Here is a 55902-nt window from a genome sequence, read left to right as displayed (position 1 = left end):
GTAATGGCCCAGGCAAGTTCCACTCCGCCCACTACCAGCGGGTCCTTCACGCCGGCGGCCGGTGGCAGCGCCATGAAGTGAATGTCGGGATTGGCCTGCATGTCGCCCAGGCGCCAGGTGCCAGTGACCTGGAAGGCACCCTGCCCGCCCACGAAGAGCTGCACGGCATCGTCATCGGCAATGCCCTGATAGCCATCGTTGAAGGCACCGCCATTGGCCCAATCCTGGATCTGCTTGGCGGCGGTAATATAGCTGGGCGTATTCCAGCTGCCGCCCCGGCCATAGACGAGATCGTCGAGCCCCTTGCGATCGGCGGCACCGATCATGGCCTGCGACAAGGCGGCATACATATGGAGTGCCATGTGCCCCTTGGTCAGGCCCATGGTGAAGGGCACTGCACCCTTGGCCTTCAGTGTCTCGACGTCCTTGGCCAGTTCATCAAGGGTTGCCGGCGGCTTGTCGATGCCGGCTTCCTTCAGCACCTTGGCGTTGTAGTAAAGGCCGACCAGTTCGCCGAGGGCGGAGATGCCGTAGGTCGGCCCGGTGCCGAACTCACCCTTGTCGGACCAGCGATCGCGCGCGAGTACGCCATCGGACTGCTTCTTGTCCCAGCCATATTTGGCGATATAGGCGTCGACAGGCAGCAGGAGCTTCTGCTTCACCATCGCTCCCATTTCCTGGGCGCCCTGATTGGCCTTGGTCACCGCAGGCCCCTCGCCCGTGGAAAGCGTCAGCTTCAGGGTCATGGCGAGATCATCGAAGGTTCGGGCCGTGCGCGCGATTTTCACGCCCGGATGCGCCGCCTCGAACTTGGCGTTGATGTCAGTGATGACCTTGGCCTGCGAAGGCAGCGCATTGTCGTCCCAGACGGTCAGCGTCTGTGCTCCCGCGCCATGGAGGGTACTTCCCCACCACAGGGTGGCGACTGCCAGGCAAGGCAAAAGCCGACGCAATAGAGTATCGGTTCTCAAAGAAGACGTCCCAGTCCGTAACATCGGTGGTCCCTCTCTGCGTTGCGCTATATTGGGCTCTGGTCACCGGTCCGACTTGGATGTGCGAACGGCCGCGCCCTTTCTTCGTTGGCGCTACCATCACGGGGAAGCAGGCGGTTGGCAAGTTGCAATTGTTCATTGGTAAGACGATAGTGCTGAAATGGCTGGTGTTTCAGCATCGGCCAGGTTTCGGGGAGACGACGTACAGGCGGGCTCCGCTTGAAACGGCAGTCCCCCATGATCGGCAGGGCTGGTGAGGGTTTCCTCCCGGCTCTTCCTTCCTCGCGTTCTGCACGGAGCCCCTTCTTGGCCGACACTGCCGTCATCCGTCCCGCCACCGAGGCCGACCGCCCTGCCCTCTACGAGATCTGCCTGCGGACGGCCGACAATGGTTCGGACGCCAGCCATCTCTATTCCGAGCCGCGCCTGCCCGGCTTCATCTGGGCCGTGCCCTACCAGGTCCTGGCACCCGACTTCGCCTTTGTGCTCGATGCAGGGAGCGGAGCCGTGGGCTATGTCGTGGCCGCGCCCGATACCGATGCCTTCGCCGGCCGGCTGGATAGCGAGTGGTGGCCGCGGGTGCGCCCGCAGGTCGCCGGCATCACGCCCAGCAAGGCCAGTGACGAACGGGTGCTGTCGCTGATCCGCCGCCCAGAGCGCAAGGATCCAGCCATGCTCGCCGACTATCCGGCCCATCTCCATATCAATCTGCTGCCGCCGTTCCAAAGCAGCGGCTGGGGCCGCCGCCTGGTCGAGACCGAACTCGCGGCTCTCAGGGCCAAGGGCGTGCCGGGCCTGCATCTGGGCGTCAGCGCCGGCAACGCCAAGGTGCTCGGCTTCTACGAGAAGCTGGGCTTTCGGGAAATCGCGCGGCCGGCAAGCATCTATATGGGCATGAAACTGTAGGAACGCTTCGAGCCGCCTCTCGAGTCACTTAGCGGAAAATCCCTGCAAGACCTTACGATTGCGTCCTTTTTTGCACTCGCGAGATCAGGTACCGCCCATGCGTGTTGCGTCGGGCTGCGGCAAGCTTATTCTTCGATCGACCAATCCATTTATCTTTGAGCGGACAGGCGATGCGCAAGGTCGATCCGAAGAAATACGAGGCCAAGCGCCGCCAGATCCTCGATGCGGCGATCGCCTGCTTTTCCCGCAAGGGCTTCCACCAGACCTCGACGGCCGAGATCTGCGCCGAGGCCGGCATGAGTCCGGGCAACCTCTTCCACTATTTCGCGAACAAGAAGGCCATCATCGCCGCCATCGTCGAGGAGGAGGGACGGCAGACCAAGGTTCATTTCGATCGGATTCAGCGGGCGCAGGACCTGTTCGCGGAACTGCTTGAATTCATGGGCCTGATTCTCGAACTCGGCAGCAACAAGACCTATCTCAGGCTGCAGCTCGAAATCGCTGCCGAAGCCCTGCGCGATGCCGAGATCGGCGCCCTGGTCGCCGCCAATGACCAGGCGTTGCAGGATTCGCTCAGGATGCTCCTGCGCAATGCGGCGGTCCGCGGACAGGTCGATCCAACCCTGGCGCCGGCCGATGGCGCCCGCTGGATCGCCGCCCTGATCGACGGCATCTTCAATCGCTTCGCGGTGGATCCGGGCTTCGAGCTTCACCGCCAGCGGGACGTGCTGCAACTGCTGCTCACGCGCTTCCTGCGCCCGGGCGTCGTGACCTGACGATATCGGTCTGAGCAGCCACCTTGAAAAATCCGCAATTGGCGCCAATTATTAGATCGACTAGTCTATTAATTAATATGTACCATTGGTCAGCCAGCCATGAGCCGCTCCACCACCCCCGCCCGTCTCGCCAATGTCGACGCCCTGCGCGGCTTCGCCCTCTTCGGCATCCTCGTCGTCAACATCACCGCCTTCGCCTCGGTCTATTACGGGCGCGGCATCACCGATCCAGCCTTCACCAGCCTGACCGGACGCCTGGTGGAAGGCCTGGTCTCCTTCGTCTTCGAGACCAAGTTCTACCTGCTGTTCTCCTTCCTGTTCGGCTACAGCTTCACGCTGCAGATGCGCTCGGCCGAGCGCGCCGGGGAACCGCTGGTGCCGCGAATGCTGCGCCGCCAGATCGGCCTGTGGCTGATCGGCCTCACCCATGCCGTGTTGCTGTTCCATGGCGACATCCTCACCACCTATGCCGTGCTCGGCGTCATCCTGCTGATGCTGCGGCGTAGCAGCGATCGGGGTGCCCTGCGCCTCGCTGCCTGGCTGATTGCGGCGACCGGCCTGGTCTGGGCGGCGCTCGGCGGGCTGCAACTGCTGGCGGGCGAGGCCGTCGATCCCCTTGCCGTTCATGCCGAGGCGGCAGCGGCCCTCGCCGCCTATGCCGGCACGCCCGGCACCGTGATCGGCGCCCATCTGCAGGAACTCAGCGGAATCTGGGTCCTGCTGGGCCTGATCCAGGCGCCCTCGGCCCTCGCCATGTTCCTGTGCGGCCTCGTCGCCGGCCGGCGGCGGCTGTTCGAGCAGGACGAGGAGGCCCGTCCCCTGCTCCGCCGGCTGCTGCGCCATGCGTTGCTGATCGGCCTGCCGGGCAGCGCCTTCTACACCTGCACCTCGATGGCCCTGCCCGGCACCGGCTGGGAAGTTCTGGGCCTGGCGGCCGGCATCCTGACCGGCCCCTTTCTCGCCGGCGGCTATATCGCGGCAGCCATGCTGCTGTTCCGCACCACGGTCGGCATGCGCCTCGCGGCCGTCCTCGCGCCTGCCGGACGGATGGCCCTGTCGAACTATCTCGGCCAGTCGCTCGCCTGCTCGCTGATCTTCACCGCCTATGGCCTCGGCCTGGTCGGCCAGCTACCGGCCCTGGGCGTGCTGGCGATCGCCGCCGTGCTCTATCTCTTCCAGCTTGCCTTCAGCGCCTGGTGGCTGCGCCACCACGCCTATGGCCCGCTGGAATGGCTGCTGAGGGCGCTCACCATCGCCGCGCTGCCGAACTGGCGGGCCGTGCCGGCGAGAAGCGCATAGCTGACGTAGCGTCTTTCCGGCTTCCCATCAGGCCTCTTCCGTTTTACCAACGTGAGGGCTGCGCTGGGTGGCAGTTCAATTCGGGAAGACATCATGCCGGCACCGCATTCCGACGCTCTCGTTCTCTTCGGCGCCACGGGCGATCTTGCCTATAAGCAGATCTTCCCCGCCCTCTATGCCATGGTCCGGCGCGGCGCTCTCAATGTGCCGGTGATCGGGGTCGCCTTCGATCCGTGGGACGTGGAGAAGCTGCGCGCTCGGGCCCGCGAGAGCTCGGTGAAGGCCTATGGCGATGCCTTCGACGAAAGCGTGTTCGCCAGGTTCTCCAAGCTCCTCGGCTATGTCAGCGGCGATTATCGCAGTCCCGAGACCTTCGCCAAGTTGAAGGCGGCCCTGGGCCAGGCGACCCGCCCCCTGCATTATCTGGCGATCCCGCCGAGCCTGTTCGAAACGGTGGCGCAGGGCCTGCAGGAATCGGGCTGCGCCGCCAATGCCAGGCTGATGGTGGAAAAGCCCTTCGGGCATGACGAGGCCTCCGCCAAGGAGCTCAACGCCGTCTTGCATCGCTTCTTCGACGAGAGCGCGATCTTCCGCATCGACCACTATGTCGGCAAGGAAGCCATCCAGAACCTGCTCTATTTCCGCTTCGCCAATGCCTTCCTCGAACCGGTCTGGAACCGCAATTTCGTCGAGAGCATCCAGATCACCATGGCCGAGAATTTCGGCGTGCAGGGCCGCGGCAAGTTCTACGACGAGGTCGGCACGATCAGGGACGTGATCCAGAACCATCTCGTCAACGTGCTGATCCTGCTCGCCATGGAGCCGCCGGCCGGCCGGCTCGAGGACGATCTGATCGAGGAGAAGGTCAAGATCTTCAAGGCGATCCGCACGCTGACGCCGCAGGACGTGGTGCGCGGCCAGTTCGTCGGCTATCACGACGAGCCCGGCGTAGCGCCTGCTTCCACCGTCGAGACTTTCGCGGCGGTGAGGATGTTTGTCGACAGCTGGCGCTGGGCCGACGTACCCTTCTATATCCGTGCCGGCAAGAACCTACCGGTGCGCTGCACCGAGGTGGTGGTCAGGTTCAGGAAGCCGCCGCACGACGTGTTCGCCGAACGGCTGCAGGGGCCTTCCAACGAGCTCCGGTTCCGCATCAATCCGCAGATCACCATCGGGCTCGGCTCGCGCATCAAGGCGCCCGGCGAGAACCTGGTGGGCGAGCCGGTCGAACTCGTGGCCGTCGATGACGGCACCGGCGACCTCGCGCCCTATGAGCGGCTGATCGGCGATGCCATGGAAGGCGACAACGCCCTGTTCACCCGGCAGGATGCCGCCGAAATCGCCTGGCGCATCTTCGACCCCGTCATCGGCAACGTCGTGCCCGTGACCCCCTACCAGCCCGGCAGCTGGGGACCCGCGACCATGGCCGGCTTCGAGCCACCCTTCGGCTGGGTCGACCCGGCGGTGTGAGGGCAGGCATTTTCTGGAATCGCAGGGATGCCTGCGATCCCAGAAAGCCTCAATTGCACTTCACGTCATAGTCCGACACCGAGGGGTAGTCGTTGTCGCCGGCCGTGGTGACCGACAGGGTACCCGCCGCGCCGCGATAATTGTAGCTGCAATAGCCAAGGCCGGTGCCCGAGCAGCTCTCCGCCTCTACCACGCCGAGCTTGACGAGATCGGCGACGCGGCTGTCCGTACGATCCTGCTCGCTCGAAGGCACGGGTTCCCAGCCATTCGCCTTCAGCGCGGCACGCGCCTTGTCGATCGGCATGTTGTTGATGTTAGGCACCTTGGCGCGGCCGTTGCAGACGCCGTCACTGGCCGCCACGGGATTGAACTCGAACTTGTAGTCGTCGATCGAGCGGATGTCGCCGAGCGGCGTGGCGAGAAAATCGCCGTCGAGGACCCGGACACTGCCCCCTTCTAGGGCCTGGATGCTGCCCAGCGTCTCCTTGGTCCCCTTTTCGGCATAGAGCAGGGCAACCAGTTTGCTGCCGTCGAAAACGCCGACATTGCCGTCGTTGGTAAGACAGGTGCCGCTGGTTCCAGGCTCGAAGCCGCCGACGAAGCTGACGGCGCGCAGGGACGTCCCCAGCTTGGCCTCACCCGTCACCGCCCAGCCACGCTCGGCCACGAGGCGGCCGGCCTCGGAGGTCGGCTTGACGGTCAGATGTTCGCATTGGCCCAGCCCTTCGACGGGCCCCGGCGCGCGCGGCAGGGTGGTCAGGAGACGGAACGCCACGCCCTTGACCTCGCTGCTGGTGGAAGGCGGCTCGTCCCCCATGCCCATCGCAGCGGCCAAGGCCGGAGCCGCCGAAGCACCCAGCATCAACGCGCCTGCCAAAGATGCAGCAAGGAAAGTCCGGCCTCTCCCGGTGTTCGCTACAGCCCGCCGTCCATCCGTCATTGTCGTCTCCACTACCGCCGATTCATGAGATCAGCGCAGGCGCCAAGATATCGGCACGCAGCGACAAGACAATCACCATGGTGCGAAGTTTCAAGCTCGGCTGGGGATAGGGGTTTCGCCGGGAACAGGACTGCATCGCGACCCTGCCGAGGAAGGCAGGCGTTTCCTCCCCCAGCTTCGTCTAGGGCATAGACATATCTCGCGGTTTCAGAACAGGGCGCGAGAATCCTCCCCCGACTTCGGGGAAGGTGCCGGTGCGCAGCACCGGCGGATGGGGGAGCGTGGCACCACGGAGCCGAAAAAGGCGGGATCGCGCACTCTACCCCACCCGACCCGGCTTCGCCGGCCCACCCTCCCCGAAGTCGGGGAGGGATATTTGAGTCTTACTCGTCTCGGTAGAGAAGTTTGGATGCCCTAGATGAAGCTGGGGGAAGCAAAACGGGCCTCTTTCTGCTGCGCCCTACCCGATCGTCATCAGGCTGGCATTACCACCCGCGGCCGTAGTGTTGATGGAGGTGGAAACCTCTTCCAGCAGCCAGTTGAGGCAATAGGCGTCCGCCTTTGCCGCCAGTTCCTGCGAGGTGGCCGCCTGCACCAGGACGAGCGGGCCCGGCAGACCGGCAATGGCCTTGCTCGCCTCCTGGATCTCCCCCGCGTTTCCCTCGACCAGGGCGCCGGAAAACGGGCCTGATTTCTTCCAGTCCTTGCTCCAGCTCACCCGCGCCGCCACGCTGGCCGGCAGGGTCTTGAGCACGGACTGCAGGCCGGAGGTCGTGTCGACGACCACGCTGTTGCCGGTGGCGAGCGCCGCCGTGAGCTGCCGGTGCAGGCCGATCTCGGTCTGCGGTACCAGTAGGATCTGGCCGCGCGGATGCAGGGCATAGAGATTGCGCTCGCCGACGGGGCCGGTGAGCTCGATCTCCAGGCCGAGGGCGGAGTCGCCGCCGATTTCGCGCGCGTCCTGGGCCAGATTGTTCATGCCGCGCTGTCCCAGCCATTTGGCGAAGTCGGTCAGCACCGGATCGGTATGAACGGAGCTATGCCGCGGGGGGATCGGCGGGGTGTCGACCAGGCGCCCGAGATAGAGCGGACCGCCCGCTTTGGGGCCGGTGCCCGACAGGCCGCGCCCGCCGAAGGGCTGCACCCCGACGACCGCGCCGATGGTGTTGCGGTTGATATAGACATTGCCGACCTTCACCAGGCTGGTGACATGGGCGATGGTCTCGTCGAGGCGGGTGTGCAGGCCGAAGGTCAGGCCATAGCCGGTTGCATTGATCGCATCGATCAGGCGTTCCAGGTCGTCGCGCTTGTAGCGCACCACATGCAGTACCGGCCCGAAGACCTCGCGCTGCAGATCGGCCAGCTCGTTGATCTCGATGATCGTCGGCGCCACGAAGGTGCCGCCCTGCGTCTGCTCGCCGAGTTCCACCTGCTCGACCTTGCGGCCGCGGCCGCGCATGGCCTCGACATGCCCCTCGATGGTGGCCTTGGCTTCGGCTGATATCACCGGGCCGATATCGACCTTCAGGCTGTCGGTCGAACCGATACGCAGCTCCTTCAACGCGCCCTTGAGCATGGCGAGGGTGCGGTCGGCGACATCCTCCTGCAGGCAGAGCACGCGCAGGGCCGAGCAGCGCTGTCCCGCGCTGTCAAAGGCGGAGGCGATCACGTCTGCGACCACCTGTTCGGCCAAGGCCGAGGAATCGACGATCATGGCGTTCTGGCCACCGGTTTCGGCGATCAGCGGGATCGGCTTGCCATTGGATCCAAGGCGCGTAGCGAGCTGGGCCTGGATCAGGCGTGCCACCTCGGTCGAACCGGTAAACATCACGCCCGCGGTCTGTGGCGCGGCCACCAGCCCGGCGCCGACGCGGCCATCTCCCGGCAAAAGTTGCAGGGCGTCGGCCGGGACACCGGCCTCGTGCAGGATGCGCACGGCCTGGGCCGCGATCAGCGGCGTTTCCTCCGCCGGCTTGGCGAGCACGGCATTACCCGCCACCAAAGCCGCGGCGACCTGGCCGGAGAAGATCGCCAGTGGGAAGTTCCACGGACTGATGCAGACGACCGGACCGAGCGCCTTATGGGCGACGCCAAGCGTAAGGCGGGCCTGGTCGGCGTAATAGCGCAGGAAGTCGATGGCCTCGCGCACCTCGGCGATGGCGTTCGGCATGGACTTGCCCGCCTCGCGCATGATCAGGCCAAGCAGCACCGGCATCTCGCTCTGCATGATGTCGGCGGCGCGCGCCAGGCAGGTTGCGCGCTCGCTCGGCGTCCAGCGGGACCAGCCCTGCATCGCCTTTTGCGCGTTCGCCATCGCCGTCGCGACATCGGCCTCGGTGGCCTCCGTCACCTGGCCGACGACATCGTTGTGGTCGCCGGGATTGAGCACGGGCCGGCTCTCTCCAGCACTGGCGGCACCGGCGAGCTGCGGCACGGACGTCCAGGCCCGGCCGGCGCTTTCCTTGAGGATAGCGCTGATCTGGGCGAGCGTCGTCTCGTTGGAAAGGTCGAGCCCGGCGGAATTGGCGCGCTCGTCATAGAGTTCGGAGGGCAGGGAAATCTGGTCGTGGCGCGCGCCCACTACCGCCATCGACCTGATCACCTCGGCCGGATCGGCGATCAGTTCATCGACCGAAACATTGCTATCGCCGATGCGGTTGACAAAGGAGGAATTCGCGCCGTTCTCGAGCAGGCGGCGCACGAGATAGGCGAGCAGCGTCTCATGCGTGCCGACGGGCGCATAGATACGGGCCGGCCGGCGCAGCTTGTGTGCCCCGACCACCTCGTCATAGAGCGGCTCGCCCATGCCGTGCAGGCATTGGAACTCATACTGGCCAGTTTTGAAGTCGGCACCGGCGAGATTGTAGATGGTGGCGAGCGACTGGGCGTTGTGCGTGGCAAATTGCGGGAAGACGGCGTCGGTGGCTTCGAGCAGCTTGCGCGCGCAGGCGATGTAGGAAACGTCGGTGTGCACCTTGCGGGTGAAGACCGGGAAGTCGGAGAGGCCGTCGACCTGCGCCCGCTTGATCTCGGCATCCCAATAGGCGCCCTTGACCAGGCGCACCATGATTCGGTGCCCGGTGCGGCGCGCCAGATCGATGATGAAATCGAGCACGAAGGGGCAACGCTTGCCATAGGCCTGCACCACGAAGCCGATGCCGTCCCAGCCCTTGAGATCGGGGTCCTCGCACAGGCTCTCGAGCAGATCGAGCGAGAGTTCCAGCCTGTCGGCCTCCTCGGCGTCGATGTTGAGGCCGATGTCATACTGCTTGGCGATCGCCGCCAGCGCCTTCACCTTGGGCAGCAATTCCGCCATCACCCGTTCGGCCTGGGCGCGCACATAGCGCGGATGCAGCGCCGAAAGCTTGATGGAAATGCCTGGCCCCTCATAGATGCCGCGGCCGGCCGAGGCGCGGCCGATGGCATGGATGGCGGTCTCGTAGTCCTTGTAATAGCGTGTCGCGTCCGCGGCGGTGGTCGCCGCCTCGCCCAGCATGTCGTAGGAATAGCGAAAGCCCCTCTCCTCCAGCGGCCGGGCGCGCTTGAGGGCTTCCTCGATGGTCTCGCCGGTGACGAACTGCTCGCCCATCATGCGCATAGCCATGTCGACGCCGCGACGGATCACCGGCTCGCCGCAACGGGCGATCAGCCGGGTCAGTGCGGCCGAAAGACCACGGTCGTTGACCGTATTCGACAATTTGCCCGTGACGACCAGGCCCCAGGTCGCGGCATTGACGAAAAGCGAGCGCCCGCCGCCGATATGGGAGCGCCAGTCGCCATCAGAGATCTTGTCGCGGATCAGGGCATCTCGCGTAGCCATGTCGGGGATGCGCAGCAGGGCCTCGGCAAGGCACATCAGCGCGACGCCTTCCTGGCTGGAGAGCGAATATTCATGCACCAGCGCCTCGACGCCGCCGCCCCGGCGCTTGGAACGCAACGCCTCGATCAGCTTGCGGCCCGTGGCGCTGATCGCCTCCCGGGTTCCGACGGGCAGGCTGGCCTGTTCCAGCAGCGCCGCCACGCATTCCTCCTCGGAGCGGCGATAAGCCGCCGTGATGGCCTGGCGCAGCGGCGTCTGCGGCCGGATCGGCGGCGCAAAATCGGCGAAGGGCATGGCGGCTGACTGAGGATTTTGGCTGAGTGCGGCAGATGTCGTCATGGCGGTCTCGCTCTTGAAAACGTCAGGTGCCATTGGCCCGGATCGGCGATGATACCTCAAGCAAAACGCTTTGGCGTTTCGACGATCAGATAGCACAGCCCGATGTTGCTTTTTCACCAACGATATGTGCATCCATAGGCATTAAATCTTTTGTTCTCGAATTATGCAGGATTTTTGAATGTCAAAATCGACAGAAACAGGAAATCTGGATAGTTACGACCGCAAGATCATCGATGCGCTGGTCGAGAACGGCCGCATCTCCATTACCGAACTGTCTGAAAAGATTGGGCTTTCCAAGACGCCGTGCCATCAGCGCCTGAAGCGGTTGATCGACGAGGGTTATATCCGCGGCTTCCGCGCCATCCTCGACTCCGGCAAGATGGGCCTGGACCATATCGCCTACACCGAGGTGAAGCTTTCGGACACGCGCGAGGCCGCGCTGAAGGCCTTCAACGCGGCGGTGTTCAAGATCCCGGAAGTCGAGGAATGCCACATGATCGCAAGTTCCTACGACTATCTCCTCAAAGTGCGCACTGCCAATATCCGCCGCTACCGCCAAGTGCTGGGCGAGCGCATATCGAGCCTGCCCCATGTCGCCAACACCTCGACCTTCGTGGTGATGGAATCGGTCAAGGACACCGATCTGATACCGTGAGGAAGCCGTTGGCATGCACCGTTTCAGGCTCCCCTACGTCACCCAGGGCTTCCACAATCTGCCCATCACGCACCCGCACCTGATCCGCGCCACCACGACCAGCCTGGAGCGGCCTTTGGCTCAGTCAGACGCATCGTCCGGACTCTCCAGGGCCATCGCCGTGCGCTTGACAGTGGCGGCTATCCGTTCCGACAGGTCGGGATCGGATACGGCGCGCGCCAGCGTAACGCCACCACTGAGCATGGCTAGCAGCAGGATCGCCCGATCCTCCGCGGATCCCGGGAAATCAGCGCGTGGCACTCTCCCGGACAAGCCGCCGGCAACCTCCTCGATCAGCCGGCGCAGCTCGGCCGTATAGACGCGGCGCGTTTCGTCATCCGCGCGCATGACATCGGGCGACAGGCTCGGCAATGCACAGCTCTCGCCCAGGCCGCAGGTGCGTTTGTAGCCGAGATAATAGCCGATGAAGCTCTTCAGCCACCCGCGTGGCTGCTCCGCTCTCAAGGCTGCAATCCCCTGCCGCAGCTCTTCCAGCCCTGTCAGCACGGCCGTGCGAAAGGCTTCGCTCTTGGATTTGAAATGTCCGTAGAAGGCGCCGTTGGTCACGCCGGCCGCCTTGGTCAGCGCATCGATGCCGGCGCCGCCATACCCTTCCTTCCGAAAGATCTGTCCTGCCGCCGCGATCACCCGCTCGCGGGTTTCCCGTTTATGCTCGGCATTATAGCGCATGATATCACCCATTGAGAGCGAACACTCTTTATTGCTTGCAAAGAGAGTGTTCGGTCTATAACCATAGAGAGCAATCGATATATATGATGTCAGCCATTGCTCGAACAAGGAGCTTTCGATGCCGATCACGCTCACCCTGCCAGACGGCCTGCTGTCCCCGCAGGCGCAGGCCGAAGCCTTTGCCGCCTTGACGAACGCGCTTCTCGAAGTCTCCGGCCTCACCGGCAACAGCTTCATGACGGCCAATATCGTCGGCACGATCAACGTGCTTGCGCGGGACCACGTGTTCGCCGCGGGAAAACCGGCACCCGCCGCCTTCATCGAACTCAAGCTGCCGGAGATCGCCCTGGCTTCACCCGAGGCGAAAACAGCCTTCATCGAAAAAGCGACGGATATCCTGGAACATGCAGCCGAAGGCTGGCTGAAACGCGAGCACATCTGGATCAACATCGTCTACGCGCCCGAATGGGCGTGGGGCATCGCCGGCCGCGGTCTCGGCAACAACGACCTCGTCGATGCCATTCAGGCTGCTTCACCAAGCCATTGATTTCGAAGGTCCGGCACCTCGGTGGGGATGAACCATGCAGCTTGCCAATTACCTGTTCTTCACCCGGCATTGCGAGGAAGCGCTCGCCTTCTACGCCCAATGCGGATTGGGGCGGGCCTCGATCCTGCTGCGTCATGGCGACCTCGGCATCCCTCTTGCCGACGAGGCAATGCGGGGAAAAGTGATGCATGCCCGTTTCGAGGGCCCGGGCCTCCTGTTCTTTGCCTCGGACAATCAGGACGCGGAGCCGATGCGCGGCTCCGCCCACATGCTGATCATGCGTGACCGCGGCACGACCGCCAGGATCTTCGCCAGCCTAGCCGATGGCGGCACGGTCACGACGCCGCTCGCGGTACAGCCCTGGGGAAGCTTTTTTGGCAAGCTGACCGATCGCTTCGGCGTGCAGTGGATGCTCGATTGTGCGGACGGTGGGCATGACAGTCCTGCAACCGGACGCGCGATCGACGGCTGATCATCGCCGACCGGGAGCCTCGGCCAAAGGCTTCACGCAACATCCTGCCGCTCCTTGCGAAATTCGCTCGGCGTCGTCGTGAAGCGCTGGCGGAAGCGCCGGCTGAAATGGGCCGAATCCGAGAAGCCGCACTCGATGGCGATCTTGGCGAAGGACTTGTTGGACGTCTCGACCATATGCCGGGCGAGCGACAGCCGCATCTCCATGAAGGCCGCACGCGGCGAGGTGGCGAGCGCGCTCTCGAAATGGCGTTCGAGGCGGCGCTTGGTAATTCCCAGATGCCGGGCGATCTGGCCGACGGAGAGCGGCGCATCCAGGGTTTGCTGCACCAGCAGCAGCGCCTTCCTGACGAAAGGGTCGGAGGTGTTGAAATCGAGCGTCGGGCTCGGCTGCGGTGCCTCGCCGACCTCCGCCCCGTTGATCATCATGATGTGCAGGCTCTTGGTCGCGGCGGCCTTGCCCAGATGCCGCTCGACCAGAAAGGCCGCCAGATGGGCCGCACTGGCACCGCCCGGACAGGTAAGTCGATCACGATCGACGATGAAGATCTGGTCGGACACCGGCTGAAGACCGTCGAACTGCTCCAGGAAATCGGTGTGGTGGAACCAGCTCACGCAGCAGCGATAGCCGTCCATCAGCCCGGCATGGTGCAAGATGAAGGCGCCCGTGCACACGCCGACGAGCGGCACCTTCGCCGCGGCGGCCCGCTGGAGATAGCGCGAATAAGCGGGGCTGAGTTTGGGGATCTCGTCGATCAACCCGCCCACCACCACGATATAGTCGAACTTGCCGGGTTCCCCGAGCCTCTCGGTGGGGGCAATCACCACGCCGCTGCTGGAGGCGATCGGGCTCATGGTGTCGGACAGCACGCTCCATTCGAAACGGATCGGCCGGCTGCGATCGCCTTCATCGGCCGCCAGCCGCAGCACGTCGACGAAATTGGCGAAGGCATTCAGGGTGAAGTGCCGCGCCAGGATGAAGCCGACGGACAGCCGCGGCGCCCGCTTCTCGGGCCTGACCGGCTTCCTTGTCCCCGCTTCGCTCACGCCTGGGCCCCCCATGTCGGGACGTCGCACATATAACATCCGATCGACGCACCCATTCTATTCGCGCCGACAAGGGCCGGCAAGATACCGGGATCGGGCTGCCTCCAGCCGATGTCGCAATTCTGGTGCGCCAGTCATACAAGTCATGGCGAGGAAAGCGTTCATGCTCTAAGAAGCGATCGGGGATATCCGATTGGGATGGAGGGGACAGTCCATCGACAGCAGGTATTTCCATGAATATGGTAGAAACATACCGACACTTCTTGCGCCGTAGACTGCGCCCCACGCGCCTTTCTTCGATTGTATTCCTTTGCCTGGCCGCCACGCCGGCCCTGGCACAGTATCAGCCTCGGGAAACCTTTGCCCCGCGTCCGATGACGCAGGCCGTCAACGCCTATCGCTCGGCCGATGGCCTGCCCGGTCCTCAATATTGGCAGAACAAGGCCGATTATCAGATTCATGCGACCCTTCAGCCCGACCAGCCGGCCGTCAGCGGTGATGAAGTCATCACCTATACCAACAACAGCCCCGACCGGCTGACCGAGCTCTGGCTGCAGCTCGACCAGAACATCTACAAGGCCGACAGCCGCAGCGGCTACGCCAACGGCAAGGCGCGCGACGGCACGACGGAGGGTTTCGTCCTCGACAGCGTCGCGATCGGCGGCGGCAAGGCAGCTCCGGTTCCCTATACCATCAGCGACACGCGCATGCGCATCGCCCTGCCGACGCCCCTGGCGCCCAAGGGTGGGCAGGTCAAGCTCCATATCCGCTATCACTTCACCATTCCCGGCGAGTGGGGCGGGCGCATGGGCTGGGGCAAGGCCAAGGCCGGGCCCGTCTACGAGATTGCCCAATGGTATCCGCGCATGGCCGTTTACGACGACATCCGCGGCTGGGATACGCTGCCCTATCTGGCCCAGGAGTTTTATCTCGACTATGGCAATTTCGACTATTGGGTGACGGCACCGAGCGCCATGCTGGTTGTGGGTTCCGGCGAATTGGCGAACCCGCAGGAGGTGCTGACCGCAGAGCAGCAAAGCAGGCTGCAAAAGGCCCGCGCCAGCGACAAGACCGTGACGATCCGTAGCGTCCAGGAGATCGATGATCCCAAGTCGCGCCCGAAGAAGGACGGCACGCTGACCTGGCACTATCGCATGAAGAACAGCCGCGACGTGGTTTTCGCAGCCTCGGCCGCCTTTGCCTGGGACGCCGCACGCATCAACCTGCCGTCCGGCAAATCGGCGCTCGCCATGTCCTTCTACCCGGCTGAAAGCCAGGGCAGCGAGCGCTGGGGCCGCTCGACCGAATATCTCAAGGATGCCGTCGAGCGCTTTTCGACCCGCTGGTATCCCTATCCCTGGCCGGTCGCGATCAATATCGCCGGCCCGGACGATCTTGCCGGCATGGAATATCCCGGCCTGCTCTTCGATGGCATCGGAGACAAGACCAAGGACCTGTTCTGGGTCACCGCCCATGAGATCGGCCACACCTGGTTTCCGATGGTCGTCGGCTTCGACGAGCGGCGCGATGCCTGGATGGACGAGGGCTTCAACACCTTCATCGACGTCTATGAATCGGACGACTTCAACCATGGCGAATATGCGCCCAAGCGCGACGTCGAATATGCGCCGGGCGGCGGCAATCCGGTCGACGAGATCATCCCGGTGCTGAAGGACCGCGCGGCACCGCCGATCCTCTCGCGCGCCGATACCGTGATCGAGAAATACCGCCATCCGGTGACCTATTTCAAATCGGCGCTCGGCCTCGTCCTGCTGCGCGAACAGATCCTGGGACCGGAGCGCTTCGACGCGGCCTTCCGCCAGTTCATCGCCGCCTGGGCCTTCAGGCATCCCAAGCCGGACGATTTCTTCCGGGCGATGGAAAGCAGCACCGGCGAGGACCTGTCCTGGTGGTGGCGCGGCTGGTACGACCACAATTGGACGCTGGACCTCGCCATCGACAAGATCGCGCCGGCGACCGACGACAAGGACAAGGACAACAAGGCCAAGGAGCCGAAGGGCACGGCCATCACCGTCAGCAGCCATGACAAGCTCGTCATGCCGGTGACCTTGCGGGTCGACTTCGCCGACGGCAGCCATCGCGACTATCGCCTGCCCGCCGAAAGCTGGATCAGGCAGGGCGCGACAACCATTGTCGTCGAGCCCGGCAAGAAGGTGGTGCAGGCGACCCTCGATCCCGACCACAAGCTCCCCGACCAGAACCGCGACAACGACAAGCTGAGTGCCGACGCAAAATAGCCTGCCCGGTTTGCCGTGCCGGTGAAACGGCACGGCAATGCCCGGAGCATTTCACTCTCAAATCGCGCCACCAATAAACGCAAGGAGCATTGGGCGACCGAGAATATGCTCACTCCTGTCGTTGAGGGGCTGCACCACGGCGAGCAATTGCGAATGACGGTACCGCCCGTTGATGCTCCGGCAGCTTCACCATTTGCAGTTCGTCGGCGCTGCCATCCCAGCATCACTCCGCCAGCTGGAAGGCCTCGAACCGCCCCAGCGCCTCTTCGATCGCCGGCTTGTGGGCTGCTGCATCACCCACCCAGTTCCATTGCTGGATCAGCACCTTGCCGGCGGCGCGGTCCGTCTTGAGATCGATGGCCGCCACCACCTCTTCGCCCACCAGCACCGGCAGGGCGAAATAGCCGAAAACGCGTTTCTCCTTCGGCACATAGGCCTCGAAACGGTGATCATAGTCGAAGAAGAGTTTCAGCCGCTTGCGCTGGATCACCAGGGGGTCGAAGGGCGAGAGGATATGCACGAGCTCGGCCGGTGGCGCCTCGGCAACGGCGTCGAGAGTCGCAGGGCTGGCCCAATGCTCGGTCTTGCCCGCCCCTTCGACCTCGACGGCGACGAGTTCCTTGCGCCGCACCCGGGTTTCGAGGCGCTCGCGCACCGCGCCCTTGCGGCCAGCATCGAGATGACAGATCGAATCGAGGCTGATCAGCCCCTGCGAACGCAATGCCCTGTCGATGATGTAGTCGAGCCGCTGGCGCTCGGTGGCGGGCTTGGGCCTGAGGCCCTGCTGCTCGGCCCAGCCGAAATGGCGCTCCATCAGTTCATAGGTCTTCACCATGCCGATGCGGGCGCTGATGGTCAGCACGCCGGTATAGAAGGCCAGCTGCAGCGCTTTCTTGGAGGGCTTGCGGCTCGCCCAGGGATGGGTCTTCTCCACCAGCACGTCGTCGTCGATGTCACGGATGGTGAGCGGCCCATTCTTGCGGATCAGGGTCAGGACCTTGCGCAGATCTGATTTCGCCACGTTCTCGAACCAGCCATTGGGCTTGTCGAGATAGGCTTTCATGGCAGGCAGGAAATAGCGCAGGTCCGCCGTGGGAATATAGGAAAGCGCATGCGTCCAATATTCGAACACGGATTTGTCGGCGCTCTGTGCCTGGATGAGATGGTCGCGGCGATAGTCGGGAATGCGCGTCCACAAGATGTGATGGTGACTGCGCTCGATCACGTTGATGGTGTCGATCTGCACATAGCCCAGATGCGCGGTCGCCGCAGGGGTCGCCTGGGGGCCGTCGCCGAAGGGGGAGAGGCTGTCGAGGCGCTGAGCCCGGAGCCAGATGCGCCGAGCCTGCGTCTTGTCGAGGGAAGGCGGTTTACGGGGCATGCAATCTCGCCAGGATACGGGGCGGCTGGGAGCACGCTCTCAGCCCTCATGCCCTGCAAGATAGGTCTTCCCAGCCGAGTCGCCAGCCCCGCGCCACCATTTTGTTCACGGAATGTTTACGGTCCAGCGGGTTGTCAGGGCACGTAGAGAATCTTGACCTCGCCCGGTCCGGCCGGCCTGGCGATGATGGCCGGCACCTCCTCCAGCCTGACCTCGCGCGAGATCAGCTCGTCGAGATTGAGCGCCCCGGCAGCCACCAGTTCGGCCGCGCGCCGATGCGTGAAGGGGTTGATGAAGGAGCCGAACACCTTCAGCTCGCGGAACAGGATGTCGAAGGGCTCGACCGCCACCTTCTCGCCCTGTGCCATCACGCCGAGGATCACCACGGTGCCGCCGGGGCGGGCGAGCTGGAAGGACTGCTCAACCGTCTCGGCCACGCCGGCGCACTCGATCACCATGTCGGCACCGCCGGGCAGCAGGCCGTCGGGACCGGTGACGTTGGCGATGAAATCGCCCTGCGTGGGATCGATGCTGGCGGTGGCGCCCACGCGCTCGGCCAGCTCGCGCTTGGCGGCCTGGCGGGTGGAGAGCACCACGCGTGACGCGCCGGCGAGCCTGGCCAGTTGCACCGTGATCAGCCCGATCACGCCGCCGCCGAGCACGATCACCGAAGAGCCGGCCTGGATGTCGGCAATGTCGATGCCGTGCAGGCAGCAGGCGATCGGCTCGCAGAAGGCGCCATGGCTGGCCTTCAGGGACAATGGCAGTTCATGGGCCTGCTGCTGCGGCACGATCACATATTCGGCCAGGCCGCCGTCGCGGTGAATGCCGATGGCGGTGAGATTGCGACACAGATTGATCCGCCCGTTCTGGCAGTGCACGCAGCGCCCGCACACGATGTTGGGATCACCCGTCACCCGCATGCCGGGGCGAAAGCCCTGCACGCCCGGGCCGACCTCCTCGACGATGCCGCAGAATTCGTGGCCCAGCGTCACTGGCGGCTTGGAGGGAAATTCGCCCTTGAGGAGATGGCGGTCCGTGCCGCAAATGCCGGAGGCCTCGACCCGCACCAGGAGATCCCCAGGCCCCGGCTTGGGCCTTTCCATATCCTTCAGAAAAAGCTCTCCCACTGCGTCGAGCCGCACCGCCTTCATCGTTGCCTCCACCTGCTGTCTTGATTGTTCATACAATTCTAGGCCGGATTCGTGTCTGCGGGATAGTGCCGGCGCATGTCATTTCCTTGGAGCGCGGACATCACGGCGACATGCTTGCATGTCGCGACATTTCTTAATGTCGCTGAGATGTCCGCGCTCCGTATAAGATGGCCGCCATGCCCGACACACCTCCTGATTCTCAGCCCTCCAACGCCCCCGAATGGTCCGTCTCCGAACTCTCCGGCGCTCTTAAGCGCACGGTGGAAGATGCCTTTGGCTATGTGCGCGTGCGCGGCGAGATCTCGGGCTATCGCGGCCCGGTCGCTTCGGGCCATGCCTATTTCGCCCTCAAGGACGAAGGCGCCAAGATCGATGCGGTGATCTGGAAGGGCAATCTCGCCCGTCTGCGCCAGCGTCCCGAGGAAGGCATGGAGGTGATCGCCCACGGAAGGCTGACCACCTTCCCAGGCAAGTCCTCCTACCAGATCATCATCGACCGGCTCGAACCAGCAGGCCTCGGCGCGCTCATGGCGCTTCTGGAGGAGCGCCGCCGGAAGCTTGCCGCCGAAGGCCTGTTCGACGAGGGGCGCAAGCGGGCTTTGCCCTTCCTGCCACGCGTGATCGGCGTGGTCACCTCGCCGACCGGCGCCGTGATCCGCGACATCCTGCATCGCATCACCGATCGTTTTCCGCGCCGGGTCATCGTCTGGCCAGTGCGGGTGCAGGGCGAGACATCCGCCGCCGAGATCGCCAATGCCATCGCCGGCTTCGATGCCCTGCCCGCCGGCGGCCCCATCCCGCGCCCGGACGTGCTGATCGTCGCGCGCGGCGGCGGCAGCCTTGAGGATCTGTGGTCGTTCAACGAGGAAATCGTGGTGCGTGCCGCCGCGGCGTGTTCGATCCCGTTGATCTCGGCGGTCGGCCACGAGACCGACTGGACGCTGATCGACCATGTCGCCGACCGGCGCGCGCCGACGCCGACCGGTGCCGCCGAAATGGCCGTCCCGGTCAGGGCCGACCTCTTCGCCAATCTGCACGATCTCGGTGCCCGGCTCACCGGCCATGCCCTGCGCATGATCGAGCGCCGGCGCCAGGATCTGCGCAATCTCGGCAGGGCCCTGCCCAGTGGCGAGGCGCTGCTGGCGACGCCGCGCCAGAAACTCGACCTTGCCGCCGGCCGCCTGGTGCACGCACTCACGCTCAACACCCGCCGTCACCACCAGCGCTACGACGCCCTGACCCGCCGGCTGCTGACACAGAGCCCGGCCAACCGGCTCGACCGCAGCCGCGATCGCTTTCATGCCGTCGCCGAACGCCTGGAGGCTTCGGCGCGCATCGCTCTCTCCCGCAAGCGCGAGACCTTTACCGGCCGTGCGGCACAGCTCACGCCACTGCTGCTGTCCCGCCGCAGCGAAGCCGGGCGCGAGCGCCTGCAGACCCTCGCCGGCCGCCTGCTGCAGGCCGCAGCCGCGCGCACATCGGCCCAGCGCGAAAGGCTCGGCCGCTTCGCCGTGCTGCTGGAGGCCTATTCCTACCAGGGCGTACTGCAGCGCGGTTTTGCGCTGGTACGCGACGAGGAAGGCCGACCCATACGCAATGTTGCCTCCGCGCAAGCTGCCTCGAGCCTTGACCTGCAATTTGCCGACGGCCATGTCATCGTGAGCAACGGTGCGACATCGCCAACCTCAAATCCGGCGAAAGCCAAGGCAAAGGGCGGAGCGGCCCGCACGCAACCGAGCCTGTTCGACGATTAGAATTGGCTCTGTTATAGTTTCGAGAAATTCTGCAAACGCATAGGCCAGCGCCTCCATGAACCGTCACGAAAGCCGCATGACTCTGCCCGGCGAAGCACAGGTCCAGTACCTCGATTCCGATTTCCGCATCCTCAAGCCGGGTAATTACGTGCGTTGCGCCGTTACCGGCACCCACATCCCGATCGACGAATTGCGCTATTGGAACGTCGACCGCCAGGAAGCCTATGCCAGCCGCGAGGCCGTGCTGGAGCGGCTGAAGAGCCTCGGCGAGATCTGAGAATCCGGGTGCGCGGACAACAGCCACATTGAACCTCGTTCAATGTGGCGGCGACGTCCGCTCTTCCTCATTTGCAGACGCTCCGCTTCCAAGAGCGGACAGGATGTCCGCGCTCCGAGCGCCCTCACCCCGCCAGGCGGAAGCGCTTCACCAGGAAATCGTGCATCGCTTCCTCGTCGTCGAAGCAAAGCCGGATCGGCACGATCTCGCTGATCGAGGCCAGGCCAGTGCGCGCCGGGCCTCCGGCCAGGCGGGTCATGTCCTTGCTCGTCGTCACCGGAACGAGCTTTGCGGCCTGGGCCCGCGCCGCGATCCTGGCCGCCTCCTCCTCGCTGAAGGCATGATGATCGGCGAAGACTTCGGTCGCGGCGATGATCGCCCCCATATCCGCCAGGGTCTTGAAGAACTTCTCGGGACGGCCGATGCCGGCAAAGGCGAGCACCCGCTTGCCGCGCAGAGACGGGGCTTGTGGATCGAGGCCGATGCGGGCCCGGAAGACGGCGACGCTCGAGCCGCGGGCGAAATCATAGACGGCCGTTCCGGCATCGCCTGGCCCGATCACCACCACCGCCGAAGCGAAGCCGATCTGGTCATGGATATCGGCCCGCAGCGGCCCGGCAGGAAAGGAAAGCCCGTTGCCGATGCCCGTCTCGCCATCGACGGCGATGATCGAGCAATCCTTGTCGAGGGACGGATTCTGGAAGCCGTCATCCATGATGATGATGCTGGCGCCCTGCTCTATGGCGAGCGCCGCCCCGGCCGGCCGGTCGACGGACTTCACCGTCAGGGCCTTGCGGGCCAGCAGCAGGGCCTCGTCGCCCACCTTGTCGGCGGCATCATCAGGCCTCACCACCAGCGGCCCCTTCTCACTGCCGCCATAGCCGCGGGTCAGGAAGGCTGGGCGCTGGCCGGCCTCGATCAGGATATCGGCGACCGCCAGCGCCAGCGGAGTCTTGCCCGCCCCACCAAGCGTGAAATTGCCGATGCAGACGACAGGGACGCCCACTCGGCTGCCTGGCTGGCGCATGCGCGCGATGACCTTGCCACCATAGAAACGAGCCAGCGGCGTGAGCAGGCCGGCCAGCCAGCCGCGCGGCCGGTACCAGAAGGCTGGCGCCTTCAAGCTGAAGAGCCGCCGCAGGCTCATGTTCGCCTCGCTCCGAGCGGCAGCAGGGCGGCAAGCGTACGATCCAGCGCTCCGGTCAGCGCTGCGATCGCCCTGGCGCCACCGGCGGCGAGTTGTTCGACCTCTGCCGGTTCGGCCAGCAGCCTTGCAACGGCGTCGGACATTTCAGCCGCGCTGTGCACGACCACGGCACCGCCCATGCCGTCGAGCGCGCCATAGGCTTCGACGAAGTTCTGGATATGGGGTCCGTGCAGCACGGCCGCGCCAAGCTTGACCGGCTCGATGGGGTTCTGCCCGCCCTTGCCGAGCAGCGACTTGCCCATGAAGACGATGCGGGCAAGGCGATAGAACACGCCCATTTCGCCGACCGTGTCGGCAACATAAACATCATGCTGTGGTTCGAGAGCGCCCCCCCGCGAGCGCAGGGCGACAGTCAGGCCCTTTTCCCGCAATGCGGCAGCGATCGCCTCTCCGCGCTCGGGATGGCGCGGCACGATCAGTGTCAGCAGGCCCGCAAAACGATCCCTCCAGGTCGCATGCACCTCGCCGGCCAGTGCCTCCTCACCCTCATGCGTCACTGCTGCGAGCCAGAGCGGGCGGCTGTTGACGGCCCGTCGCAGCCCCTCCAGCACGCCCGGATCAGCGGGCGGGAGCGGAGCATCGAATTTCAGATTGCCGGTGACGACGACGCGCGGCGCCCCGAGCGAGGCAAAGCGCCGGCCGTCATCCTCGCTCTGGGCGGCGATGAGGTCGAAACTCCCCAGCAGGGCGGCACTGGTACGCGGCACGCGGCACCAGCGCGCGAAGGAGCGCGGCGACATCCGCCCATTGACCAGCGCCAGGGGAATGCCCGCCGCCTTGATTTCGACGATCATCCCCGGCCAGAGTTCCGATTCCAGGAAACAGACGATATCAGGCCGCCAATGATCGAGGAAACGGCTGACATAGGCAGGGATATCGAGAGGCACGAACTGATGAATCGCACCGGCCGGCAGCCGTTCGGCCATCAGGGCTGCCGAGGTGACGGTGCCGGTCGTCATCAGGATGCGATAGCCCTCCGCCGCCAGGCGCGCAGCCAGGGGCAACAGGGTTATGGCTTCACCGACACTGGCGCCATGCAGCCAGGCAAGGCGCCCCTCGGGGCGGGGCCGGCCGGCAATACCGAGGCGTTCGGACCGGCGCGAAGCGTCCTCCTTGCCGCGGCGCTGACGCTTGTCCAGCAGCAGGCCGGCGAACGGGCGAAAGCAACTGGTCGCCAGCCGGTAGGCCTTGAGGCTGAGGGGAAGTACCGCGCTCACGTGCCCGCCTTCACGAATTTTCGGCCAACCATGGCATAGGCGGTGCGATGCGCCGCATCGAGGGCGTGCTCCACCTCCAGGCGCTTCGCCTCCATCAGCGCCTTGTCGGCGTCCTCGGGCACATGCACGAGATCGCCGACCACGAAGGCGCCCCGCGAAAATGGCATGTTGATCACGGCCTTGTCCCAGGTGGAGAGCTGGATCATGTTCGAGGTCGCCACGGCAACCGGCACGATCGGCCGTCCCGACAGCCGCGCGAGCGTGACGATACCGAGCCCGGCTATGCCGCCGGTGCGCGGCACGTCCGCCGTCACCCCCACCGACTGGCCGTCCTTCAGGGTGGCCACCAGTTCGCGCAGGGCCGCTGGGCCGCCCTTGTGGTGCTGGCGCTGAGGCCTGCCGCCCGAGCCGCGTACCAGGCCGAGGCCGAGACGCGTCACTGCGACAGCATTGATCTCGCCGTCGCCATGGCGCGAGATCAGGATGCGGAACTCATGTCCCTCGCGGCGCATGAAGGGCACCAGGAAATGCTGCCCGTGCCACATCGCCACGATATAGGGATATTGATCGCGAATGGGCCCGTAGAGATCGGCCGGACTGTCGGCAAAGCGGCTGGTGCCGTGCACGAGCTTCAGCCACGCGGCGAGACCTTCGCCGATGGCCTTCTGGACGAAGCGGGATCGGCCGATATCCTTGATCATGCAGGATTATCAGCGTTTCGTCGTGTCGGTGGCGGGATCGAGCAGGCGATGCAGATGCACGATGAAATAGCGCATCTGGGCATTGTCGACGCTCGCCTGGGCCTTGGCCTTCCACGCCGCCTGGGCACTGGCGTAATTGGGGTAGATGCCGACGATGTCGAGGCCCTGAAGGTCCTTGAACTCAACGCCCTCGATCGAGCTCAGCTCGCCGCCGAAAACCAGATGCAGCAATTGTTTCTGAGGTTCGCTCATCCCATACTCCTATAGCGTTTTCCAAAAAAAGTTGACAGACTTTTCGATCAAGAAAACGCGCTAAAACAAAGAGTTAGAGAAAAATGACGATTCGAAGAGAAGTCATTTTGCTCTAAAATTCAATTCATGCCCTCGAACAGGGCAACCAAAGCGCCCTGGCGCTCGCGCCCGGCCATGACGAGCGGCCGGTGCACGGGGTCGGGGCGGTTATAGACGATGTCCCTGCCAGCCACGGTGGTAAGAAGCCCGCCGGCTTCGCTGAGAATGATGTCGGCAGCCGCGATATCCCAATCATGGGAGGAGCCCGACGCGAAAGCGCCATCGACGCTTCCCTCCGCCACCATGGCGATGCGCAGGGCCAGCGAGGACATCGACGAGGCCCGCTCGACCCGCGGCAGGGCACGCTGCGCCAGATCGAACATCGGCTTGGGTCCGGCCAGCGTGCGGATTGCAGCAAGGGCACCCTGGCTGGCCTTCAGGGCGACGCCGTTCTTGAAGGCGCCCAGACCGCGCCCGCCTGTATAGAGATCGCCATTGCTCGGGCGATAGAGCACGCCCGCCAGCGGATGCCCGTCCTCGACCAGCGCGGCCGAGATCACCCATTCGCCATTGCCGGCGATGAAGCCACGCGTGCCGTCGATGGGATCGATCACCCAGACCTGTCGCTTGTCCAGGCGTTCGGCCGTGTCGACAGCCTCTTCGGAGAGCCAGCCGATCGCGCTGGAAACATCGCGCAAGCGCTTGGCCAGATGCGCATCGATGGCAAGGTCCGCCTCGGTGACGGGCGACTTGTCGGCCTTGTCGAAGATGCGGGCGCCGTCGCGCGCAAAGCCGAGCCCGATGTCTCCTGCTTCCCTGACAGCCTCGATCAGCAGAGGCAACGCCTCGCCCGCACCCAACGCCCGGGCCATACGCCCTGCCCCATCCTTCTCGATCATGGCTCGGATTTAGGCGAGCAGACCGGCGCGTGCAAGCAAGAACCATGGGTTCGAAGCGGTTGGCAGGGCAAGGCGCTTACTGGCTTCGCCGCGGAACGTGATAAATCACGGCCTTGTATTTCCTGTCGCGCCGCTCCGCCGCCGGGATTCCGCCCAGGCCCTCGGCAATGCGCCGGCTCGCCAGATTGGCCTCTGCGACGGGATATTGGAAATATTGTATGGCCGGATCCCTGGACGCCCAGGCGGCAACTGCAGCGACGGCCTCGCGGCCATAGCCGCGTCCATGTTCGTCTTCCCGGATCCAGATGCCGAGTTCGGGCGTCTTGCTTCCGGCCCGATGCAGCCCTGCCAGACCGAGAAACAATCCGTCCCGCCGCCGGACGACGAAAATATAATCGCTGCCGACCTCGGCCAAGGTTCCCCAGTTGCGCCAGATCGAGGCAAAGGCCTCGCGTGACGGTGAAGGCTCCCATGCCATGAAGCGCGTCAGGCTCGGCGTGATGCAGGCAAAGATCTCGTCTGCGTCATCAGGCTCGAAGGACCTGAGCAGAAGGCGCTCGCCGAACAGGGCGATGGGCGGTGGATCAAGCGACACATTGTTCTCCGCTCACGCAATTGCAGCCTGCCGACCGGGGCATCCCCGCCAACTGGGGCGGGAATCATGCCATCGCCGTGCGGCCCCAAATTTGAGACCGCCCGGCGATGCGGGCAATCGAGAACGGCGATAATGTGCCTGTGGCAGGATTCGTCAAAGAAGGCAGCCTTGATTACCTGACGCGTAATTGAGACGCCCCCTTCTCCCGGCCATGCTGAGCGGGCCTGAAGCAATCAGGCTTGCCAAAAGGAACACGTCGATGACCGATCCCGCCACCATCGCCCGCATCTATATCGCCACCTGGAACGAGACCGATCCCGCCCGCCGGCGTGCCTTGCTCGATGCTTCCTGGACGCAGGACGCCCTCTATGTCGACCCGCTGATGCGTGGCCAGGGTCATGACCAGATCGACGGATTGATCACGGCCGTGCAGCAGCGCTTCCCGGAGTTTCGCTTTTCCCTGATCGGCGAAGCGGATGGTCATGGCGATCATGTCCGTTTCTCCTGGCAGCTCGGTCCGGCGGGTGCCGATGGGCCGATCAAGGGCACCGACTTCGCCCGGCTCGACAAGGGACGGCTGCACGAAGTCAGCGGTTTCCTCGATCAGGTTCCGGCGGCCGCATGAGCGCCCGCGGCAACATCCAGGCCGTCCGCCGCCCGGGCGCCTCGCCACAGGCGAGGGCCGCCCGGGGGGTCGGCGACCATCTGCGCGCCTGGCGCCAGCATCGCCGCATGAGCCAGCTCGACTTCGCGCTGGAAGCTGAGATCTCGCAACGCCATCTCAGCTTCATGGAAAGCGGGCGTTCAAAGCCAAGCAGGGAAATGGTGCTGCATCTGGCTGAAAGGCTCGAAGTACCGCTGCGCCAGCGTAATGCCCTGCTGCTCGCGGCCGGCTATGCGCCTGTCTTTCAGGAGCGCGGGCTGGACGACCCGGCCCTCGCCCCGGCCCGCGAGGCAATCGAGCTGGTGATCGGGGGGCACGAACCTTACCCCGCCCTTGCGGTCGACCGCCATTGGACGCTGGTCGCCGCCAACAAGGCAATCGCGCCCCTGCTGGTCGGGGTTTCCGACAAGAGCCTGCTGGAGCCCCCGGTCAATGTCCTGCGCCTCGGCCTGCACCCGGGCGGCCTGGCCCCCCACACCGCCAACCTGCCCGAATGGCGCGATCATCTGCTCGAGCGCCTGCGCCAGCAGATCGCCGTCAGCGGCGACGAGATCCTGGCCGAGCTCCTCGATGAGCTTTCAGCCTATCCGGTACCAGCCTCGCGCGGCAAGCCCCGCGCCGATCTCGGCGGCATCGTCGTGCCTTTCGAGCTCAGGACACCGCAGGGCCTGATGTGCTTCTTCTCCACCACCACCGTGTTCGGCACACCCGTCGACATCACCCTGTCGGAACTGGCGCTGGAATGTTTCTATCCGGCCAATGCCGAGACAGCGGAGATCCTCAAGCGGACAGTGCTGTGAGAGGGGCACTTCCGGGATGGCCGGCCTCCCTGCCTGCCTCTCAGGGCACTTCGATTATTGGATAAGAAGAGCAGGCAATCGCGACATGCAAGCATGTCGCTGAGATGCCTGCGATCCCACACGAACACCTTTTGATACCAGGTCGGATGAAGTTTGACCTGTCATTCCCGGCCGAGCGCAGCGAGGGGAAGGGAATCCAGGCGCGGCAGGGCTCGACTTTTGGCCTCTGGATTCCCTTCCCGCCGCCTTCAGCGGCGCCGTCGCCCCGACTTGCATCGCAAGTCGGGGCTGAGAATGACAGAACTATAGGTTGCACATACGAGTCAGACTTTATGCAACCTAAAGCGTTTTGCGATTCGACGGAGCCACCAAGAACCGCAAAGACGCATCGAAACAATGAGTTAGAGCGAACAAGCGTTCAGTCATGAACGCGCTTTGCTCTAGTGTAAAAGCACCGCATAGGAACGGGCGGATCCCTACCCTCGTCCACCCGGAAGCTGGAGGTCGCCTTCTCCCGGGAGGACGAGGCCGAAACCCGCCCGTCATTCCCCTCGTAGCAGGGGGAAATGCGTGATGATCAGGCCGCCTTGCTCTCGGCCGGCGCATCCAGCGTCTGCAGGACCTCGAAGCCTTCGAAGACAGGGTGGCCGAGCGTCAGCGCCGGGCCCTTGCCGGCATTGCGGTGCGACAGACGGAAGGCCTCGGACTGGGTCCAGGCCTCGAAATCAGCCTTGGAACGCCAGACCACATGCGAGGAATACAGCACATGGTCCTCCCGCTCCGGACCGCGCAGCAAATGGAAGGAGACGAAGCCCGGCAGCTTGTCGATATGCACTTCACGATCGCGCCAGACGGTCTCGAAGTCCGCGGTGGACTCCTTCTTCACCTGGAAGCGGTTCATAGCGATGAACATGGGATTTTCCTTTCGTTGAACTTACTTGGCTCGTGTGTAGTTGATCGGCAGAATCGTGTTGAAGCGCCCGCCAGGCGGCGGCGGCGGCGATAGGCTGCGAATGACTGCGACAGCAGCCGCGTCCAGGTCCGGCTCCCCGGTACTCTTCACGAGCCGAACGTTTCCAATGGTGCCCTGGCCGGTCACGACAAAGCCAACCTTGGCTTCACCGGTAGCCCCCCGCGCCTGGGCACTTGCAGGATAGCGCTTTCGGGCACGCGCCTGCGCGACCAGGATCGCGCCATAGGCCTGCTTGGTCGCCCCGCTTGTCGTGGCATTGCTGCTGGCACCGATATCCGAGATGGCTCCTTCGCCTCCTCGCTGGATCTTGGCCTTCGTCGTCTTATCGTCCAGCTTGGCCAATGTCCTTTGATTCGGCTGCGGTTTGACCACCGGTTCCGATTTCTTGCGAACATTCTTCCCTGGCTTGAGCTTTTCGGCCTTCAGAGGCTTCGGCTTTTCTGGCTCAGGCAGGAGGGGAACGATCTTAGCGGGCTCCGTCGCAGGAACAATGACGGGCGCACTGGTAACGACATCCGGACTGGTCGTCGTGACGATTTCCGGGGCGAGCGTTGCCAATTGCCGCGGCATAGGCACAGTGGGCGTGTCGACCGGATCCTGCGAGGGGGTCTGTTTCGGCGGAACGACATCGGGTTGAGGCGGGGGAGCCACCATCTCGGCCATCACGGCATCGGGTGGCACGACCTCGGCTGTATCTTCGGGCGCCGTCTCGCCTTGCTCGTTGAGCGTCGCAACTTCCTTGGCAACCTCGGTGCTGTCATTGCTGATCATGTCGCTCGACGGTGCCGGCATCAGCGATGCCTCGATCGGACGATCGAGACGCGTTTCCACGCCGTCATGCGGCACCATTACCCAGGCACCGGCGAAGACAGTCAGATGCAGGAGTGCTGCTCCCGCGATCATGCCGACGCGCCAGTCCCTGAAGATGTCGATCGATGTCATGGCTGCACGATCACGGCCGCGGGGCCGCGTTGTCGGCCTTGCCGATGAAGGCGAGCTGGCTGACGCCGTTGCGGCTGAGATTGGCCATCAGATCCAGCACCTTCTCATAAGGCACGCTGGCGTCGGCACGGATATGGGCCATCACCTTGGGATCGGCGGCGAGACGGGCGCGGATATCGGCGTCGAAAGCCTCGCCGCTGCGGGCGTCCTGCCCGATATAGAGCGAGCCGTCCGCCTTGATGGAAACCACCAACGGCTCCTTGGTGGGTGACATCGCCGCCACGCCGCTCGCCTTGGGCAGATCGACCTTGACGCCGGCCGCCAGCATGGGCGCCGTCACCATGAAGACGATGAGCAGCACCAGCATCACGTCGACGAAGGGCGTCACATTGATGTCGGAGACGGCCTTGGGCGCCCAAGACCCATAGCCAGACCCTTCGCCGCCTTCGGGCTCCTGGAGGGAGAAGCTCATTCCGCCGCCTCCCTGAAGCCGGCAACCTTGATGGGCGTGCCGCGGCGGGTCGCCATGGCCTCCGCCTCGCGGCGCAGGATCTGTTCGAACAGCCGGCCGAGGCCGGCCATGCCCTGCGACAGGCGGTTATAGGCGATCAGCGCGGGAATGGCCGCCACCAGGCCGAGTGCCGTGGTGAACAGAGCCTCGGCAATGCCGGGCGCCACTGTCGCCAGCGAGGTGTCATTGGCGCCGGCAATGGCGGAGAAGGAATTCATCACGCCCCACACCGTGCCGAACAGGCCGATAAACGGCGTCACGGCGGCAATGGTCGCGAGGATCGACAGGCCGGCATCGCTGGCGCCGACCAGCCCGCCAGCGGCCTCGCGCATCGCCCGCTCGATGCGCCCCCGATACTCGCCGCCGGTCTCGCCGGGGACGGCGAGTTGCGCCGACTGCTCCCCCTGCCCGTGAAGGCTCTGGGCCAAAGTCGGCGCGGCGCCAAGGCCCTTGGCTGTCGCGGCTCGGAGAAGCCGGCGCAGCCTCCCCTGTCGCCTTACCGTCTCGAAGCTCAGCCCCCAGGACAGCACCGAGGAGATCACGAGGATCAGCATGACGGCCTTCACCACCGGATCGGCGTTGAGCAGCATATTCACGAAGGAAAAATGCGTGGCGGTTTCGGTCATGGCACTCTCGCTCTCACTCTTTGTTTCGACGCCTGCTTGAATCAGGCCTCAATTGAAGAATTTGGCCTCACTTGAAGAATTTGGGTCCGGCCTTCGAACTGACGCTGACCGCCTCGAGACAGGAAGCTTCCCCCGCCTTGGCATTGACAAACTGGCAGGTCGGCACGTCGTTGAGCAGGATGCTGCCGATACCGTCGCAGGCGAGTCCCGCGACGTCGAAGGCCTTCACGATGGTCTTGTTGGCAGGGATCGGGGCAAGATCGACGGCCAGACGCTTGGCGACAACGCCGTCCGCGCCGAACATCACCAGATCGGCGCGCAGGCTCTGCGCCGCTTCCGCTCGCCCGTTCACCAGCACCATGGTCAGCCGGCAATTGCCATTCTGGGTCTCGAGCTTGTTGAGATCGATCGACACATCGGCAGCCAGGGCCGGCAGGGGCGCCATGACGGGCACCAGCACGGCGAGAACGGCGGCGAGGCGGGACGGTTTCATCATGCGGCTTGATCCTGTGGAACGGCGTGCATGATGCTGGGGCCGCCATCCTGGATGGCCGTGCCCACGCGCACCTTGAAGACACGCTCGATGAGGGAAGGTGTAAGGGTTTGCGCCCTGGCGCCCTGCGCCGCAATGCGGCCGCGATCGAGCACCAGCGCGTCGTCGCCATAGATCGAGGCCAGCGTCAGATCATGCAGGGTGACCACCACGGTCGCGCCCTGTTTCGCCAATTGCCGGGCCTGGCCGAGCAGGCGGTGCTGATGCTCGGGATCGAGGCTGGAGACCGGCTCGTCCAGAATGACGAGATGCGGCTCGCCCGCCATGCTGCGGTCGAAGATCTGGGCCGCGGCCTTGGCGAAGGCCACGCGCTGGCGCTCGCCGCCCGAGAGCATGGTGACGGGGCGGCGGGCCAGGGAAGCGAGATCGGCGCTGGCAAGCGCGGCCGCGATCGCGGCCTTGTCCCGCGCGGCGCGCGGCGTGCCGGCATGGCAGAGCCGGCCCAGGGCGACGATGTCCTCGACGCTGTAGGCAAAGGGGCAATCGAAATGCTGCGCCATATAGGCGCGCTGGGCCGCCATCGCCTGCGGGCGCAGGCCGGCGAGCGGGCGGCCATCGAAGTCGATCCCGCCGCCGGCCGGGCTCATGGCACCGCCGATTGCCGCCAGCAATGTCGTCTTGCCGGCACCATTCGGTCCCATCACGATGAGAACACGGCCTGATATGGCTGAGAACGAGATCTCGTGCAGCACCGGGCGGCCGCTGCGTTCGACCGTGAGGTTACGGACCAGAAGATTGCCGAACTGGAGATTGCCATCTTGGAGGCTCATGCGCGCTGGGCCTTTTTCAGAATGGCGATGAAGATCGGCCCGCCGATCAGGCTGGTGACCAAGCCGATCGGCAACTCGGCCGGCGTGATCGCGACCCGGGCCACCGTATCGGCAGCCACCACCAGAGCGGCCCCGAGCAGAGCCGAAGCCGGCAGCACGAAACGGTAGCGCTGCCCGCCCAGCAGGCGCACGCAATGGGGCGCGATCAGGCCGACAAAGCCGACCAGACCGGTAAAGGCGACGGCCGCGCCGATCGCAAGGGCGGTCGCTGCGATCACGGTGCGCTTGAGATGGACGGTGTCGACGCCGGAGAGGAAGGCTTCGCTTTCGCCGAGCGTGAAGGCGTCGAGCCCGCGCGCCTGCCGAGCCAGCAACACCGTCGCCATCGCGAGTGCCACGCCCGTAGCCATGACGGCGACCCAATTGGCGCCCGAGAGCGAGCCCATCATCCAGAACTGGATCGACCGGAGCTGGGTATCGTCGGCGATAGTGATGAACAGGCCGATCACCGCCATCGCCAGGGCGTTGATGCCGATGCCGGCCAGCAGGAGATTGGCGATGCTGACATGGCCGTCACGGTCGCGCGCAATGCGGTAGGTGAGCACTGTGGTCAGCCCGCAGGCCGCAGCCGCGGCGGCGGGCAGCGCATAGCTGCCGAGACCACCCGTACCGCCGACATGTTCCAGCAAGACGATGCCGGCGACCACGGCGAGGATGCCACCCGAAGCAGCCCCCGTCAGGCCGGGATCGGCCAGCGGGTTGCGAAAAAGCGCCTGCATGCCGGCACCGGACATCGCAAGGCCCGCTCCGACCAGCATGCCCAGGAGCACGCGTGGCAGACGGATATTGACCAGGATGCCCGAATAGAGGTCCCAGCTGCCAGTCGCGGCCGAGAACCAGGTCGAGACCGGGATACGCACGCCGCCGAAGCTGAGGCCCATGGCCAGGGCCGCTGCCAGCAGCAGCGCAAGGCCAGCCTGAACCAGTGCCTCGCGCCGGCGTGGCGAGAGAGCTTGGGAAAGGCTTCGCGGCGTGGCTTGCACCAGACTCATCACCCTACCCCGAGAAGCGGTCCGGATGCAGGCGGCGCGCCAGCGACTGGATCTGCGTGGCGGCCGACGGCCCGAAACTGAACAGCGTGGAAAGATCGGTCTCGACCAGCCGGTCGGGCCTGCCTGCAAAGGCCGAGGTCAGTCCCAACTGCTCGAGAAAGACCGCCGCGCCGCCGGTGTTGGAGACGACAGCGCTATCCGCCAGGATGAAATCGGGCGGCGTGGCGGCGAGCACCTCGCGCGACACCGGCTTGAACAAGGGGAAGTCTCCGAACGCATTGGCGCCGCCGGCCAGGGCATAGGTGGCATCGACCAGCCCCATCTTGCCGCCCGCCATCGGCGTGCCGCCGTCGATGGAACGGATGAAGCCGATCTTGGGATGGCTGGTGATGCCGTCGAGACGCTTGGAGACATCGGCCATGGTTGAAATCACCGTGCCCGCCAGAGCCTCTGCTTCCTTCTCGCGCCCGAGCAAGCCGCCGACATGCTTGATCTTGGCGGCCATGCCCTCCCCGTTCAAGGGGAAGGAAACGATCTCGATGCGCAATCCGGTGCTGCGCAGTTGCTCCACCGCGGTCGGCGGTCCCAAATCGCGATTGGCGATCAGGAGGTCCGGCTTGAGGGAGAGGATGCCTTCCACCGAGATCTGTCTGAGATAGCCGATGGACGGCAGTTTGATCACCTCAGGCGGCGCCTTGGAGGTGGTATCGACGCCCTGGATGACCGAGACGCCGGCAAGCTTGGCCACGATCTCGGTGACATCAGCGCCGGCGCAGACCACGCGCTGGGTGCCTTCGGCGCGAGCTATGCCCGGCAGGGCCAGTAAGGCGAGCGCGCCGGCCAAGACGCCCCCTGCCAGGACATCACGACGGCTGAGTTCGGAAGTTCTCATCACCGCCTCCTCACTTGCCCGCGAGCTTGACGGTAAGCGCGAACTTCGCCGCCAGTCCGGTGGAGTAATCGGAATTGAGGAACGCCTTGTAGCGGCGATCGAAGATGTTATCGACCGCCAGGCTGGCGCTGACATTATCGCTGTATTTGTAGCTGGCGAAGACGTCGACCAAGCCATAGCCGCCGCTGGGTTCGGTCACCCTGCGGGAGGTCGCACCGACCAGGGTGACCCGCGAACCGACGGTCAGGCGATCATCCCAGAAACGCAGGCCGACGGTACCGCTGACCTTGTTGGGCGCCACCGAGTTCAGCGGCTGGTCGGTCACCCGGTTCTTGCCGTTGGTGTGCGATCCGGCGATCGACACGAAACCGGCACCCCAGTCATAGGCAGCCTCGAGTTCGACACCCATCAGGCGCGCCTTGGCAATGTTCTGATATTGCTGGGTGGGGAAGCAGATCAGCGGGTTCGGATTGGGGACGTTGCAGACAAACGGGGGAATGCCCGGGAAGCCCGGCACATAGGGAGCACCGGCGACGATATCGATATAGTCGTCGACATTGTTGACGAAGCCGTTCAGCTTGGCACGAAACGTATCGCCCTCCCGGAAGACATTGTCATACTTGGTATTCACGCCGATCTCGAAGGTGTGGCCGACTTCGGGCCGCAGGTTCGGGTTGGGCTTGATGGGGAAGGACGGGATGGGATGAATACCGTCCATGAGCGTTTCGCTGATCGACGGCGAACGGTAGCCCTCCGCATAGGTACCGTAGAGTTCGATACCCTTGATCGGCGTCACGCCGATGGTGATCTTGGGCGACAGATGACTGCCGTCGGATTCGTACTTGCCGCCTTCGAGCTGGTAGTGATCGTAGCGCAGGCCTCCAACCACTCGGAGCCAATCGCCGTAGCGGACCTCGTCCTGGACATAGGCGCCGAGAAGGCGCCTCGTGCCCGACGGCGTGAAGGCGGTGACGAAGCCGCCGGCTCCGTCCCGCGTCTCGACCCGATCGAAGGCGGCGTCGACGCCATAGGTCAAGGCATGGTCGAAGGCTCCCGTCGAGAAGCGCGACGTATTATAGACGTCGAAGCCGAACGTCCCGACCTTGTCGGAGAGCTTGTCTCCCGGCTGCACGCCCAGGCTGGCATAGGTACCGGGAACGATGATCGTCTTCTCGTTCTCGGTTTCCGAATAATAGACCTTGGCGTTGAAATTGATCAGCGGGTTGTCGGGGCTTTCGAACTTGTAGCCGGCCGTGAAGGTCGAGGTGACAACATCATTGCGCCAGCGTGAATTGCCACGGCTGGTATTGTTGTTGTCGAAGTCGAACTTCTGGCTCATCGCGCTCAGGCTGACGGTCTGGCCGTCGCCCGGATGATAGTTGAACTTCAGCAGACCGCCGAAATTGTTCTTGCCGGTATAGGTGACGCGATCGTTGTTGCCGTCACGATAATCGCCGGCACCGCGATAGATGAACTGGCCATAGATGTCGGCGACCGTGCCGAAGCGCATGCCTGCCGAGGTCGAGGTGAAGGCGCCCAGACCATTGGAGGAAACGCCGACCTTCTGCTCCACGCCCCAATTCTGGTCAGGCGTCAGGATGGAATCGATGCCGCGGGTGGTGAAGGAGGCCACGCCGCCGATGGCACCCGAACCGTAGAGATTGGAGATCGGGCCGCGCACGATGTCGATATTGTTGATGAATTCAGGCTCGAGATAGAAGCTGCCCTGCGCATTGTGACCGGTGATCTGGTAGTCCTGCCGCGCACCGTCGACCAATACGTTGACGCGGCCGAAATCCTGCATGCCGCGAATGTTGATCGACTGCATGGGATCGTTCGAACTCACCTGCGTGGCGACGCCCGGCACCGTCTTCAGCAGATCCGAAACCGAAGCGGGCTGGGCCCGGTCGATCTCCGCCTGGGTGATCTGGCTGACACCGCCCAGCGTGTCGATCAGCTTCTCCGAGGTCTTGGTCGCCGTCACCGTCACGGTATCGAGCACCACCGGCTCGTCGGCTGCGGCGGCCTGGCCGGCGGGAGCCTGCTGCGCGCGCGCCAACGTCACGCTTCCCGCCAGCAAGGCAAGAGCGGCTACCGTCGCAAGGCTGCGACTGCGCATGTAATTCGACCTGACCATCTCGGCTCCGCAACGTATAATTATTCAAAACTGCGCTGCAGATAATTTATCTTGTAGAAGCAGGCGCCGTTTCATACAGTTTTCAGCGATTTGCGGCAGCAAATGGGGTGTGTCAAGGGATTAATGCCTGATTATATTGATATAATCTGCGCAGTTTTGCTTAGTTCTAAACTGCAGTAACAAGCTTAGGTCCCAGTTTTGAATTTCTCTATTTTGCGCCGATCAGAACCGAGGGAAAGAAGGGAAATGAGCGAGTTAAAACAACGGTGGCAGGCTCTCCGGGAAAGTCAGTCCGGATTGCGCATTCGCGATGCCGCGGCGCAATTGGGGGTTTCGGAAGCCGCCCTGCTGGAGACCCGGATCGACGAAGGCGTGAGGCGCCTGGCCGTCCGGGTCGACGCGCTCTGCGCCGCCCTGCCGCATCTGGGTACCGTAATGTCACTCATCCGCAATGAGTCGGCCGTGCACGAAAAGGATGTCGCCTTTCCCGCCGGAGCCGAGTCGGATGGCGAAATTCGCTTCGCCGGCGAGGGATTCGGCCTTACCTTGATACCATCTTCGGTTGCACACGCCTTTTATGTGGAGGATGCCAACCCCAAGGGACCGTTGCGCAGCATCCAATTGTTCGATGCGGCGGGCGGTGCACTCTGGAAGATCTATGCCCGTGACAAGGCCGATCACGCCGCTTTCGAGCGACTGCTAGCCGAACTCGCCTGGCCGGGCGGCGTTCAACCCATTCCCTTCTCCCGCCCCGCCTCAGCATCGACGGACGCCGCTCCGGCCGGCAACCCGACCGACCTGCAGGCTGTGCTGGAGGCCGCCGCCGCCGAGGCCATTCCGGTCAGGCTGGAAGTCGCCAATCACGGTGTCAGGCAAAGCCATCGTGGGCCGCTGGCAAGGATCGTCAGGATGGGCCCCTGGCTCAACGTGCTCGATCCCGGCTTCGACTGGCACCTCAACGAGAAGCCTTTGTCAGGCGGCAGCATCGAGCTCGGCGACAGGCCGATCCTCGTGTTGCACCTCGCTTCGGGCGGCGAGGCGGCGCGGCTGCAGGCCGATGACGGCGCCACGGCCGATCAGCAGGCAGCCTGGCGCGACATCCTGGAGAAGGCGGTGGCGTCATGAACCAGGCCGTGACCGCGCGCCTCACCGGTGCGATCCCCACTCTCGCCTCGCTCAGCTTCGAGGAAACCACGCAGTTCTACCAGAGGCTCGGCTTCGAGGTCCTGCACAGCGACATCTCCTTCCTGCTCCTGCATCGCGACGGCGTGCGTCTCAGCTTCTGGCTGACGGGCAACCGCCGGGTGCCGCAGGCCACAAGCTGCTGGCTCGAGGTCACCGGCATCGCGGCCCTCTACGAGCATTTCAACGCGCTCAACATCGTGCACCGCAAAGGCCATCTCGAGGCCAAGCCCTGGGGAACGCATGAGTTCTCGATCACCGATTGCCATGGCAATCTGATCCGCTTCGCCGAGCAGTTGCAGGACCATTGAGGCTTCACAAGTCGCCCCCTGGCTTCGGTCCGGACCTTGTTCCGGCCAGAGCCAGGGGTTTCGCTCACAACGTCACCACGACCTTGCCGAACTGCTGGTTGCTCTCCAGGAAGCGATGCGCCTCGACGATCTCGTCAAAGGCGAATGTCCTGGCGATCACGGGACGGAGCGCGCCCTCCCGTACCCCGGCGAGAATGAAAGCCTTGGCGGCTTCGAGGCGCGCGGGGTCACCCGTGATCTCATGGACGAGATAACCGCGCAGCGTCAGGCTCTTGCTCAGCACCGTGAACAGCGGAAAGGGGGTCGGCTCGCTGCTCAATCCGCCATATTCGATCAAGATGCCGCCACGCGCCATGGCCGCCGTGAGGGGCAGGAAGAGCGGGCCGCCGATCGGATCGAACACCACGCGCACCCCTTGCGGACCGGCGATCGCCCCTAGCCGCGCTTCGAGGTCTTCCTCCTCGGCAGCGATGACGTCGCCTGCGCCATGATCCAGCAAGGCCTGCCTCTTGGCGGAAGTCCGGGTGATCGCGACCGGCTTGGCGCCGACACGATTGGCGATCTGGATCGCCGCCAGCCCCACACTGCTCGAAGCCGCCGTGATGGCCACGAAGTCCCCCGCCCGGATCCCGGCAATGTCGACCAGAGCGCCATAGGCGGTGAGATAAGGCATCCAGAGCGCTGCGGCATCGGCCCAGCCCAGTGACGGCGGATGCTTGACCACGAGTTCGGCGGGAAAGCTCGCCAACTCGCCATAGGCAGGCCAGCGCACCATCGATTGCGGCGGGACGATGCTGACGGCGTCGCCGAGAGAGAAACCGTCGACGCCGGCACCGATGCCTTCGACCACGCCGGCGGCTTCCAAGCCGAGCCCCGACGGCAGGACCGGCGTCTCGATATAGCTGCCTCTGCGCAGCAAGGCTTCCGCCCGGTTTAGCCCCAGCGCCTTGACCTGGATGCGGATCTCGCCCCGGCCCGGTGCGGGAAGCGCGATCTCCTCGATGCGCAGCACCTCCGGGCCGCCATGGCTATGGAAGCGAACGATGCGAGCCATTTGGTAGAACTCCTAATCAATGGAACCGAATATGGTATGCACCTCCTCATTTCCGGGATAAATGCTGTGTCAGGAAGAGCAGAAGAAACCACTGGTTTTGAATAATGGATCGCCTCGCGAGCATGGCCGTCTTCGTCAGGGCCGTCGATCTCGGTTCGTTCGCGGCGGCGGCCGCCGCGCTCGACTTGTCCGGGCCGATGGTGGGCAAGCATGTCCGCTTCCTGGAAGAGCGCCTCGGCGTCCGCCTGCTCAACCGGACCACCCGCCGCCAGAGCCTGACGGAGTTCGGACGTGCCTATTACGAGCGTTGCCGCATCGTGCTCGCCGAAGCCGAGGCCGCGGACGCCCTTGCCGCCGACCAATTGTCCGAACCGCGAGGCACGCTGCGGGTCGCCATGCCTGCTCTGTTCGGCCGCCACTGTATCATGCCGGTCCTGCTGGAGTTGGCGCGGCGGCATCCCGCCCTCGCATTCGATCTTTCGCTCGGCGACCCCATCATCGATCTTGCCGAGAATGGCTGTGATCTGGCGATCCGCACCGGCACCCTGGACGACAGGGCCGGCATCATCGCGCGCCGCGTCGCGCGCCAGCGCATGATCCTATGCGCCGCCCCGTCCCATCTCGCCGATCATGGTACGCCCATGCAGGTCGAGGACCTCGCCGGTCATGCCTGCGTCATCTATCGCCGCTCGGGCCGGATCCGTCCCTGGCTTTTCCCGACAGCGCAGGGACAGCCGCGGGAATTCATGCCGAACGGCCGGTTGCGGCTGGACGATCTCGCCGCCATAGCCGATGCGGCGGCGGCCGGCATGGGGCTGGCCTGGCTCCCTTCCTGGCTGGTCCGCGAACGTATTCAGGCCGGCGCCCTGGTCAAGCTCCTGCCGGACCGGCCCGATTTTCTCTATGACGCCTATGCGCTATGGCTGGAAACGCCGCATCTGCCGCTGAAGGTGCGCGTGACGGTCGATGCCCTGGCTGCAGCCCTGCCGGCGATGATGGCCTGACAGCCGGCCTAGAGCCAGTTCCAGAGGCAATCCGCGATCAGACCGGCAAACAGGATGGCGCCGGCGTCGCGGTTGGAGCGGAACAGGATCAGGCTCAGCGCGCCGTCGCGATGATCGAAGCGCATGACCTGCCGGGCGAGATGCACGGCAAAGCCGGCAAGACCGAGATAGGACAGGGGGCCGGCGCCATTGGTGGCCAGCGCCAGCCCGATCAGCACCACGGCACCGGCGTAGAACGCACCGACCGCACCGCGCGCCTTGTCGCCGAACAGCAGCGCCGTCGAGCGCACGCCGACGATCGCATCGTCCTCCTTGTCCTGGCAGGCATAGATAGTGTCATAGGCGATCACCCACAGCACCGATCCAGCGAACAGCAGCAGCGCCGGCAGGGCCAGCCCTGCCGCGACGCCGGCCCAGCCCATCAGCGCGCCCCAGGAAAAGGCAAGGCCAAGAACGGCCTGCGGCCAGGAGGTGATCCGCTTCATGAAAGGGTAGACGGCCACCACCGCCAGCGAGGAAATCCCCAGCAGGACGGCGAAAAGGTTGAACTGCAGCAAAATGACAAGACCGATCAGGCCCTGCGCCCCCAGCCAGACCGCGGCGGCAAGGACGGTGACCTGCCCAGACGGGATCGGCCGCGAGCGCGTGCGCTCGACCTTGTCGTCGATGTCCCGGTCCGCGAGATCGTTGAGCGTGCAGCCGGCGCCGCGCATGACGAAGGCGCCGATCAGGAACAGCGCCAGATGCCAGACTGTCTGGCCGGCCGCGCCATGGTGAAGGGCAACGAGGGCCGCCGACCACCAGCACGGCCACATCAAGAGCCAGCCGCCGATCGGGCGATCGGCGCGCGACAGGCGCAGAAAAGGTCGCCAGGCAGCCGGCGCGTGGCGATCGACCCAATTGCCGGTGGGTGCGTCGGCCACCTTGTTCGCCAGCCCGGTCAGACCAGCCTCGGCGGGACGCGGCACCATGCCGGCAATCTCCCTTTACTGCAGGCGCAGATTGACGGGTGGCTTGGGCGCTGCAGGCCCACCCCCGCCGCGACCAGGCTGCGGCGCGGCCTGCTGGCGCGGCGGATGGGCGCAGATCTTCGCCTTGGTTTTCTGAGTCTGGGCCAGGTCTGCCGAGATTTGCCTGACATTCTCGTCCGTGATCGAGCAGAACTCCTTGTTGGACTGCATGTAGTCCAGCATCTTCTTGTCGTTCTCGATGTAGGAGGAGAGACTGCCGCAGAACTCGTTGAATGTCTTCTTGGCCTGTTCGAAGGTCTTGGGCCGCCCGCGCTTGTTGATCGCCTGCAAAGCCAGTGCGATCTTCCCACGGCGATCGATCATCGGCTGCAGGTCTTTGTTGCAGAACTGGTTGCCGATCGGAGCCGACTCCTGCGCTGCGACCGGTGCTGCGGCCAGCAAGGTGCCGGCGACGAGGGAAATCGAAACGAGACGCAACATGAGGACATCCGCAAGATTGGTGGTGACACTCTCGATACAGAGGAACTATTGATCTCGCAAGTTCGGGGCAGCTTGATGGCGTGTCCACCCCCTGTTTTTCTGCAAGCAGGTTCTTACCGACCCAGCACGTGGCTCGGTCGGTAAGAACCTGCAAGATCTCAAACATTTGCAGAGTATCTCGATATTGCCCCCTGGTGGGCGACCTCGAAATACTCTGCTTAGAACAAAGACCCGGTACATGGCCGCCTATGATTTTCTTTCCGTCCGGCTTTTCGTCGATGCGCCGCTCGGCGAAGGACAGCCGGTCGCGCTCGACAAGACGCAACAAAACTATTTGGGCAATGTCCTGCGCCTGAAGTCGGGTGCGCGCATCCTGGTCTTCAACGGCACGGACGGCGAATTTGCCGCCGCGGTCGCGCATGAAGGCAAGCGCATCGGCCTGGAGGTGGAGGAGCAGACCCGGCCCCAGACCCCGATACCGACACTGCGCTGGCTGTTCGCCCCCCTCAAGCACGCCCGGCTCGACTACATGGTGCAGAAGGCGGTGGAGATGGGCGTCGGCACCATCCAACCCGTGATCACCCGCCGCACCCAGGTTTCCAGGGTCAATCTCGAGCGCATGCGGGCGAATGCCATCGAGGCGGCCGAACAATGCGGCGTGATTTCCGTGCCTGAGATCAAGCCGGAACAGAACCTGATGCGTCTTGCCGAAGACTGGAACCCCGACGTGCATCTGATCTTCTGCGACGAGAGCGCTGCGATCGCCAGCCCGCTCGAGGCGCTCGCTGCCGTTCCCAGGGGGCCGCTTGCCGTGCTGATCGGCCCGGAAGGCGGTTTCGACGATGTCGAGCGCAGCGCCATCGGCCGCATTCCCAGCCATACCCGCCTTTCACTCGGTCCCCGCATCCTGCGGGCCGACACGGCGGCGGTGGCAGCCCTCGCCTTGGTGCAGGCTGTCCGCGGAGATTGGCGCTGAGGCGAGCTCTCCTGTGGAGCGCGGACTTCCAGTCCGCGCTCCAGTGCCCCTTCTCACTTTTGACGCGATCTTGTATCGGCGCCTGATTGTTTTCCCGGATGGCACTGTCTATGGTCCGGGCCGTTTTGTAAGGTTCTCCCCGCATGGCCCGCGACGTAATCGATTCAACCCCCATTGGCTCGCGCGACGAACTCGTCGCCTGGATCGAAAAGGGCGTCAAACCGCCGTCCCAATTCCGGATCGGCACGGAGCACGAGAAGTTCCCCTTCCGGGCCGGCACGCACCAGCCCGTTCCCTATGAAGGTCCCAACGGCATCCGCGCCTTGCTCGAGGGCATGCAGGCGATGCTCGGCTGGGAGCCGATCATGGAAGGCGAGCATATCATCGGCATGCTCGACATCACCGGCGGCGGCGCCATTTCGCTCGAACCCGGCGGCCAGTTCGAACTCTCCGGTGCGCCCGTGCCCTCGATCCATCAGACCTGTTCGGAAATCCACGCCCATCTCGCCCAGGTGCGCGAGATCGGCGGCCCGCTCGGCATCCGCTTCCTGGGCCTTGGCATGTCGCCGGTATGGACGCGGGAGCAAACGCCGCGCATGCCCAAGCGCCGCTACGAGATCATGACGAACTACATGCCCAAGGTCGGCGTGATGGGCCTCGACATGATGTACCGGACCTCGACGGTGCAGGTGAACCTCGACTTCTCCTCCGAAGCCGACATGGTGAAGAAGCTGCGCGTCTCGCTCGCCTTGCAGCCGATCGCCACCGCCATCTTCGCCAATTCGCCCTTTCTGCACGGCAAGCCCAACGGCTTCCTGTCGCTACGCTCGGAAGTCTGGCGCCACACCGATCTCGACCGCACGGGCATGCTGCCCTTCGCCTTCGAGGATGGCATGGGCTTCGAGCGTTATGTCGACTATGCCCTCGACGTGCCGCTCTATTTCGTCAAGCGCGGCGACGTCTATCACGATGTGGCCGGCTCTTCCTTCCGCGATCTCCTGGCCGGCACCCTGCCGCAATTGCCGGGCGAGCGCGCCACCATGTCGGACTGGGCCAACCATCTCGGCACGCTATTTCCGGAAGTGCGGCTGAAGCGCTATCTGGAAATGCGCGGCGCCGATGCCGGGCCGACCGGCAAGCTCGCGGCCTTGTCGGCCTTCTGGGTCGGCCTGCTCTATTCCAACGAGACGCTCGACGCGACCTGGGACCTGGTGAAGGACTGGAACGAGGCCGAACGCCAGGCCCTGCGCGATTCCGTCAGCCGGCAGGCCCTGAAGACTCCCTTCCGCCGTGAGAGCGTCCGCGACATCGCCCTCAGGACCCTCGCCATCGCGCGCCAGGGACTCAAGGCCCGCAACATCGAGGATTGGGAAGGCCGCAACGAGGAGCATTTCCTCGACGGCCTGGACGATGTCGTCGAAAGCGGCGTCACCGCCGCCGATGAGATGCTGGCCCGTTTCCATGGCGAATGGGGCGGCAAGATCGATCCGGTCTTCGACGAAAAGGCCTATTGAACCAGCCGGGCAAAGCCCGTTCGATCAAAACGCTCTGGCGCTTCGAAATAACGGGTGCTGCTTGGCCCAGCACCCATTCGTCAGGCAGCTATTGCAGCCCGGCCTTCGGCAAGGGCCGGGCCGCCGGAGGTGTTGGGCCGCCGCCATAGAATTTCGATGCCGGATTGGCCTGCAGGAAATCATACACCACCATCCCGATCGGCCGTTTCGGGCGCTCCGCCCCTGGCTGTTGCCACGGCACGACCTGCCGCAAGGCCGCGAGAGCTTCGGAAGGTGCCTTGCCGAAATTGCGGGATGGATTCTGGATCTTTCGGATTTCCATCCAATAGCTCGCCGTGAGCAGGTCATGCGCGAGCAATTCGAAGGACAGGTCGACGGCCTTGCGGGCGCGCTCGGTCTTGATCCTGGTCTGCGCCTGGAGGTCTTCGACCGTCGAGACGATGGCCTGCCCGGCCGGCGTGACGGGCGTACCCATCTCCGAAAGTTCCTGCCACAGGTCGGTCGGCAGATATCCGCCGAACGTTGGCGTGTTCCTGCGTGTTTCGGCGTTCAGGATATCGGCCGGCTTGACCACCGTGAAGAACGGGTTCTTGAACCGTTCGATCCGTTGGGAGACCGCAGCGCCCATATTCGTCAGGGCAATGGTGAACGCTTCGACCTGATTGGCAAGGGGATAGGGGTCCCAGTTCGCGTTGGAGAAGATGTAGCCCTGCTTGCCGCCACTGAGAGGCCCACCCTTGACATGGTATTTCATGAATTGAGGTGTGCTCAGTTCCCAGGAACTTTCGGGCGTGAGCCCCGGCATGGTGGCCGGATTGTGGTCCGATGAATTGATGGAAAGGCTGACGGAATCCCTGAGTTCCGCCCAGGCATGCCAGGCCGATCCCTGTCGCTGGCTCGAGGCCCGCATGCTTTCCGGATCCTGAATGATGCGCGCGGGATCGTCATCGAACAGATAGCTGCCCCTGATCATGTCCATGATGCGGGCGGCGTCCCAGGTCAGCCAGTCATAGGGACGCATCGCTTGGACCGGAGCCGAAATCGGCGTCACGCTGGAATTCATGCCCAGCAGGTCCATTGCGTAAGTGAGATCTGCCCATTCCAAGAGCCTCCGGGAGTCTTCGAGCAGCAGAACCGCTTGCGCCTGCGCATAGGCATTGGTGCTGATCAACGCCGCCTCGTCCGCGGCAAAAGGTTCGAGGGGCTTGATGCCGGCCTGGGCGAGAGCCTGGGAGGCGGGCATTCTGACGCCGCGATAATAGGCGTCCCCTTCCCCGACCATCGCGGCCCCGATATTGCCCATCGTGTTCAGATCCCCCTCGCCGAGCGTGCCGCGCGACTGCACGACGGGAGTGACCCGCTTGTTCAGCATGTCGACGAGAATTTGCGTCAGAGGCGGACTGGCCGCCTCGTATGACATCGTATTGGCGCGAATGGCCATGATGGCCCGCACGAGAGCCTCTTCCCGGATCTCCGGCCCATAGCCATCCCTGACACCGTCCTTGAAGCGCGCGAGCTGCTGATCCTTCAAGAGCCTGGTGTTTTCCGGGGTCGTCGGATCGCCCGAGAATATCACCGTCTCACGCTGATCTCCCGCACCACGATTGAACCAATAGATCGTGACGTTCTCGGCAGCGCCCTGCAGCAAAAGGCCATAGGCATCGGCCGAACGTTGACGCGCTTCGGGGCTGAGCTCGACCTTAACGCCATTGCGTGCGATCTCGACAACCTGCCGGTAGGTGAGATCGCGTCCCGTCAGCGTGACCGTCTTTTCGACTTCGGTCTCGGTGATCGGCTGATATTTGTTGGTGTCTTCAAACGCTATCGCGTGCGGCACCGAGGAAAATAGGAAAGCAACGACCGCGGCAGTCAGAAATAGACGAATTGGATACCTGGTACGCCTCGACATACGCATTTCTCCTATCGGTTAGCGGAAAGCTCCCAATACAACGCTTCACTAATTAGAAAAAAATATTCATATAAGTAAAAATCCCTGCAGCTCCTTGTCAATCGGGCCAGTGGAAAATTCGGATCGCCCAGCCGCCACTGCCGGTATCGAAGCCTGTTGGGCAGGCCCGTCGTTCCGGCCCGGTTGAAGCGTCCGCGTCCCGCAACCATCAATCGGCGCGATGACTTCCATTCGCGAGCTTGATTGGACCGATCCGGCAAATCCCCCGATAATCGAGGCCATGAGCAGTACGACTTTGAATGCAGGGCCGGGCGGGGCAGCACCGCTCGGAGCCATTGATCTCGGCCTCTATGCCGGGGTGGTCTTCGTGTGGGGAACCTCGTGGATCGCACTGCACATGCAACTTGGCGTGGTCGCGCCGGAAGTCTCGCTGCTGTGGCGCTTCCTGCTCGCCGCGGTGATGATGCTGGGCTGGGTCATGCTGTCGGGTGGCCCACTATCCTTCGCCTGGAAGGACCATCTCGGCTTCGCCGGGCTCGGCCTGCTGCTCTTCTCCAGCAATTTCCTGTGCTTCTACTATGGCGGCCTGTCGACGCCATCCGGCCTGCTCGCCGTGGTCTTTTCGCTGACCTCGGTGTTCAACATCGTGCTGAGCGCCCTCATATTCGGCCAGAAGCCTAGCCTGCGCTCGGTCATCGCCGCCTTGATGGGTTTTGCCGGCGTCGGCTTGATGTTCGCGCCGCAACTCGCCGGCGACCATCTTTCGAGCGCGGCCCTCACCGGCCTCGTTCTGTGCGTGGTCGGCACCCTCAGCTTTTGCTTCGGCAACATGCTGACCCTTAGCCTGAAGAAACGCGCCATTTCCCTGACCTCGGCGACCGCCTGGGGCATGGTCTACGGTTCGCTTTTCTTGTTTGTCTTCAGCATCGCACGCGGTCAGGCTTTCATCATCGAGCCCAATCTGCATTATCTCGGCGCCCTGCTCTGGTCGGCCCTGCTCTCCTCGGTCGCCGCCTTTGCCGCCTATCTCACTTTGCTGTCGCGCATCGGCGCCAGCCGGGCCGGCTATTCCACCGTGCTGTTCCCGGTGGTCGCGCTGGCCATTTCGACGATCTTCGAAGGCTATGTCTGGACCACGCTCGCCATATCAGGCCTCGCGGTCGTGCTCGCCGGCAATCTGCTGATGCTGACCGGTCGGCGCTGATCATGCCCCTGGAAGCGCGGACGTCCCTACGACACTCGAGAGAGTGTCGGAGGATCCGCAGCTTGGAACCACGACGCTTGCAGCAAGAAAAAGCGGACGAGGACGTCCGCGCTCGCGGAAATGGACCCTTCTCTCCTGGCTTATGACTGATTCTGGTCATAAGGTTGCCGGCCGGCAAAAACAGATATGGCAGCGAGGAGCCGCGGTGAAGGATAGCGTCAGGTCGGGACAGGAAACAGGCTCGGCGGCGGGAGCCGGCGCGATCCTCTGGCTGATCGCCTCCGGAAAGGCGCGATCGCGTTCTGCCCTGATCGAAGCCTCCGGCCTGTCGCGCTCCACCGTGACCGAACGCCTCGCCGCCCTGTTCGCCGCCGGGCTGATCGAGGAAGCACCCGATGCGATGCCGAGCGGCGGCCGGCCCGCGCGCCTCATCCGACTGAACACCGCCTTCGGCGTGACGCTTTGCGCCGATATCGGCGAGAGCCATGTGCGCCTGGCCGTCACCGATCTCGAACCACGGATCCTGGCGGAAGCGGTGGGAAACATCGATATTCGCCGCGGCCCAGTGCCGGTTCTTGGCTGGATCGTCGAGCAGTTCCGAGCGCTGCTTGCTGAGATCGGGCGCGACAGCGGGGACGTACTCGGCATCGGTCTCGGCCTGCCGGCGCCGGTCGACCACGAAGGCGGCCGCGTCGTTGGCCCTTCCGTGATGACGGGGTGGGACGATTTCGAAATCCGCACCTGGATGCGCCGCCAATTCGACGCCCCGGTCGCGATCGAGAACGACGTCAATCTGATGACCTTGGCGGAATATCGTCGTTTCTGGCCCGGTGTCGGCCAATTCCTCTACATCAAGGCGGGAACCGGCATCGGCAGCGGCATCATCACCGATGGCCGTCTCTATCGCGGCGCCCAGGGCGCGGCCGGCGACATCGGCCATATTCAGCTCACCCACGCCCCCGCTCCGCTCTGCCGCTGCGGCAAACTCGGCTGCGTCGAGGCACGGGCCGCCGGCTGGGCCATCGCCCGCGATCTGCGGAGCCACGGTATCGAGGCCTCGGCCGCCCGCGACATCATCGCGCTGACCCAGGCGGGCGAGCCGGAAGCCGTGCGGCTGGTGCGCGAAGCCGGACGCGTGCTCGGCGAGGTGACCTCCGACGTGGTCAGCGTGCTCAATCCCAGTGTGATCGTGATCGGTGGCACGCTCGCACTGGCCGGCGAGGACCTGATGTCGGGCATTCGCGAGCTGGTCTATCAGCGCTCGCTGCCGCTGGCCACGCGCAACCTCACCATCGCGCCGGCCCAGTCCGATCTGCCCACCGGATTGCTGCTCGGGGCCGCCTTGCTCGTCATCGAAATGCAGACGCGCCTCGAAACGATCGAGCGCACCATCCTTCGGCATCAGCGCCCGCGCGCAGCCTGAAACTGCGCGACGACTTTTGAACAGACAAGAAGGGTCACCCCTCCCTTTGCGTCAATGTAAATTCATCAGAAATTAGACAAACAAAATCCCCGCCCTGAAGATTTTCATCTTCGAGGTATAGTCTTCCACCATGCTCTCGATGCTGAAGAATTCATTGCGTTAAATACCGTGACAATACCGTGATTCCGGATTGATCATCCGGGATTTGCAAGTCGACAAACCTGCGCTTCCTACCCATCATTGCTGCCACAAGGGGGATGCAATGACTGGAATTGTCGATCGCTTGCTGATCCTGCTGGCACGGGGAACGAGCCGCTTTCGCATCTGGTACCGCTGGCCCTTCCCTGTGAGCGTTGCCATCATGCTCGGCAGCCGGGGAATCTTGAGACAGAACAACCTCTTCGATACCGAGACGGCACCCGCGCGGCCCGACCCGGCGGATGGCTTCGACATTCTCCAGTTCCGCACGGCCGACGGCAGCTACAACGATCTCGCCCAGCCCTGGATGGGGCGGGCCAAGACACGCTTCGGCCGAAACGTCGCATTGAACAAGACCTATGGCGAGGTGGCGCCAACCTTGTACGAGCCCAATCCGCGGCTGGTCAGTTCCAGACTGCTGGCGCGCCAGGCCTTCGTTCCCGTACCGCATCTGAACGTATTGGCGGCGGCCTGGATCCAGTTCATGGTGCATGACTGGCTGAGCCACGGCACCAATCTGAAGGAAAATCCCCATCGCTTCGACGTCCCGGAGGGGGATGACTGGCCGGCCAGGACGATGGAGGTGCTGCGGACCCCGACGGATCTGACGGAGGCGGACCAGCCTGGACGGCCGGCCGCCTACACCAACACCGAGAGCCATTGGTGGGACGCCTCGCAGATCTATGGCTCCAGCCTCGCGCTGCAGATCCGCATCCGCAGCGATCCCGCGACCGGCGCGATCCGTGCCGACGGCAAGATCCATCTCGACGAACGCGGCCATCTGCCGGTCGACACCGAAGCCAAACAAGCGGGATCGGAACTGTCCGGCGTCAACGGCAATTGGTGGGTCGGCCTCTCCGTGCTGCATACGCTGTTCGCCCGCGAGCACAACGCCATCGTCGACCGCCTGCGCATCGACCATCCCGACAAATCCGGCGAATGGCTGTTCCAGAAGGCCCGTCTGGTCAACGCCGCCTTGCTTGCCAAGATCCACACGGCCGAGTGGACCCCGGCCCTGATGAACTCCCCGTCCGGCCGTTTTGCCATGCGCGGTAATTATTTCGGCCTGCTCGGCGAGACCTACAAGAACAGCTTCGGCCGTATCAGCGACGGGGAGATCCTGTCGGGCATCCCCGGTTCCCCCAAGAACCATCACGGTGCGCCCTATGCCATGACGGAGGAGTTCGCTGCCTGCTACCGCCTGCATTCGCTGATGCCGGACAGCTTTTCCTTCCGCCGTCACGAAGATGACGACGCCCTGTTCGAGCGCGGCCTCACCGACGTCTTCGCGGGCAAGACCCGCACCGTCTACCAAGAAGCCGGCTTTCTCAACGTCGTCTATTCGCTCGGCACCTCTCACCCCGGCGCCCTGGTGCTGCATAATTTCCCCAACACGCTGAGAAGGCTCGACAAGAGGGTGGAGGAGAACATCTTCGCCGACCTCGCCGCCATCGACATTCTGCGTGACCGCGAGCGCGGCGTGCCGCGCTATTGCGAGTTCCGGCGCCAGATCGGCGCGCCGGTACCACGCAATTTCGAGGAACTCACCAATGACACGACCTGGCGCTCGGAGCTTGCCGAAGTCTACCGCACGGTCGAACAGGTCGACCTCCTGGTCGGCACCCTGGTCGAGAGCAATGCCCATAATGGTTCGCCGCCCGGCTTCGGCTTTTCAGACACGGCCTTCCGCATCTTCATCCTGATGGCCTCGCGCCGCCTCAAGAGCGACCGCTTCTTCACCGAGGATTTTCGTCCCGAGATCTATACGCCGGCCGGCTTCCGCTGGGTCCAGGAGAACTCGCTCCTCACCGTGCTGCAGCGCCATGCCCCGGAACTCGCGCCGGCCTTCACCGCGACGCGCAACGTCTTCTTCCCCTGGACCAAGGCGAGCAGGTGAGATGACCCGCCGCATCCATATCCCCTTGCTGATTGATCTTCTCGAGGTCGACGATGCCGCCACCATCGGTGCGATCGACCGGGATCCCCGTCTCGACCGTGCCTATGACAAGGCCGGCCCCTTGTTCAACCGGATGCTGGCCGGGCGGCTGACCCGGGTGTTCAGCATCGACGGGACCCTTCTGCCCACCATGCGCGGCCGCGACGACGCCGGACGGCGCGCCGCCCAGGCTGCCCTGGCCGACAGGCTGCGGCATGTCCTCCTGCCCGATCTCGCCGGTGACCATGCCCTGATCGCCTATGTGCGCGGCGACGTAACGCGCGACAGAGCGGGACCGGCCCTGCAGGCCCTGATCGCGCAGCAATTCGTTCCTGGCTTCACCCTGGACGATGCGGCGGCACAACGCCTCTGGGAAGCCGCGATCCGCTTCGATGCCACCGCGCGAACAGTCAATCCGCTGCGTTGGCTGCAGCAGGCCCTGTTCGGCACCCTGCATGCCGACAGGGACATCCTGGCTGCCGCGGTCGGACGCAATCCGGAGGCCATCCACGCCATCGGCATCGCCGTGCACAACATCATGGCGAGCCTCGACCGCCTGCGCGCCCTCCATGACGATAGCGCCAGCCGCCATGCTCTCGACGGCAAGGCGGCGGCGATGGCTTGCCTGGCGGCGCCTGATTCCGTGCTGCGCCAGGCCAAGGGCGTCGCCGACGTCCCGGGTGGCTCCCTGACGCATGGGACCCTGGTGCGCTTCAAACTCGCTCATGCGGCCGCGCGCACGCTCGACCCCGCCACCGCCTTTCAGTCGGCCTCCTGGAGCGCCTGCCCCGCCTCCGGCTTCGTGTTCAGGCTGCTGGAGCAGATCTGGACGCGAGCGCGCCGCTAGAGCCCTTGCGCAGGAAAACATCGCCATGACCCAGGATCCGATCTTCACGCCGCTTCATTTCCGCAGCCTCACGGTGAAGAACCGCATCTTCCGCTCCAGCATTTCCGGGCGCTGGGACAATGAGGACGGCTCGCCCACCCAGACGCGTCTCAACTGGGAGAGCAAATTCGCCAGGGGCGGCATCGGCGCCATCATCACCTCCTTCGTGCCGGTGGCGATCGAGGGACGGATCGCAGCCAACTACGCCACCAATCATCGCGATGCCTTTATCCCGCTCTGGGCCCGCATCGCCGAAGCAGTCCACGTCCATGACTGCCGCTTCATCATGCAGCTCAGCCATTCGGGCCGGCAGATGGACGTACCCGGTGTCACCAACCAGCATCGCCCGGTGGCAAGCCCCACCAATGCGCGCGAGACGCTGCACGGCTTCCCGACCCAGGCGATGACCGCAGGCGAGATCGCCATCCTGGTCGAGAAGTTCGGGAGAGCCGCCTGGCGGGCTCGGGAGGCAGGCTGCGACGGCGTCGAGTTGCATGCGGCCAACGGCTACCTCTTCACCCAGTTCCTCTCCTCCGGCATCAACGACCGCGCCGACCACTATGGCGGTTCGCTGCCCAACCGGGCGCGTTTCCTCCTGGAGGTCATCCGCTCGATCCGCAGCCATGTCGGCCGGGATTTCCATCTGCAGGTCAAGCTCTCCGCGGTCGATCGCAACAACGTCATTCCCTGGGAAAAGAAGGGCAACACCATCGACGAGGCCATCGAGGTGGCGCGCTACTGCCAGACGGCGGGGGTCGATGCCATCCACGTCTCCACCGGCTCGCTGTTTCCCCACCCGCTCAACCCGCCGGGCGACCTTTCGCTGGAGACCCTGGCCGTCGTCTATGACGCCATGATCGCTTCCGGCCTGTACGGCCTGCGCAATTTCCTGCTGTTCCGCTACCCGGCTTTGCGCCCGATCTTCCGCTGGCTGTGGTTCCGCATGAAGAAGGGCCATGGCATCGAAGGCATCAGCCTGGAGGAGGCGCGCCAATTCAAGCAGGCCCTTGCCATCCCGGTGCTGGTCACCGGCGGCTTCCAGACGGCCTCGGTGGTCAGGCAGGCTCTGACCTCGGGCCAGTGCGACGGCGTGGCGATCGCCCGTTCCCTGATCGCCAACAACGATCTGCCGCAGCAATGGCAGGCGGGGCACGACCGCCCCGCCAATCCCTGCACCTATTGCAACAAATGCCTGGTCAATGCGGCCAAGAACCCGCTGGGTTGCTACGAGGAACAGCGCTTTCCCGACCGCGACGCCATGCTGGCCGCCCTCTACTCGATCTACGCGACGAAGCCCAATCTGGTCATTCCCGGCATGGAGCCGTCCAGTTCGAGCCTTGCTCCCGCACCGGCCAACGCCGCCCGAACCACGAGAAAGCGCAACACCCCTCACCCCGTTTCATGAGCCGATCGGAGGTTGCTGCCCGAACACGGCCAAGGAAAAGCGCGATGCCGCAACCCTATTTCGTCACCGAAGTCGAGCGCCAATTGGCGCAGCGCCGCCGGAAATGGCAGCCGGTGCGGCTCGTGCTCATCGCTGCCCTGGTGACGGTGTTCTATCTCGCTTTGACGGCCGCCATTCTCCTCACCCGCAACGACACGCCTGTTTATGGCGAGGCGATGGAGCATTTCAAATATGGCTCGATCGGCTCGGAGACGGAAAGCGGCATCCCCTACCGGGTCTGGCAAGCTCTGCCCAGGATGTTCCCGGATGCCTTCGAAAAGCGCGACGACTACAGCGCCTTCGGCTTCCTCTATGAAAAGGACGCCCTGGGGCGCCAGCGGGACCTGCCCATCGGGGTCTCGCGGAGGACGGTACGCGGCGTCGACATGGTCTGGCTCAACTGTGCCGTCTGCCACACCGGCACCTACCGCATAAGCGCTGATGCCCCCCGCATCATCGTGCCGGCGATGCCGTCCAACAATTTGCAGTTCGAGCGGTTCGTAAGCTTCGTCCTCTCGACCGCAGCCGACGAGCGCATGGCTCCGGACACGCTGATTCCCGCGGCCGAAGCTGCCGGCCATCGCTTCGGCGCAGTCGAGAAGATCGCCTGGCGCTATCTCGTGCTGCCCAGCCTGCGCGAGGGCCTGATCGCGCGGCATGCAAGGCTCGAATCGCTGCTGGCCCACCAGCCCGACTGGGGCCCCGGCCGGGTCGACACCTTCAATCCCTACAAGGTGGTGCAGATGAAGATCCCCGCCGCGACACTGACGCCGGCCGAGGTGATCGGCGCCGCCGACTTCCCGGCGGTCTTTGAACAAGGGCCGCGTGAGGGCATGCATCTGCATTGGGACGGCAACAACACCTCGCTGGCCGAACGCAACCTTTCGGCCGCGCTCGGCGCCGGCGTCACCCCCGAGACGGTCGACCATGCCGCCATCAAGCGCGTTGCCGACTGGCTGCTCACGCTCAAGCCGCCGCCCTCCCCCAACCAGCCTGAGGCCGGAGCCGTTGCGCGGGGCCGCTCCACCTACAAGGCTGCCTGCAGTTCCTGCCACGGCGAGCAGGATCCTGCAGGCTACCAGTTCCGGGGCGACGCGATCGGCAAGGTCGATCCGATCGCCAGCCTCGGCACCGACAGGGCCCGCCTTGACAGCTACACGCCGGCCTTCCGGCAAAGGCAGCTCACCGAACTGTTCGCCGGCACGCCCTATGCCTTCAGATCCTTCGAAAAGACAGACGGCTATGCCAATCTGCCGCTCGACGGCCTGTGGCTGCGCGGGCCCTACCTGCACAACGGTGCCGTACCCACGCTGAAGGACCTGCTGGCGCCGCCCGCCCAGCGTCCGGCTGCTTATCTACGCGGCAGTGACGTGGTCGATCCCGTCAATGGCGGCTTTCTCTCGCCGCCCTGCGATCCCAAGGCCCCGACACCGGCGTCCGGCTTCTGCTTCGATACCGCCAAGCCTGGCAACGGCAAGGATGGCCATCTCTACGGCACGGATCTGCCCGCATCCGTCAAATCGGACCTGCTTGCCTATCTGCTCACCTTCTGACCGTGAGAACCCCACCATGACCGATCAGAACTCTCACCCTCGGATGGACCATGGCGCAGGCCGCCAGGGCCCTGCGCAGCTACCGGCTCATCCTCGGCTTCAACATGGCCGTGCATGTGCTGATCGGGCTCGCCTGCATTCTCTGCCCCGGCTGGGTTTCGCAGATGGCGGGCCTGCCGGAAGCCATTCCGGTGGGCTGGGAACGCGGCTGGGGCGCGACGCTCCTGCTCGTCACCGCCTTGTATGTCCCCGGCTGGTACAGGCCGCTGATTGCCCGGATGCCCAATCTGATCGGCATCGCGGGCCGCCTGTGGATGGCGCTGATCTGGCTCCTCTGCGGCGGCGGCTTCCTGTGGTTCGCACTGTTCGACGGCTTCTTCGCCGTGGTGCTCGCCTTGCTCTACCGGCGCCTGCTGACCAGCCAGCTGATGACGCGTCCCTGATGCCGGATCCGGACTCCACGAGCGGTGCCGACGCTCCCCTTTAAGTTCGAGGCCGCCAGGGCCATATCACAGGCGGGAATGCGGCCCCGGCCCGCCATGCTCGGGATTGCTCCGCCATGGCGTTTTGATGATTCAGGGGCATCGCGGATCGCAAAACGCGGCGGAACCAAGAGCCAGAGCAAGGAAGCGCTTACGCCTCGACCTGCTCGGCTCCGGGAGTATCGCCATGAACCCCATCACCCTGTTCGCCACGAGTGTCCTCGCCCTGGCTGGCGCCGGCTCGGCCTATATCGGACAATACTGGCTCGCCGGCCTCCTGTTCCTGCTCGCCCTCATCGTCGCCGCCTCCCTAAAAATGGCCAACACCTGGCAGAAATTCGTGGTGCTGCGCGCCGGCAATCTGCAAGGCGTCTACGGCCCCGGCCTGTTCCTGATCATTCCGGTCATCGACAATGTCGTCGCCGTGATCGACGAGCGCATCCAGACTACCGCCTTCAATGCCGAGCAGGCCCTGACGCGCGACACCGTGCCCGTCAATGTCGACGCTATCATCTTCTGGCATGTGCATGATGCCCAGAAGGCAGCGCTGGCGATCACCCATTACCGCGAGGCGATCGATCGCGTGGCGCAGACCTCGTTGCGCGAAATGATCGGCGCCGCGATGCTGTCCTCCCTGCTGTCCGATCGCAAGGCGGCCGATGAGCGCCTGCGCGCCGTCATCGGCGGCAAGACCGCCGAATGGGGCGTCACCGTGATGTCAGTGGAGATCCGCGACGTCGCAATCCCAGTGGCCCTGCAGGATGCGATGTCGCGCCAGGCCCAGGCCGAGCGGGAAAGAGAGGCCCGCGTCATTCTCGGCTCGGCGGAAGCCGAAGTCGCCAGCAAGTTCGTGGAAGCGGCCGAAACCTATGCCAACCATCCGGCCGCCCTGCAGCTCAGGGCCATGAACATCATTTACGAGACGACCAAGGAACGGGGCGCGACCATCCTGATCCCGACGTCCATGGTGGACAGCCTCAATCCCGCCTCGGCCCTGGTCCTGGCGAACCAGGGTTCGCCGAGCCCGCTGAAGAGCGTGGCTTGAGCAGGATCGGGTCAGGCGGCGGACTCGCCGCCCTTCGGTCCCCAGAAAATCACCCAGGTCTCAAAGTCTTCGCTGAAACTCTCGAAGCGATGCTCGAGGCCGGCCTCGACGAAGATCACATCGCCCGGCGCGAAGGCTTGCAGCTCGCCGGCCTTGGAGAAGGTGCCATTGCCGGCAATCACGATATAGAGCTCGTCCTGTCCGTGCGGCGTCTGCAGATCACGGCCGACGGGCTTGTAGAGCTCCACCGTCATCGAGCCGTGCGCCATGCCCGTGAAGAACGGTTTGCCGTCGCCGCCCAGATTGTCGCGGAAATAGGAAAGGGGCTTGAGCCAGTCCATCGCCCTATTCCGCCGCTTCGTTCTGCGCCAGATTGTCGAGGCTCTGGATGATCAGGTTTGCGAGCGCATCGGCCAGCGAGGTCTGCTCGCGCCAGTTGCGCACTAGGCCGATCTTGCAGGACGGCAGCGGGGGGAAGCCGTCGGTGGGGCCGAGGACGCGCATGCCGGGCTTCAGCGCGCTTTCCGGCAGCACGGAGACCGCAAGGCCGGCAAGGACCATGGCGCCGACCGCGGTGGAATTCCAACTCGAATAGAGCACGCGATAGCTGCGATTGATGGTTTCGAGCTTTTCCTGTGCCGCCTGCCGCCAGCCGCAGCTCGCTCGGCCGAGCGCAAGCGGCAGC

The 55902-nt window shown here is 64.5% G+C and carries 53 protein-coding genes (2 of these 53 running past the window's edge); 25 read left to right on the top strand and 28 right to left on the bottom strand.

Going from position 1 to position 55902, the window contains the following annotated elements; genetic code table 11:
• Nucleotides 1-971, bottom strand: the 5' portion of a protein-coding gene (locus ACR9ZN_RS30595) for an extracellular solute-binding protein (protein ID WP_481274001.1). The gene continues 352 nt to the left of window position 1, outside the view; 971 of the gene's 1323 nt are visible here — the first part of the coding sequence; the start codon lies at nt 969-971; the stop codon falls past the left edge of the window.
• Nucleotides 972-1298: 327 nt separating this feature from the next.
• Here ACR9ZN_RS30595 and ACR9ZN_RS30590 point away from each other — a divergent pair, with 327 nt between their 5' ends.
• The 4 genes from ACR9ZN_RS30590 to zwf all read left to right on the top strand — a co-directional run bounded on the left by ACR9ZN_RS30590 (nt 1299) and on the right by zwf (nt 5443).
• Entirely contained in the window at nt 1299-1898 is a 600-nt protein-coding gene (locus ACR9ZN_RS30590) for a GNAT family N-acetyltransferase (protein WP_481274000.1), read from the top strand.
• A 170-nt stretch (nt 1899-2068) separates the two neighbouring features.
• Entirely contained in the window at nt 2069-2674 is a 606-nt protein-coding gene (locus tag ACR9ZN_RS30585; protein WP_454813120.1) for a TetR/AcrR family transcriptional regulator, read from the top strand.
• Between the two features lie 99 nt (nt 2675-2773).
• A complete protein-coding gene (locus ACR9ZN_RS30580) occupies nt 2774-3973 on the top strand; it encodes a DUF418 domain-containing protein (RefSeq protein WP_481273999.1) in 1200 nt (399 codons plus the stop codon).
• A gap of 93 nt (nt 3974-4066) precedes the next feature.
• A complete protein-coding gene (gene zwf / locus ACR9ZN_RS30575; RefSeq protein ID WP_481273998.1) occupies nt 4067-5443 on the top strand; it encodes a glucose-6-phosphate dehydrogenase in 1377 nt (458 codons plus the stop codon).
• Between the two features lie 49 nt (nt 5444-5492).
• On the opposite strand, the gene ACR9ZN_RS30570 is transcribed toward zwf, so the two are convergent.
• Both ACR9ZN_RS30570 and putA read right to left on the bottom strand, forming a co-directional pair.
• Nucleotides 5493-6305: a hypothetical protein gene (locus ACR9ZN_RS30570; RefSeq protein ID WP_481273997.1), complete on the bottom strand. Its 813-nt coding sequence runs from the start codon at nt 6303-6305 to the stop codon at nt 5493-5495.
• Between the two features lie 538 nt (nt 6306-6843).
• Entirely contained in the window at nt 6844-10497 is a 3654-nt protein-coding gene (putA, locus tag ACR9ZN_RS30565) for a trifunctional transcriptional regulator/proline dehydrogenase/L-glutamate gamma-semialdehyde dehydrogenase (RefSeq protein ID WP_481274408.1), read from the bottom strand.
• Nucleotides 10498-10720: 223 nt separating this feature from the next.
• Here putA and ACR9ZN_RS30560 point away from each other — a divergent pair, with 223 nt between their 5' ends.
• Nucleotides 10721-11197 (top strand): Lrp/AsnC family transcriptional regulator, encoded by a 477-nt coding sequence (locus ACR9ZN_RS30560; protein WP_434955364.1) that lies wholly within the window; start codon nt 10721-10723, stop codon nt 11195-11197.
• Nucleotides 11198-11317: 120 nt separating this feature from the next.
• On the opposite strand, the gene ACR9ZN_RS30555 is transcribed toward ACR9ZN_RS30560, so the two are convergent.
• Nucleotides 11318-11926: a TetR/AcrR family transcriptional regulator gene (locus ACR9ZN_RS30555; RefSeq protein ID WP_454816704.1), complete on the bottom strand. Its 609-nt coding sequence runs from the start codon at nt 11924-11926 to the stop codon at nt 11318-11320.
• A 118-nt stretch (nt 11927-12044) separates the two neighbouring features.
• Here ACR9ZN_RS30555 and ACR9ZN_RS30550 point away from each other — a divergent pair, with 118 nt between their 5' ends.
• Together ACR9ZN_RS30550 and ACR9ZN_RS30545 are read left to right on the top strand one after the other, a co-directional pair.
• Complete coding sequence (locus tag ACR9ZN_RS30550; RefSeq protein WP_481273996.1) at nt 12045-12473, top strand: tautomerase family protein; 429 nt, start codon at nt 12045-12047, stop codon at nt 12471-12473.
• 34 nt (nt 12474-12507) lie between these two features.
• Nucleotides 12508-12945 carry a VOC family protein gene (locus tag ACR9ZN_RS30545; protein ID WP_481273995.1) on the top strand — a complete coding sequence of 146 codons (438 nt, stop codon included), beginning with the start codon at nt 12508-12510 and terminating at the stop codon, nt 12943-12945.
• A gap of 32 nt (nt 12946-12977) precedes the next feature.
• Here the strand turns inward: ACR9ZN_RS30545 and ACR9ZN_RS30540 are convergent, their stop codons facing one another.
• Nucleotides 12978-14006 carry a GlxA family transcriptional regulator gene (locus ACR9ZN_RS30540; protein ID WP_481274407.1) on the bottom strand — a complete coding sequence of 343 codons (1029 nt, stop codon included), beginning with the start codon at nt 14004-14006 and terminating at the stop codon, nt 12978-12980.
• A gap of 248 nt (nt 14007-14254) precedes the next feature.
• On the opposite strand from ACR9ZN_RS30540, the gene ACR9ZN_RS30535 reads away from it, so the two are divergent.
• Complete coding sequence (locus ACR9ZN_RS30535) at nt 14255-16249, top strand: M1 family metallopeptidase (protein WP_481273994.1); 1995 nt, start codon at nt 14255-14257, stop codon at nt 16247-16249.
• A gap of 223 nt (nt 16250-16472) precedes the next feature.
• On the opposite strand, the gene ACR9ZN_RS30530 is transcribed toward ACR9ZN_RS30535, so the two are convergent.
• Both ACR9ZN_RS30530 and ACR9ZN_RS30525 read right to left on the bottom strand, forming a co-directional pair.
• Nucleotides 16473-17630, bottom strand: a complete 1158-nt coding sequence (locus ACR9ZN_RS30530; protein WP_481273993.1) for a winged helix-turn-helix domain-containing protein — start codon at nt 17628-17630, stop codon at nt 16473-16475.
• Nucleotides 17631-17764: 134 nt separating this feature from the next.
• The gene (locus ACR9ZN_RS30525) at nt 17765-18784 is read right to left on the bottom strand and encodes a zinc-dependent alcohol dehydrogenase family protein (protein ID WP_481273992.1); all 1020 of its coding nucleotides are present in this window, start codon (nt 18782-18784) and stop codon (nt 17765-17767) included.
• 176 nt (nt 18785-18960) lie between these two features.
• Between ACR9ZN_RS30525 and xseA the strand changes: the two genes are divergently transcribed.
• Together xseA and ACR9ZN_RS30515 are read left to right on the top strand one after the other, a co-directional pair.
• The gene (gene xseA, locus ACR9ZN_RS30520) at nt 18961-20538 is read left to right on the top strand and encodes an exodeoxyribonuclease VII large subunit (RefSeq protein WP_454813111.1); all 1578 of its coding nucleotides are present in this window, start codon (nt 18961-18963) and stop codon (nt 20536-20538) included.
• 55 nt (nt 20539-20593) lie between these two features.
• Complete coding sequence (locus tag ACR9ZN_RS30515) at nt 20594-20815, top strand: DUF2093 domain-containing protein (protein ID WP_434955355.1); 222 nt, start codon at nt 20594-20596, stop codon at nt 20813-20815.
• 124 nt (nt 20816-20939) lie between these two features.
• Here ACR9ZN_RS30515 and lpxK read toward each other — a convergent pair whose 3' ends face one another.
• From lpxK to ACR9ZN_RS30485, 6 genes are all read right to left on the bottom strand, one after another.
• Nucleotides 20940-21962 (bottom strand): tetraacyldisaccharide 4'-kinase, encoded by a 1023-nt coding sequence (gene lpxK / locus ACR9ZN_RS30510; RefSeq protein WP_481273991.1) that lies wholly within the window; start codon nt 21960-21962, stop codon nt 20940-20942.
• The gene (locus tag ACR9ZN_RS30505; RefSeq protein ID WP_454813109.1) at nt 21959-23239 is read right to left on the bottom strand and encodes a 3-deoxy-D-manno-octulosonic acid transferase; all 1281 of its coding nucleotides are present in this window, start codon (nt 23237-23239) and stop codon (nt 21959-21961) included. The genes lpxK and ACR9ZN_RS30505 overlap by 4 nt, the downstream gene beginning before the upstream one ends.
• On the bottom strand, nt 23236-23940 hold the full coding sequence (locus ACR9ZN_RS30500; protein ID WP_434955352.1) for a lysophospholipid acyltransferase family protein: 705 nt from the start codon (nt 23938-23940) through the stop codon (nt 23236-23238). Before ACR9ZN_RS30500 ends, ACR9ZN_RS30505 begins: the two co-directional genes overlap by 4 nt.
• A gap of 9 nt (nt 23941-23949) precedes the next feature.
• Complete coding sequence (locus ACR9ZN_RS30495) at nt 23950-24192, bottom strand: DUF4170 domain-containing protein (RefSeq protein WP_149251781.1); 243 nt, start codon at nt 24190-24192, stop codon at nt 23950-23952.
• Nucleotides 24193-24311: 119 nt separating this feature from the next.
• Nucleotides 24312-25103, bottom strand: a complete 792-nt coding sequence (locus ACR9ZN_RS30490; protein WP_454813108.1) for a 3'(2'),5'-bisphosphate nucleotidase CysQ — start codon at nt 25101-25103, stop codon at nt 24312-24314.
• A gap of 103 nt (nt 25104-25206) precedes the next feature.
• Nucleotides 25207-25725, bottom strand: coding sequence for a GNAT family N-acetyltransferase (locus tag ACR9ZN_RS30485; protein WP_434955350.1), 519 nt, complete (start codon nt 25723-25725; stop codon nt 25207-25209).
• Between the two features lie 259 nt (nt 25726-25984).
• Between ACR9ZN_RS30485 and ACR9ZN_RS30480 the strand changes: the two genes are divergently transcribed.
• Nucleotides 25985-26350: a nuclear transport factor 2 family protein gene (locus tag ACR9ZN_RS30480; protein ID WP_454813106.1), complete on the top strand. Its 366-nt coding sequence runs from the start codon at nt 25985-25987 to the stop codon at nt 26348-26350.
• Complete coding sequence (locus ACR9ZN_RS30475; RefSeq protein ID WP_454813105.1) at nt 26347-27189, top strand: helix-turn-helix domain-containing protein; 843 nt, start codon at nt 26347-26349, stop codon at nt 27187-27189. Before ACR9ZN_RS30480 ends, ACR9ZN_RS30475 begins: the two co-directional genes overlap by 4 nt.
• 577 nt (nt 27190-27766) lie before the next feature.
• Here the strand turns inward: ACR9ZN_RS30475 and hmuQ are convergent.
• The 9 genes from hmuQ to ACR9ZN_RS30430 all read right to left on the bottom strand — a co-directional run bounded on the left by hmuQ (nt 27767) and on the right by ACR9ZN_RS30430 (nt 35627).
• A complete protein-coding gene (gene hmuQ, locus ACR9ZN_RS30470; RefSeq protein WP_105862441.1) occupies nt 27767-28102 on the bottom strand; it encodes a heme-degrading protein HmuQ in 336 nt (111 codons plus the stop codon).
• 21 nt (nt 28103-28123) lie between these two features.
• Nucleotides 28124-29104, bottom strand: a complete 981-nt coding sequence (locus ACR9ZN_RS30465; RefSeq protein ID WP_481273990.1) for an energy transducer TonB — start codon at nt 29102-29104, stop codon at nt 28124-28126.
• A gap of 10 nt (nt 29105-29114) precedes the next feature.
• On the bottom strand, nt 29115-29576 hold the full coding sequence (locus tag ACR9ZN_RS30460; RefSeq protein ID WP_481273989.1) for an ExbD/TolR family protein: 462 nt from the start codon (nt 29574-29576) through the stop codon (nt 29115-29117).
• Nucleotides 29573-30241, bottom strand: a complete 669-nt coding sequence (locus tag ACR9ZN_RS30455; protein WP_481273988.1) for a MotA/TolQ/ExbB proton channel family protein — start codon at nt 30239-30241, stop codon at nt 29573-29575. The genes ACR9ZN_RS30460 and ACR9ZN_RS30455 overlap by 4 nt, the downstream gene beginning before the upstream one ends.
• Nucleotides 30242-30308: 67 nt before the next feature.
• Nucleotides 30309-30737 carry a hypothetical protein gene (locus ACR9ZN_RS30450; RefSeq protein WP_434955344.1) on the bottom strand — a complete coding sequence of 143 codons (429 nt, stop codon included), beginning with the start codon at nt 30735-30737 and terminating at the stop codon, nt 30309-30311.
• Nucleotides 30734-31564: an ATP-binding cassette domain-containing protein gene (locus tag ACR9ZN_RS30445; protein WP_481273987.1), complete on the bottom strand. Its 831-nt coding sequence runs from the start codon at nt 31562-31564 to the stop codon at nt 30734-30736. The genes ACR9ZN_RS30450 and ACR9ZN_RS30445 overlap by 4 nt, the downstream gene beginning before the upstream one ends.
• The gene (locus tag ACR9ZN_RS30440; protein ID WP_481273986.1) at nt 31561-32616 is read right to left on the bottom strand and encodes a FecCD family ABC transporter permease; all 1056 of its coding nucleotides are present in this window, start codon (nt 32614-32616) and stop codon (nt 31561-31563) included. The genes ACR9ZN_RS30445 and ACR9ZN_RS30440 overlap by 4 nt, the downstream gene beginning before the upstream one ends.
• Before the next feature lie 4 nt (nt 32617-32620).
• Complete coding sequence (locus ACR9ZN_RS30435) at nt 32621-33508, bottom strand: heme/hemin ABC transporter substrate-binding protein (protein ID WP_481273985.1); 888 nt, start codon at nt 33506-33508, stop codon at nt 32621-32623.
• 10 nt (nt 33509-33518) lie between these two features.
• Nucleotides 33519-35627 carry a TonB-dependent hemoglobin/transferrin/lactoferrin family receptor gene (locus ACR9ZN_RS30430; protein WP_481273984.1) on the bottom strand — a complete coding sequence of 703 codons (2109 nt, stop codon included), beginning with the start codon at nt 35625-35627 and terminating at the stop codon, nt 33519-33521.
• Nucleotides 35628-35891: 264 nt separating this feature from the next.
• On the opposite strand from ACR9ZN_RS30430, the gene ACR9ZN_RS30425 reads away from it, so the two are divergent.
• Both ACR9ZN_RS30425 and ACR9ZN_RS30420 read left to right on the top strand, forming a co-directional pair.
• Nucleotides 35892-36770, top strand: coding sequence for a ChuX/HutX family heme-like substrate-binding protein (locus ACR9ZN_RS30425; RefSeq protein WP_481273983.1), 879 nt, complete (start codon nt 35892-35894; stop codon nt 36768-36770).
• Entirely contained in the window at nt 36767-37138 is a 372-nt protein-coding gene (locus tag ACR9ZN_RS30420; RefSeq protein ID WP_149251795.1) for a VOC family protein, read from the top strand. The genes ACR9ZN_RS30425 and ACR9ZN_RS30420 overlap by 4 nt, the downstream gene beginning before the upstream one ends.
• A 64-nt stretch (nt 37139-37202) precedes the next feature.
• On the opposite strand, the gene ACR9ZN_RS30415 is transcribed toward ACR9ZN_RS30420, so the two are convergent.
• The gene (locus ACR9ZN_RS30415) at nt 37203-38192 is read right to left on the bottom strand and encodes a zinc-dependent alcohol dehydrogenase family protein (RefSeq protein ID WP_481273982.1); all 990 of its coding nucleotides are present in this window, start codon (nt 38190-38192) and stop codon (nt 37203-37205) included.
• 104 nt (nt 38193-38296) lie between these two features.
• Between ACR9ZN_RS30415 and ACR9ZN_RS30410 the strand changes: the two genes are divergently transcribed.
• Nucleotides 38297-39196 (top strand): LysR family transcriptional regulator, encoded by a 900-nt coding sequence (locus ACR9ZN_RS30410; protein WP_454813096.1) that lies wholly within the window; start codon nt 38297-38299, stop codon nt 39194-39196.
• 8 nt (nt 39197-39204) lie between these two features.
• Here ACR9ZN_RS30410 and ubiA read toward each other — a convergent pair whose 3' ends face one another.
• Nucleotides 39205-40167, bottom strand: coding sequence for a 4-hydroxybenzoate octaprenyltransferase (gene ubiA, locus ACR9ZN_RS30405; protein WP_454813095.1), 963 nt, complete (start codon nt 40165-40167; stop codon nt 39205-39207).
• 15 nt (nt 40168-40182) lie between these two features.
• Nucleotides 40183-40647, bottom strand: a complete 465-nt coding sequence (locus ACR9ZN_RS30400; protein WP_434955336.1) for a hypothetical protein — start codon at nt 40645-40647, stop codon at nt 40183-40185.
• Between the two features lie 238 nt (nt 40648-40885).
• Between ACR9ZN_RS30400 and ACR9ZN_RS30395 the strand changes: the two genes are divergently transcribed.
• Complete coding sequence (locus ACR9ZN_RS30395; RefSeq protein WP_454813094.1) at nt 40886-41623, top strand: 16S rRNA (uracil(1498)-N(3))-methyltransferase; 738 nt, start codon at nt 40886-40888, stop codon at nt 41621-41623.
• Between the two features lie 143 nt (nt 41624-41766).
• Nucleotides 41767-43137 (top strand): glutamate--cysteine ligase, encoded by a 1371-nt coding sequence (locus ACR9ZN_RS30390; RefSeq protein ID WP_481273981.1) that lies wholly within the window; start codon nt 41767-41769, stop codon nt 43135-43137.
• Nucleotides 43138-43225: 88 nt separating this feature from the next.
• Here ACR9ZN_RS30390 and ACR9ZN_RS30385 read toward each other — a convergent pair whose 3' ends face one another.
• Nucleotides 43226-45046 (bottom strand): aromatic amino acid ammonia-lyase, encoded by a 1821-nt coding sequence (locus tag ACR9ZN_RS30385; RefSeq protein ID WP_481273980.1) that lies wholly within the window; start codon nt 45044-45046, stop codon nt 43226-43228.
• Between the two features lie 280 nt (nt 45047-45326).
• Here ACR9ZN_RS30385 and ACR9ZN_RS30380 point away from each other — a divergent pair, with 280 nt between their 5' ends.
• From ACR9ZN_RS30380 to ACR9ZN_RS30345, 8 genes are all read left to right on the top strand, one after another.
• Nucleotides 45327-46250 (top strand): DMT family transporter, encoded by a 924-nt coding sequence (locus tag ACR9ZN_RS30380; protein ID WP_454813091.1) that lies wholly within the window; start codon nt 45327-45329, stop codon nt 46248-46250.
• Between the two features lie 205 nt (nt 46251-46455).
• Nucleotides 46456-47673, top strand: coding sequence for an ROK family transcriptional regulator (locus ACR9ZN_RS30375; protein ID WP_454813090.1), 1218 nt, complete (start codon nt 46456-46458; stop codon nt 47671-47673).
• A 262-nt stretch (nt 47674-47935) separates the two neighbouring features.
• Nucleotides 47936-49768, top strand: coding sequence for a peroxidase family protein (locus tag ACR9ZN_RS30370; RefSeq protein ID WP_481273979.1), 1833 nt, complete (start codon nt 47936-47938; stop codon nt 49766-49768).
• Between the two features lies 1 nt (nt 49769).
• Nucleotides 49770-50654, top strand: coding sequence for a hypothetical protein (locus tag ACR9ZN_RS30365; RefSeq protein WP_481273978.1), 885 nt, complete (start codon nt 49770-49772; stop codon nt 50652-50654).
• Between the two features lie 25 nt (nt 50655-50679).
• Nucleotides 50680-52098, top strand: a complete 1419-nt coding sequence (locus ACR9ZN_RS30360) for an NADH:flavin oxidoreductase (RefSeq protein WP_481273977.1) — start codon at nt 50680-50682, stop codon at nt 52096-52098.
• Between the two features lie 44 nt (nt 52099-52142).
• Nucleotides 52143-53690, top strand: a complete 1548-nt coding sequence (locus tag ACR9ZN_RS30355) for a c-type cytochrome (RefSeq protein ID WP_481273976.1) — start codon at nt 52143-52145, stop codon at nt 53688-53690.
• A 50-nt stretch (nt 53691-53740) separates the two neighbouring features.
• On the top strand, nt 53741-54133 hold the full coding sequence (locus ACR9ZN_RS30350) for a hypothetical protein (RefSeq protein ID WP_481273975.1): 393 nt from the start codon (nt 53741-53743) through the stop codon (nt 54131-54133).
• A gap of 226 nt (nt 54134-54359) precedes the next feature.
• Complete coding sequence (locus ACR9ZN_RS30345; protein WP_434955325.1) at nt 54360-55217, top strand: slipin family protein; 858 nt, start codon at nt 54360-54362, stop codon at nt 55215-55217.
• A gap of 11 nt (nt 55218-55228) precedes the next feature.
• Here ACR9ZN_RS30345 and ACR9ZN_RS30340 read toward each other — a convergent pair whose 3' ends face one another.
• Entirely contained in the window at nt 55229-55558 is a 330-nt protein-coding gene (locus ACR9ZN_RS30340; protein WP_481273974.1) for a cupin domain-containing protein, read from the bottom strand.
• A gap of 4 nt (nt 55559-55562) precedes the next feature.
• Nucleotides 55563-55902 carry the end of a LysR substrate-binding domain-containing protein gene (locus ACR9ZN_RS30335; protein WP_434955323.1) on the bottom strand. The gene runs 539 nt beyond the window's last position, so 340 of the gene's 879 nt are visible here — the last part of the coding sequence; its start codon lies beyond the right edge, outside the window — the gene reads right to left on this strand; the stop codon is at nt 55563-55565.

Source organism: Labrys sp. HAY1-8F (assembly GCF_056754975.1).
This window is presented reverse-complemented; position numbering and strand designations above follow the sequence as displayed.

Excerpts from the sequence above, each read along its gene's own strand:
- ACR9ZN_RS30480 (WP_454813106.1), top strand. The coding sequence starts at position 25,985 with ATGACCGATCCCGCCACCATCGCCCGCATCTATATCGCCACCTGGAAC.
- ACR9ZN_RS30450 (WP_434955344.1), bottom strand. The coding sequence starts at position 30,737 with ATGATGAAACCGTCCCGCCTCGCCGCCGTTCTCGCCGTGCTGGTGCCC.
- ACR9ZN_RS30415 (WP_481273982.1), bottom strand. The coding sequence starts at position 38,192 with ATGGCTCGCATCGTTCGCTTCCATAGCCATGGCGGCCCGGAGGTGCTG.
- ACR9ZN_RS30345 (WP_434955325.1), top strand. The coding sequence starts at position 54,360 with ATGAACCCCATCACCCTGTTCGCCACGAGTGTCCTCGCCCTGGCTGGC.
- ACR9ZN_RS30355 (WP_481273976.1), top strand. The coding sequence starts at position 52,143 with ATGCCGCAACCCTATTTCGTCACCGAAGTCGAGCGCCAATTGGCGCAG.
- ACR9ZN_RS30530 (WP_481273993.1), bottom strand. The coding sequence starts at position 17,630 with ATGCCCCGTAAACCGCCTTCCCTCGACAAGACGCAGGCTCGGCGCATC.
- ACR9ZN_RS30555 (WP_454816704.1), bottom strand. The coding sequence starts at position 11,926 with ATGCGCTATAATGCCGAGCATAAACGGGAAACCCGCGAGCGGGTGATC.
- ACR9ZN_RS30465 (WP_481273990.1), bottom strand. The coding sequence starts at position 29,104 with ATGACATCGATCGACATCTTCAGGGACTGGCGCGTCGGCATGATCGCG.
- ACR9ZN_RS30360 (WP_481273977.1), top strand. The coding sequence starts at position 50,680 with ATGACCCAGGATCCGATCTTCACGCCGCTTCATTTCCGCAGCCTCACG.
- ACR9ZN_RS30550 (WP_481273996.1), top strand. The coding sequence starts at position 12,045 with ATGCCGATCACGCTCACCCTGCCAGACGGCCTGCTGTCCCCGCAGGCG.
- ACR9ZN_RS30430 (WP_481273984.1), bottom strand. The coding sequence starts at position 35,627 with ATGCGCAGTCGCAGCCTTGCGACGGTAGCCGCTCTTGCCTTGCTGGCG.
- ACR9ZN_RS30580 (WP_481273999.1), top strand. The coding sequence starts at position 2,774 with ATGAGCCGCTCCACCACCCCCGCCCGTCTCGCCAATGTCGACGCCCTG.
- ACR9ZN_RS30455 (WP_481273988.1), bottom strand. The coding sequence starts at position 30,241 with ATGACCGAAACCGCCACGCATTTTTCCTTCGTGAATATGCTGCTCAAC.
- lpxK (WP_481273991.1), bottom strand. The coding sequence starts at position 21,962 with ATGAGCCTGCGGCGGCTCTTCAGCTTGAAGGCGCCAGCCTTCTGGTAC.
- ACR9ZN_RS30515 (WP_434955355.1), top strand. The coding sequence starts at position 20,594 with ATGAACCGTCACGAAAGCCGCATGACTCTGCCCGGCGAAGCACAGGTC.
- ACR9ZN_RS30475 (WP_454813105.1), top strand. The coding sequence starts at position 26,347 with ATGAGCGCCCGCGGCAACATCCAGGCCGTCCGCCGCCCGGGCGCCTCG.
- ubiA (WP_454813095.1), bottom strand. The coding sequence starts at position 40,167 with ATGGTGCCGCGTCCCGCCGAGGCTGGTCTGACCGGGCTGGCGAACAAG.
- ACR9ZN_RS30460 (WP_481273989.1), bottom strand. The coding sequence starts at position 29,576 with ATGAGCTTCTCCCTCCAGGAGCCCGAAGGCGGCGAAGGGTCTGGCTAT.
- zwf (WP_481273998.1), top strand. The coding sequence starts at position 4,067 with ATGCCGGCACCGCATTCCGACGCTCTCGTTCTCTTCGGCGCCACGGGC.
- ACR9ZN_RS30365 (WP_481273978.1), top strand. The coding sequence starts at position 49,770 with ATGACCCGCCGCATCCATATCCCCTTGCTGATTGATCTTCTCGAGGTC.
- ACR9ZN_RS30400 (WP_434955336.1), bottom strand. The coding sequence starts at position 40,647 with ATGTTGCGTCTCGTTTCGATTTCCCTCGTCGCCGGCACCTTGCTGGCC.
- ACR9ZN_RS30495 (WP_149251781.1), bottom strand. The coding sequence starts at position 24,192 with ATGAGCGAACCTCAGAAACAATTGCTGCATCTGGTTTTCGGCGGCGAG.
- hmuQ (WP_105862441.1), bottom strand. The coding sequence starts at position 28,102 with ATGTTCATCGCTATGAACCGCTTCCAGGTGAAGAAGGAGTCCACCGCG.
- ACR9ZN_RS30440 (WP_481273986.1), bottom strand. The coding sequence starts at position 32,616 with ATGAGTCTGGTGCAAGCCACGCCGCGAAGCCTTTCCCAAGCTCTCTCG.
- ACR9ZN_RS30445 (WP_481273987.1), bottom strand. The coding sequence starts at position 31,564 with ATGAGCCTCCAAGATGGCAATCTCCAGTTCGGCAATCTTCTGGTCCGT.
- ACR9ZN_RS30545 (WP_481273995.1), top strand. The coding sequence starts at position 12,508 with ATGCAGCTTGCCAATTACCTGTTCTTCACCCGGCATTGCGAGGAAGCG.
- ACR9ZN_RS30350 (WP_481273975.1), top strand. The coding sequence starts at position 53,741 with ATGGCGCAGGCCGCCAGGGCCCTGCGCAGCTACCGGCTCATCCTCGGC.
- ACR9ZN_RS30380 (WP_454813091.1), top strand. The coding sequence starts at position 45,327 with ATGAGCAGTACGACTTTGAATGCAGGGCCGGGCGGGGCAGCACCGCTC.
- ACR9ZN_RS30340 (WP_481273974.1), bottom strand. The coding sequence starts at position 55,558 with ATGGACTGGCTCAAGCCCCTTTCCTATTTCCGCGACAATCTGGGCGGC.
- ACR9ZN_RS30560 (WP_434955364.1), top strand. The coding sequence starts at position 10,721 with ATGTCAAAATCGACAGAAACAGGAAATCTGGATAGTTACGACCGCAAG.
- ACR9ZN_RS30435 (WP_481273985.1), bottom strand. The coding sequence starts at position 33,508 with ATGAGAACTTCCGAACTCAGCCGTCGTGATGTCCTGGCAGGGGGCGTC.
- ACR9ZN_RS30490 (WP_454813108.1), bottom strand. The coding sequence starts at position 25,103 with ATGGCCCGGGCGTTGGGTGCGGGCGAGGCGTTGCCTCTGCTGATCGAG.
- ACR9ZN_RS30385 (WP_481273980.1), bottom strand. The coding sequence starts at position 45,046 with ATGTCGAGGCGTACCAGGTATCCAATTCGTCTATTTCTGACTGCCGCG.
- putA (WP_481274408.1), bottom strand. The coding sequence starts at position 10,497 with ATGCCCTTCGCCGATTTTGCGCCGCCGATCCGGCCGCAGACGCCGCTG.
- ACR9ZN_RS30425 (WP_481273983.1), top strand. The coding sequence starts at position 35,892 with ATGAGCGAGTTAAAACAACGGTGGCAGGCTCTCCGGGAAAGTCAGTCC.
- xseA (WP_454813111.1), top strand. The coding sequence starts at position 18,961 with ATGCCCGACACACCTCCTGATTCTCAGCCCTCCAACGCCCCCGAATGG.
- ACR9ZN_RS30585 (WP_454813120.1), top strand. The coding sequence starts at position 2,069 with ATGCGCAAGGTCGATCCGAAGAAATACGAGGCCAAGCGCCGCCAGATC.
- ACR9ZN_RS30540 (WP_481274407.1), bottom strand. The coding sequence starts at position 14,006 with ATGGGGGGCCCAGGCGTGAGCGAAGCGGGGACAAGGAAGCCGGTCAGG.
- ACR9ZN_RS30390 (WP_481273981.1), top strand. The coding sequence starts at position 41,767 with ATGGCCCGCGACGTAATCGATTCAACCCCCATTGGCTCGCGCGACGAA.
- ACR9ZN_RS30500 (WP_434955352.1), bottom strand. The coding sequence starts at position 23,940 with ATGATCAAGGATATCGGCCGATCCCGCTTCGTCCAGAAGGCCATCGGC.
- ACR9ZN_RS30420 (WP_149251795.1), top strand. The coding sequence starts at position 36,767 with ATGAACCAGGCCGTGACCGCGCGCCTCACCGGTGCGATCCCCACTCTC.
- ACR9ZN_RS30370 (WP_481273979.1), top strand. The coding sequence starts at position 47,936 with ATGACTGGAATTGTCGATCGCTTGCTGATCCTGCTGGCACGGGGAACG.
- ACR9ZN_RS30525 (WP_481273992.1), bottom strand. The coding sequence starts at position 18,784 with ATGAAGGCGGTGCGGCTCGACGCAGTGGGAGAGCTTTTTCTGAAGGAT.
- ACR9ZN_RS30410 (WP_454813096.1), top strand. The coding sequence starts at position 38,297 with ATGGATCGCCTCGCGAGCATGGCCGTCTTCGTCAGGGCCGTCGATCTC.
- ACR9ZN_RS30570 (WP_481273997.1), bottom strand. The coding sequence starts at position 6,305 with ATGCTGGGTGCTTCGGCGGCTCCGGCCTTGGCCGCTGCGATGGGCATG.
- ACR9ZN_RS30395 (WP_454813094.1), top strand. The coding sequence starts at position 40,886 with ATGGCCGCCTATGATTTTCTTTCCGTCCGGCTTTTCGTCGATGCGCCG.